At 44.9% G+C, this 57,671-nt stretch carries 47 protein-coding genes, 1 tRNA gene and 1 riboswitch (2 of these 49 cut by a window edge); of the genes, 40 read left to right on the plus strand and 8 right to left on the minus strand.

What is annotated here, in order from left to right; all coding sequences use genetic code 11:
* The 19 genes from AC58PQ_RS15235 to AC58PQ_RS15325 all read left to right on the plus strand — a co-directional run.
* Window positions 1–688: the 3' portion of an ABC transporter substrate-binding protein gene (locus AC58PQ_RS15235; protein WP_497242846.1), read on the plus strand. The gene continues 605 nt to the left of window position 1, outside the view; only the last 688 of its 1,293 coding nucleotides appear in the window; its start codon lies beyond the left edge, outside the window; it ends in the stop codon at window positions 686–688.
* Window positions 689–764: 76 nt separating this feature from the next.
* On the plus strand, window positions 765–1,628 hold the full coding sequence (locus AC58PQ_RS15240; RefSeq protein WP_497242848.1) for a carbohydrate ABC transporter permease: 864 nt from the start codon (window positions 765–767) through the stop codon (window positions 1,626–1,628).
* A 1-nt stretch (window position 1,629) separates the two neighbouring features.
* Entirely contained in the window at window positions 1,630–2,457 is an 828-nt protein-coding gene (locus AC58PQ_RS15245; protein ID WP_497242850.1) for a carbohydrate ABC transporter permease, read from the plus strand.
* 25 nt (window positions 2,458–2,482) lie between these two features.
* Window positions 2,483–4,225 carry a class I mannose-6-phosphate isomerase gene (locus tag AC58PQ_RS15250; protein ID WP_497242852.1) on the plus strand — a complete coding sequence of 581 codons (1,743 nt, stop codon included), beginning with the start codon at window positions 2,483–2,485 and terminating at the stop codon, window positions 4,223–4,225.
* 31 nt (window positions 4,226–4,256) lie between these two features.
* Complete coding sequence (locus tag AC58PQ_RS15255; RefSeq protein ID WP_497242854.1) at window positions 4,257–5,207, plus strand: ROK family protein; 951 nt, start codon at window positions 4,257–4,259, stop codon at window positions 5,205–5,207.
* 260 nt (window positions 5,208–5,467) lie between these two features.
* Window positions 5,468–7,429, plus strand: coding sequence for a C1 family peptidase (locus tag AC58PQ_RS15260; RefSeq protein WP_497242856.1), 1,962 nt, complete (start codon window positions 5,468–5,470; stop codon window positions 7,427–7,429).
* Window positions 7,430–7,830: 401 nt separating this feature from the next.
* Complete coding sequence (locus AC58PQ_RS15265) at window positions 7,831–9,009, plus strand: helix-turn-helix transcriptional regulator (RefSeq protein ID WP_497242858.1); 1,179 nt, start codon at window positions 7,831–7,833, stop codon at window positions 9,007–9,009.
* A gap of 217 nt (window positions 9,010–9,226) precedes the next feature.
* The gene (locus tag AC58PQ_RS15270) at window positions 9,227–10,285 is read left to right on the plus strand and encodes an ABC transporter substrate-binding protein (protein ID WP_497242860.1); all 1,059 of its coding nucleotides are present in this window, start codon (window positions 9,227–9,229) and stop codon (window positions 10,283–10,285) included.
* A gap of 95 nt (window positions 10,286–10,380) precedes the next feature.
* Entirely contained in the window at window positions 10,381–12,072 is a 1,692-nt protein-coding gene (locus tag AC58PQ_RS15275; RefSeq protein WP_497242862.1) for an ABC transporter permease, read from the plus strand.
* Window positions 12,073–12,973: 901 nt separating this feature from the next.
* Window positions 12,974–13,915, plus strand: coding sequence for an ABC transporter permease (locus AC58PQ_RS15280; protein WP_497242864.1), 942 nt, complete (start codon window positions 12,974–12,976; stop codon window positions 13,913–13,915).
* Window positions 13,909–14,811, plus strand: a complete 903-nt coding sequence (locus AC58PQ_RS15285; protein WP_497242866.1) for a carbohydrate ABC transporter permease — start codon at window positions 13,909–13,911, stop codon at window positions 14,809–14,811. The genes AC58PQ_RS15280 and AC58PQ_RS15285 overlap by 7 nt, the downstream gene beginning before the upstream one ends.
* A gap of 33 nt (window positions 14,812–14,844) precedes the next feature.
* Window positions 14,845–16,437 (plus strand): extracellular solute-binding protein, encoded by a 1,593-nt coding sequence (locus AC58PQ_RS15290; RefSeq protein WP_497242868.1) that lies wholly within the window; start codon window positions 14,845–14,847, stop codon window positions 16,435–16,437.
* A gap of 28 nt (window positions 16,438–16,465) precedes the next feature.
* Window positions 16,466–17,356 (plus strand): sugar phosphate isomerase/epimerase family protein, encoded by an 891-nt coding sequence (locus AC58PQ_RS15295; protein ID WP_497242870.1) that lies wholly within the window; start codon window positions 16,466–16,468, stop codon window positions 17,354–17,356.
* Window positions 17,353–18,048 (plus strand): histidine phosphatase family protein, encoded by a 696-nt coding sequence (locus tag AC58PQ_RS15300; protein ID WP_497242872.1) that lies wholly within the window; start codon window positions 17,353–17,355, stop codon window positions 18,046–18,048. Before AC58PQ_RS15295 ends, AC58PQ_RS15300 begins: the two co-directional genes overlap by 4 nt.
* A 36-nt stretch (window positions 18,049–18,084) precedes the next feature.
* Window positions 18,085–19,203, plus strand: coding sequence for a Gfo/Idh/MocA family protein (locus AC58PQ_RS15305; RefSeq protein WP_497242874.1), 1,119 nt, complete (start codon window positions 18,085–18,087; stop codon window positions 19,201–19,203).
* A 291-nt stretch (window positions 19,204–19,494) separates the two neighbouring features.
* The gene (locus AC58PQ_RS15310) at window positions 19,495–19,956 is read left to right on the plus strand and encodes a hypothetical protein (protein ID WP_497242877.1); all 462 of its coding nucleotides are present in this window, start codon (window positions 19,495–19,497) and stop codon (window positions 19,954–19,956) included.
* 21 nt (window positions 19,957–19,977) lie between these two features.
* Window positions 19,978–21,018, plus strand: a complete 1,041-nt coding sequence (locus AC58PQ_RS15315; RefSeq protein WP_497242879.1) for a LacI family DNA-binding transcriptional regulator — start codon at window positions 19,978–19,980, stop codon at window positions 21,016–21,018.
* A gap of 349 nt (window positions 21,019–21,367) precedes the next feature.
* Entirely contained in the window at window positions 21,368–22,648 is a 1,281-nt protein-coding gene (locus AC58PQ_RS15320; protein WP_497242881.1) for a Gfo/Idh/MocA family protein, read from the plus strand.
* Between the two features lie 295 nt (window positions 22,649–22,943).
* Window positions 22,944–23,294 carry a PAS domain S-box protein gene (locus AC58PQ_RS15325; protein ID WP_497242883.1) on the plus strand — a complete coding sequence of 117 codons (351 nt, stop codon included), beginning with the start codon at window positions 22,944–22,946 and terminating at the stop codon, window positions 23,292–23,294.
* Window positions 23,295–23,360: 66 nt separating this feature from the next.
* Here AC58PQ_RS15325 and AC58PQ_RS15330 read toward each other — a convergent pair whose 3' ends face one another.
* Window positions 23,361–26,357, minus strand: coding sequence for an efflux RND transporter permease subunit (locus AC58PQ_RS15330; RefSeq protein ID WP_497242885.1), 2,997 nt, complete (start codon window positions 26,355–26,357; stop codon window positions 23,361–23,363).
* Window positions 26,358–26,624: 267 nt separating this feature from the next.
* Here AC58PQ_RS15330 and AC58PQ_RS15335 point away from each other — a divergent pair, with 267 nt between their 5' ends.
* The gene (locus tag AC58PQ_RS15335) at window positions 26,625–27,392 is read left to right on the plus strand and encodes a peptidoglycan-binding protein (protein ID WP_497242887.1); all 768 of its coding nucleotides are present in this window, start codon (window positions 26,625–26,627) and stop codon (window positions 27,390–27,392) included.
* 59 nt (window positions 27,393–27,451) lie between these two features.
* On the opposite strand, the gene AC58PQ_RS15340 is transcribed toward AC58PQ_RS15335, so the two are convergent.
* Both AC58PQ_RS15340 and AC58PQ_RS15345 read right to left on the minus strand, forming a co-directional pair.
* Entirely contained in the window at window positions 27,452–28,483 is a 1,032-nt protein-coding gene (locus AC58PQ_RS15340; protein WP_497242889.1) for an anthranilate phosphoribosyltransferase, read from the minus strand.
* On the minus strand, window positions 28,480–29,130 hold the full coding sequence (locus AC58PQ_RS15345; RefSeq protein WP_497242891.1) for an ANTAR domain-containing response regulator: 651 nt from the start codon (window positions 29,128–29,130) through the stop codon (window positions 28,480–28,482). The genes AC58PQ_RS15340 and AC58PQ_RS15345 overlap by 4 nt, the downstream gene beginning before the upstream one ends.
* Window positions 29,131–29,607: 477 nt before the next feature.
* Between AC58PQ_RS15345 and AC58PQ_RS15350 the strand changes: the two genes are divergently transcribed.
* The 8 genes from AC58PQ_RS15350 (at window position 29,608) to AC58PQ_RS15385 (ending at window position 39,284) form a co-directional block, all read left to right on the plus strand.
* Window positions 29,608–30,849: a nitrate/nitrite transporter gene (locus tag AC58PQ_RS15350; protein WP_497242894.1), complete on the plus strand. Its 1,242-nt coding sequence runs from the start codon at window positions 29,608–29,610 to the stop codon at window positions 30,847–30,849.
* 259 nt (window positions 30,850–31,108) lie between these two features.
* The gene (nirB, locus tag AC58PQ_RS15355; RefSeq protein ID WP_497242896.1) at window positions 31,109–33,532 is read left to right on the plus strand and encodes a nitrite reductase large subunit NirB; all 2,424 of its coding nucleotides are present in this window, start codon (window positions 31,109–31,111) and stop codon (window positions 33,530–33,532) included.
* A gap of 33 nt (window positions 33,533–33,565) precedes the next feature.
* Window positions 33,566–33,916, plus strand: coding sequence for a nitrite reductase small subunit NirD (nirD, locus tag AC58PQ_RS15360; RefSeq protein WP_497242898.1), 351 nt, complete (start codon window positions 33,566–33,568; stop codon window positions 33,914–33,916).
* Between the two features lie 45 nt (window positions 33,917–33,961).
* Window positions 33,962–36,070 carry a molybdopterin oxidoreductase family protein gene (locus AC58PQ_RS15365; protein WP_497242900.1) on the plus strand — a complete coding sequence of 703 codons (2,109 nt, stop codon included), beginning with the start codon at window positions 33,962–33,964 and terminating at the stop codon, window positions 36,068–36,070.
* A gap of 397 nt (window positions 36,071–36,467) precedes the next feature.
* Entirely contained in the window at window positions 36,468–36,689 is a 222-nt protein-coding gene (locus tag AC58PQ_RS15370; protein WP_028556998.1) for a helix-turn-helix domain-containing protein, read from the plus strand.
* Between the two features lie 153 nt (window positions 36,690–36,842).
* On the plus strand, window positions 36,843–37,517 hold the full coding sequence (locus AC58PQ_RS15375; RefSeq protein ID WP_497242902.1) for a DUF6483 family protein: 675 nt from the start codon (window positions 36,843–36,845) through the stop codon (window positions 37,515–37,517).
* Between the two features lie 47 nt (window positions 37,518–37,564).
* On the plus strand, window positions 37,565–38,296 hold the full coding sequence (locus AC58PQ_RS15380) for a class I SAM-dependent methyltransferase (RefSeq protein ID WP_497242904.1): 732 nt from the start codon (window positions 37,565–37,567) through the stop codon (window positions 38,294–38,296).
* A 10-nt stretch (window positions 38,297–38,306) separates the two neighbouring features.
* Window positions 38,307–39,284: an MBL fold metallo-hydrolase gene (locus AC58PQ_RS15385; RefSeq protein WP_497242906.1), complete on the plus strand. Its 978-nt coding sequence runs from the start codon at window positions 38,307–38,309 to the stop codon at window positions 39,282–39,284.
* A gap of 56 nt (window positions 39,285–39,340) precedes the next feature.
* Here AC58PQ_RS15385 and AC58PQ_RS15390 read toward each other — a convergent pair whose 3' ends face one another.
* Window positions 39,341–40,303, minus strand: a complete 963-nt coding sequence (locus tag AC58PQ_RS15390; RefSeq protein WP_497242908.1) for a phosphatidylglycerophosphatase A family protein — start codon at window positions 40,301–40,303, stop codon at window positions 39,341–39,343.
* Window positions 40,304–40,560: 257 nt separating this feature from the next.
* On the opposite strand from AC58PQ_RS15390, the gene AC58PQ_RS15395 reads away from it, so the two are divergent.
* The 3 genes from AC58PQ_RS15395 (at window position 40,561) to AC58PQ_RS15405 (ending at window position 43,186) form a co-directional block, all read left to right on the plus strand.
* Window positions 40,561–41,613, plus strand: coding sequence for a GerMN domain-containing protein (locus AC58PQ_RS15395; protein WP_497242910.1), 1,053 nt, complete (start codon window positions 40,561–40,563; stop codon window positions 41,611–41,613).
* A gap of 183 nt (window positions 41,614–41,796) precedes the next feature.
* Window positions 41,797–42,555, plus strand: a complete 759-nt coding sequence (gene rph / locus AC58PQ_RS15400) for a ribonuclease PH (protein WP_497242912.1) — start codon at window positions 41,797–41,799, stop codon at window positions 42,553–42,555.
* A complete protein-coding gene (locus AC58PQ_RS15405) occupies window positions 42,539–43,186 on the plus strand; it encodes an XTP/dITP diphosphatase (protein ID WP_497242914.1) in 648 nt (215 codons plus the stop codon). The genes rph and AC58PQ_RS15405 overlap by 17 nt, the downstream gene beginning before the upstream one ends.
* 85 nt (window positions 43,187–43,271) lie before the next feature.
* On the opposite strand, the gene asnB is transcribed toward AC58PQ_RS15405, so the two are convergent.
* Window positions 43,272–45,116: an asparagine synthase (glutamine-hydrolyzing) gene (gene asnB / locus AC58PQ_RS15410; protein WP_497242916.1), complete on the minus strand. Its 1,845-nt coding sequence runs from the start codon at window positions 45,114–45,116 to the stop codon at window positions 43,272–43,274.
* A 187-nt stretch (window positions 45,117–45,303) separates the two neighbouring features.
* Here asnB and AC58PQ_RS15415 point away from each other — a divergent pair, with 187 nt between their 5' ends.
* Both AC58PQ_RS15415 and AC58PQ_RS15420 read left to right on the plus strand, forming a co-directional pair.
* A complete protein-coding gene (locus AC58PQ_RS15415; protein ID WP_082595252.1) occupies window positions 45,304–45,417 on the plus strand; it encodes a DUF4023 family protein in 114 nt (37 codons plus the stop codon).
* A 187-nt stretch (window positions 45,418–45,604) separates the two neighbouring features.
* Entirely contained in the window at window positions 45,605–45,736 is a 132-nt protein-coding gene (locus tag AC58PQ_RS15420) for a hypothetical protein (RefSeq protein WP_497242918.1), read from the plus strand.
* 59 nt (window positions 45,737–45,795) lie between these two features.
* Here the strand turns inward: AC58PQ_RS15420 and metE are convergent, their stop codons facing one another.
* A complete protein-coding gene (gene metE, locus AC58PQ_RS15425) occupies window positions 45,796–48,096 on the minus strand; it encodes a 5-methyltetrahydropteroyltriglutamate--homocysteine S-methyltransferase (protein ID WP_497242920.1) in 2,301 nt (766 codons plus the stop codon).
* Between the two features lie 150 nt (window positions 48,097–48,246).
* Window positions 48,247–48,447, minus strand: a riboswitch (cobalamin riboswitch).
* Window positions 48,448–48,610: 163 nt separating this feature from the next.
* Window positions 48,611–48,684 (minus strand) — tRNA-Arg (locus AC58PQ_RS15430).
* Window positions 48,685–48,848: 164 nt separating this feature from the next.
* On the opposite strand from AC58PQ_RS15430, the gene AC58PQ_RS15435 reads away from it, so the two are divergent.
* From AC58PQ_RS15435 to AC58PQ_RS15460, 6 genes are all read left to right on the plus strand, one after another.
* Entirely contained in the window at window positions 48,849–49,760 is a 912-nt protein-coding gene (locus AC58PQ_RS15435) for a hypothetical protein (RefSeq protein ID WP_497242922.1), read from the plus strand.
* Window positions 49,761–49,870: 110 nt separating this feature from the next.
* A complete protein-coding gene (gene tig / locus AC58PQ_RS15440) occupies window positions 49,871–51,172 on the plus strand; it encodes a trigger factor (protein WP_497242924.1) in 1,302 nt (433 codons plus the stop codon).
* Between the two features lie 195 nt (window positions 51,173–51,367).
* Complete coding sequence (gene clpP / locus AC58PQ_RS15445) at window positions 51,368–51,958, plus strand: ATP-dependent Clp endopeptidase proteolytic subunit ClpP (protein ID WP_028556985.1); 591 nt, start codon at window positions 51,368–51,370, stop codon at window positions 51,956–51,958.
* A 12-nt stretch (window positions 51,959–51,970) separates the two neighbouring features.
* Entirely contained in the window at window positions 51,971–53,239 is a 1,269-nt protein-coding gene (gene clpX / locus AC58PQ_RS15450) for an ATP-dependent protease ATP-binding subunit ClpX (protein WP_497242927.1), read from the plus strand.
* A 97-nt stretch (window positions 53,240–53,336) separates the two neighbouring features.
* Window positions 53,337–54,437 (plus strand): flavodoxin-dependent (E)-4-hydroxy-3-methylbut-2-enyl-diphosphate synthase, encoded by a 1,101-nt coding sequence (ispG, locus tag AC58PQ_RS15455; RefSeq protein ID WP_497242929.1) that lies wholly within the window; start codon window positions 53,337–53,339, stop codon window positions 54,435–54,437.
* Window positions 54,438–54,651: 214 nt separating this feature from the next.
* On the plus strand, window positions 54,652–55,455 hold the full coding sequence (locus AC58PQ_RS15460; protein WP_497242931.1) for a divergent polysaccharide deacetylase family protein: 804 nt from the start codon (window positions 54,652–54,654) through the stop codon (window positions 55,453–55,455).
* Between the two features lies 1 nt (window position 55,456).
* Here the strand turns inward: AC58PQ_RS15460 and AC58PQ_RS15465 are convergent, their stop codons facing one another.
* Window positions 55,457–56,137 carry an N-acetylmuramoyl-L-alanine amidase family protein gene (locus AC58PQ_RS15465; protein WP_497242933.1) on the minus strand — a complete coding sequence of 227 codons (681 nt, stop codon included), beginning with the start codon at window positions 56,135–56,137 and terminating at the stop codon, window positions 55,457–55,459.
* Window positions 56,138–56,329: 192 nt separating this feature from the next.
* On the opposite strand from AC58PQ_RS15465, the gene lonB reads away from it, so the two are divergent.
* Window positions 56,330–57,671: the 5' portion of an ATP-dependent protease LonB gene (lonB, locus tag AC58PQ_RS15470; RefSeq protein WP_497242935.1), read on the plus strand. Its footprint extends 377 nt past the window's final position; only the first 1,342 of its 1,719 coding nucleotides appear in the window; it begins with the start codon at window positions 56,330–56,332; the stop codon falls past the right edge of the window.

The following is a 57,671-nucleotide window of genomic DNA, read 5'->3' on the forward strand; positions in this document are numbered from 1 at the left end:
TACGTGGAATGGTTTTATCTGGTTTGAAGATTTGATGATTCGCTATAATCCAGATTTCTACAATAAATTAGTAGTCGGAAAAGCGAAATACACGGATCCGGAAGCCGTTGAAGTCATGAAAATTTGGAAATCGATGTACGATAAAGGCTACTTTGCTCCACCAATGGAATGGCAAAAAGAAATTCCCTCTGCTTTTGCTAAAGGACAATTTGGGATGTATCTGAAAGGAACTTGGTATGAAAGCTTCCTCAATGGCGCAGGCATGAAATCCGAAGAAGACTACGGCATGTTTGTTTTACCTTCCATTAAACCAGAAGCGGGTCATGTAGTTATTTCAGAAGTTACCCCTTTCCTAGTTTCACAAAATTCTAAAAACCGCGATAATGCAATCAAGGCAGTAACTGCGCTTACTAAAAAAGAAGCAAATTCAAAGCTATTATCTTTATATGGCGGCGTACCGATTCGCAAAGATATTGAATCCTCAGATCCTTCTATCAAAAAACTAGCTACTGATATTTCATCCAATAATTATAAAATGATTACTCGTTTCTGGGAAGCAACGCCTGCTGATCTTTCCGAGTACGCTTCCAGTGAATTTGAACGATTCATGCTTAAACCAGAATCATATATGGACGTATTGAAAAACATCCAGAACAAGGCAGACAAGTATTGGTCTGAACACAAGTAGACACTGCTGTGGCTAAGGGAGTTTCTCGCTTAGCCCTTCTAGCATAGAGTTTCATACAGCATCGGAGGTGGAGAGTTTGTCATACTTTAAAAAGAACGGTACAGCTTTATTATATGTGTTACCGGCAGCTATTTTCATCAGCGTATTTTTCATTACATCGATCTTTTATACGCTCGTGCTTAGTTTTACAGATTGGGATGGACTTCATAGCCTCAAATGGGTAGGCTTTGATAATTATAAGCAAATTTTTCAGGATGTCACTTATTTGACTTCATTAAAAAATACAATTATTTGGGTGGTTCTATCTTTAATCATCCCAGTGGGTTTAGGTTTATTGCTTAGCTTAGTGCTTCAAAACATGAAGGGTCAACGTATTTTAAAAAATATTTTTTATTTGCCATATGCGATGTCGTTAACGGTTGTTGGCGTGATCTGGGTATTTATTTTCTCCAGGACGGGAATCAATTTTTTATTAACGGAGTTCGGTTTGGCGTCTTGGACCAAAGATTGGCTCATTACTCCGCCATATAATACATTTGCGATGATTATCGCTTCCGTCTGGCAGGGAACAGGTACCAATATGTTGTTATTTTTAATTGGTTTGGGGTCTCTTCCAAAAGATCCGTTTGAAGCTGCGGCAATAGACGGCGCAGGTCGGCTGCGGATGTTTTGGAGCATCACTTTTCCGCTCTTGAGTCCAATTACGATCGTTGTTCTTGGTATGGCTTTAGTCAACAGCTTTAAAATATTTGATGTAATCTGGGTGATGACGATGGGCGGGCCGTACCGATCCTCTGAGACGCTGGCAGTGACGATGTTTCGAGAGTCGTTCGTGTTGTTTCATTTTGGACAAGGGGCTGCAATCTCGATCGTGTTAACGATTGCATCAGTTGGCGTATCCTGGTTCTACCTTAGAAAAACCATCGTGAGGGAGGCATAACATGGGTAGACTGTTAAAAGGAACAATGTCTGTCTTCATCGTTTGTTTAGCAATGGTATGGTTAAGTCCTGTACTCTTGATTTTAATGAATGCGTCAAAAACACTACTCGATTTCTCCCAAGGAAATATTTGGTCGTTCCCAACAACGTTTCATTTTTTTGAAAACGTAAAAGAAGCGTTGGATGCGGGACAATTGGGTAAAGGGATGATCAGCAGTTTGTCATATAGTGTAATTGGAACGGTTTTAAGTATATTTATTGCTGCATTAGCTGCGTATGGCATTGTGATTTTAAGGATTAAAGGCGGGTTCTATTGGTTTTTACTTATCTACAGCGGAACCATTTTTCCTTTTCAAATGTATTTGGTGCCTTTATTTAAGGCATACCAAAAAATCGGGTTATATAATACATTTTGGGGCATGGCCTTATTTTATACAGCCATTTGTATTCCTTTCTGCGTATTTTTGTTACGGAATTATATGTCTACCATTTCTTATGAGATTGTGGAAGCAGCTCAGCTCGATGGGTTTAGCTCTTTCGGTGTTTTTGCCAAAATCATATCACCTTTGCTGTTACCGCCGATCTCGGTACTGATTCTATTTCAATTTACCTGGATTTGGAATGATTTAATTTTCGGTATGACATTAACCCGTTCTGAAAGCATTCGTCCTGTCATGGCAGGGCTGGCTGCTATGCAAGGTATTTTCTTCCGCTCAGGTGTAACGACACTTATGGCGGGTATTGTGATAACTTCACTACCAACATTATTGCTTTTCTTCGTTTTGCAACGAAATTTCATCAAAGGAATGCAGTTAAGCGTGAAAGTGTAATATCACTCTAGAAGGAGTTATTGTAATGACAACTTTGTACAATAGAGAACCATCGATTGAAATCAAAGGCAGGGAAACAGAGGCTTGGAACGGTTACGAGCAAATTGAACAAGAACTTCTTCGAGCGAAACAGGAAAAGCAAAAGTTTGTCTTGACGATCGAATGCTATCCTACGGTACGTATGGAAGAAATCATTGAAGGTCTTAAGTTGGGTTTGAATCCAGTGAAGGTTATATACGCCGAACGGGCCGTCAAGAGCAAAGAACAAATTGAAGTGATGATTGAACGGTTTTTGACGGATGATAGAGTTTTTGGCTATATGTCCCCCTTCGAAATCAGTGATTTCTACGATAAAACAAAATTAGCGCTGCTGCAGCGTGAGATTGAATCTGTTACGGATGGACTTGTCATCGTGATCGGAACCGGAGCATCGTTAGTTTCAAGAGGGGACTCCTTCATTTATGCCGACATAGCGCGTTGGGAGATTCAATTGAGATACCGCAGTCATGAATTTGGCAATTGGCGTGCGGATAACCATTTGGAAGATATTCTTAAGAAATACAAACGCGGTTATTTCATTGAGTGGCGAGCGGCAGATCGACTTAAGCGATCGATCCTGCCGAATGCGGATTATTATTTAGACACTAACACCAAGGCTGCCCCTAAAATGCTGAGCAAGGGCGCTCTATTTGACGGATTAAAGCAAGCGGTCCATCGTCCTTTCCGCTTGGTGCCGTATTTTGACCCCGGTGTATGGGGAGGGCAGTGGCTGGAAGAAAAAATTGGTTTGGAACAACGTGAGCATCCATATGCATGGGGGTTTGATGGAGTTCCAGAGGAAAATAGCATATATCTGCAATATGGCAGTACGCGCGTCGAAGTCCCTTCGATTAATCTAGTCTTTTTTGAGTCAAAAGCTTTGCTCGGGGAGAAGGTGTACGCCCGTTTCGGCGCAGAGTTCCCGATTCGCTTCGATTTTCTCGATACGATCGGAGGTCAGCCTCTAAGTCTGCAAGTCCATCCTCTAACAGATTACGTTCGCGAAACATTCGGCATGTCCTATACGCAGGATGAAAGCTACTACATGCTGGATGTGGCTCCAGAAGCTACCGTTTATCTGGGATTGAAAGAAGGTATAGATCCCAATGCGATGATAGCTGACCTAGAACGCGCACAGGAAGGCGGCTTCACTTTTCCGGCTGAGCAGTATGTCAATGTTTTTCCTGCGAAGAAGCATGATCATTTTATGATCCCAGCAGGCACCGTCCACTGCTCCGGAACGGGTGGCATGGTCCTCGAGATTAGCGCGACACCGTATATCTTTACTTTTAAACTCTGGGATTGGGAGAGGCTTGGATTGGACGGCAAACCGCGTCCGGTTCATTTGCAGCACGGCCGCAAAAATATCCAGTGGGATCGTACCACTGCTTGGGTTGAAAGCAATCTTGTGAATCCCATCGTCAAGTTGAATGAGGGTGACGGCTGGGTCGAGGAAAAAACAGGGCTGCACGAGCTTGAATTTATTGAAACGCGCAGGCATTGGTTTTTGGATGAGGTTCCCCACCAAACCGGTGGCGGGGTGAATATGCTGAACCTTGTCGAAGGTGAGGAAGTGATTGTAGAAAGTCCCTCAGACGCCTTCGAGCCGTTTATTGTCCGTTATGCGGAGACCTTCATCATTCCAGCTGCAGTCGGTGCTTACACGATTCGGCCGAGCGATCGCTGTCTTGGGAAACGTCATGGTACAATCAAAGCCTACGTGAGATAAACAACGACGTAGGAAGGCGGAAGGAGTCATTATGAACATAGCGATTGACTTTGGGGGAACGAATATCAAGATCGGTTTGGTCAAAGAGGGTAAGGTCCTCTCGCGAACAAGCATACCTGCTTATTCCGAAGGAGGATTGTTACAACGGCTTCTGGACGTTAGACATACCATCTTTGAATTGCTTTCCCAAAATCGTATTTCCATATCCGAATGTGTCGGAATAGGTATCGCAATGCCGGGAGTGGTTGATGCCGCCAACCGAACCATTTTATCAATCAATGATAAATATTCGGATGCGATAGGTTTTTCTTTTCAAGAGTGGATTGATCAGGCATTCTCATTACCGTGTGTTCTTGAAAATGACGCCAGAGCGGCGCTGATCGGTGAAGCCGCCTCTGGCGTGGCCAGAGGCGAAACGGATGCTGTCTTGATGACGTTCGGAACCGGTATTGGGACTGCAGCTATAATGAACGGTCAAGTTATGCGTGGCCGTCATTATCAAGCTGGTATTTTGGGAGGACATTTGGCAACAGATATCCATGGGGAAGTTTGCAATTGCGGGAACCTAGGTTGTCTGGAAGCACAAGCTAGCCATTGGGCGCTGGAACGCATAGTAAGAAAGCATGCCTGCTACGGGCAAAGTCTGCTTGCCAGTGCTTCGAATATCAATTATCTGACGATTTTGGAAGCCTCTAAGTGCGGTGACACTGTAGGGGTGGATATTTTAAGAAGTTTGATAGGCCATTGGAGTGCTGGTATCGTGAATCTCATTCATGCCTATGATCCTGATATCGTCGTATTAAGTGGAGGATTGATGAAATCTAAGGCCGACATTGTACCGATGATTCAAGAACAAGTGCTTAAATTTGCTTGGACACCTTGGGGCAAACCGCGGTTTGCCGTTGCAGAGGATCCGGATACTTCGGTGTTGTTAGGCGTTTCACGATTGTTGGAATTGGAGCAGACAAATGCATGTTCTTAAGACACAAATAGGTAATCTGAATCATTGATAATAAAGGTCAAAAGAATGGTTCTTCCATTCTTATGGCCTTTTCTCTTATTTTATTCCCCCCCAACCTATTTCAAATGAACTACAAAAATATCTATAAATTCTCTATTAAAATGGATCAATCTAATAGGATAAACTAATTAAGCAAAATACGATAAGTTGCTTGGCTGCAAAGAAGGGAGATTTGAATTTAATCGTCTTGTTTTATTAATTAATGAATGGGAGAGATCATTATGAGGAAGAATCACTATTTTACTAAGCGGGTAGGATTTTCGTTTGCGTTAGCAGCACTTCTTGTTTTACCATCATTCCCCGGGACTGGAAGCGCTGCAGCAGAAAAAGCCGTTAAACATGAAGAAAAGCGCACAGAGTTACACGCAACTGGGTTAGTACAAAACACGCCAGAAGAACAAGAATGGCTCAAGAAAAATTCAAAACCTGCAAAAAACGTTAAAGTAACGAAATTGGGAATTAAAAGAGTCAATCAGGCAAAAAAGGCAAAAGGACTGCCTTTAATTGATGAAAGTCTGGCAGGAGCAGATGCGGGGGTATTAGTTGGCGGAGGAGCAGCAGTTGCCCAGGTAGATAACAGTACGCTGAAATATTTCCCGCCCATTGTCAATCAAGGAGGTCTCTCGTCCTGTGTGAGCTTTGCCAGCACCTATTACATGGGCACTTACATGACGGCGTTAGCAAGAGATTGGGATGCTAAAAATGGAGGGAATACGTTCAGATTATCACCAACATGGACTTATAACTTAGTGAATGGCGGCAGCGACAGTGGCTCTACCATCGGTGGTACTCTTCAGCTGTTAATGAATAATGGTGCTGCAACATGGTCGGACGTCCCATACAACACAGCTGACTATAAGGCTTGGAGCTCGAATGCCCAAACCTGGAGAAATGCATTAAATAACAAATTCTTAAACACGGGAACCATAACAGGCACCGATACACAGGGCGGTTTAACTAACATCAAGCAATTTCTTACAAACGGATACATATTGGAAATAGGCACTTACATTTCCAGTTGGCAGTTTACAACTGCAAAAAACGATCCTGCAACTCCGCTTGACGATACGCTAGTTGGGCAAAAAGCAGCCTCCTATATGAACGGCACTAGTGGCGGGCATGCAATGACAGTCGTAGGTTATGACGATAATATCTGGATCGATATCAATAACAATGGTGCTGTAGATCTTGGGGAAAAAGGTGCGTTAAAAATCGCAAATTCCTGGGGTTCAGGTTGGGGGAACGGCGGTTATGTATGGCTGGCCTATGACGCCTTAAATTCCGTATCGGCAGTTGCTAACGCTGTGCTCCCAGGCAAGAAACCGGTTTTTGCAGCCTCGGGAAACCAGGCTCATTGGATAACGGCGAACACTACGTACACACCAAGACTTACGGCTGAATTCACAGTGAACACGGCGAAGAGAAATGAGTTCAGCGCTGTCCTTGGTTACTCCGAGTTATCTAATAATACGCAGATTAATACCGTTACACCTAGCGTACTGGCGAAAAATGGAGGTGCGTACGCTTTCGATGGAACCACCACCGCCAGTGATGCTACCTTTGTACTGGACTATTCAGATTTAATCAAGCAAAGTGGTCTCAATATAAACCATGATTATAACTGGTACTTGACCGCAAAGGATAATGCCAATGACGATGCAGCTCTTACGATCAAATCGTTTGTTTTGAAAGATAATCTGACGAACACTGTGATCGCTTCAACGTATGGTTACCCTGGAACGGCTAATGGCTCAGATTTTGCAGTTGCTATCCCCTATAATTTGGCCGCAACCGATTCCTTGCCTACTATTATAGATGACAATAATAAGGCTATTATTTACAATGCTGCGTGGTCTAAGTACCCCAATTCTATAGATTACGGCGGCAGTGAATCTTATACCCAGACAGCTGGGAATTATGCTCAGTATACATTCAATGGAAGCTCCATCCGATATATAGGAATGAAACAGTATAACATGGGATTCGTGGATGTATATCTGGATGGCGTCCTGGCTAAGGCCGATATTGACTGTTATTCTTGGACGACGATCAAACAAGCTGTAATATTCGAAGCTTCCGGACTGACAAACGGAACACATACCATCAAGGTAGTGGCAAAGGGTACGAAGAATCCGTCATCATATGGTGCCGTGGCAGCGATTGACGCTTTTCAAAGCTATTAATTGTATAATTTGTCCCAGCTTCACTTTTGGGGGAGCTGGGCTATATGTCAAGATTGCGTAAGGATCTAAAAAGATTCTTGCGCTCTTTGTTGTAACTCAATAAGGAAAGAACAGTTATTTACAATTTGTTTACATCATGATCAATAATTTCAACAAGGAATCTATAAATATTCTATGTCAAATAAGCGCGAAAAATAGGACACTATGTGTAAACCTTCACACAGCATTTCCAAGTATAGGTTACAGTACCTAGTACACCTGTAGACAAGTCACTCTTGAATGCATCGATTGCAAGTAATCTAGTGAAGTGTATACAACCTTATTGCGTTATTTAATTGCGTGGTAAGGTTGTTTAGATTTATTTATTGAAGCGGTCTTAATGTGCCGAGGAGGAGGATTTTTTGCTGAATGGGGTAATTCAAGATCATCAATATATGATCCGAAATGAGTTTTTATGTAATGCGTTGAACTGGAAAGTGAGACATACGACTGAGGACTTTATTTTGAAGGCAAATTCCATAGGTATTCGACTTACGACTGAAGAATATCACGTTATTTCGATAAGGATTGATCAGATAGGTGAAGTGAAAGCTAGGTACGACAAACACGACTGGAGCTTGTTAAAATATACGGCATATAACATGGCAGCGGAGATTACGAAATCATTGGCGTGTTTTTATGACGCTTATGAATGTCTTATCATTTTTGTGCAAACCTCTGATTTAGAAACAGCGATTGGGATTTGTCTTGAGCTGCAGGCGAAATTTCGGGAAAATTTGAAGCTTTCGATCTCTGCCGGTATTTCGCAATCACATGCTTTACCTTTCATTACAGTTGGCTATTTCGAATCGAAGCAGGCACTGAAATATCGCATGATTTCAGATAAAGGTATGGTTATGACTTATCAAGCCGCATGCTGCAATAAAAATATATGTTCAGACCAATATTTGAATCAGCTGTCTGCTCTATTCGAATTAAAAGATACCCAGACGATCATTGATCGGCTCAATGAATGGAATGAAGAGATCAAGAAAGCTGGATTTCATGTAACGGCTTTGGATGCAATTGATAAAGAAATACAGGTTGTTCTCATCACGCTATTAAGATACTTATCCATGAAAAAATTTCGATATAATCATGTTATCCAGTTAGGTAAACAGATTGATCAGATCGAGAAGGGGGATTCCTTTTACGAGAAAATGCAGCCGGTTTACCAACTGTTGAACGACAGGATTCTTCAAGGTAAGAAAGAGAAAATTGAAAGTCGCACAGTTGAACAAGCCATACAGTTCATGAGAGGAAATTTCGATAGAAATTTAACCTTGCCTATGATCTCGGAGCACATATTTATGAATCCATCGTATTTCAGTGTGATGTTTAAAAAGAAAACGGGCAAAAGTGTTATTGGGGCTCTTACCGAAATTCGGTTAGAAGCAGCTAAAAAACTGCTTAAACAACCCGCATTGAAAAGTTATCAAATAGCGGAAATGATAGGAATTAACGATGCGACTTATTTTTCCAACATATTCAAGAAATATGTGGGCTTTTCTCCGAGTGAATATCGAAAGATGCATCCGTAGTACGAAGTATTCGGATGAAATGGATCGGGTGGTATTTACAAAAAAAAAACAAAAATCAATTTGAAGGGCGTGAGATTCGTAGACGATTTGAATTTCGATCATATTGAGATTTTGTTCATTTTCTCAGATAGTTATGTAGTTTTTTCGGATAGTAATACTGGCGACTTTTATTTTAAGATGTGTATGTAACACAAACATAGAATATGGAGGATTCAAAATGAAAAGGATTTTTGCAATAGCATTAACAGCGAGCATGCTACTAGTGAGTGCAGCTTGCTCAAGTTCGCCGACTGCCGAAATTGGCCCGACTTCAAGCTCCCCAAGCAAAGAAGGAGGTACAAGCGAGTCATCCAAGTCCCTGGTCGTTTATACATCGGCGACGTCGGATGTCATGAATGTGGTAATTCCCGAATTTGAAAATAAAACAGGGATTAAAGTTGAAGTTATTACGGCAGGAACAGGAGAACTTCTAAAAAGGATCGAAGCCGAAAAGGAAAAACCGCTTGGCGACGTTGAATGGGGAGGCACGGTATCGGTTATTTCTCCCAAACAACAGTTGTTTGAATCGTATAAATCAGTAAATGAGACCGCTATAATAGACTCGGCCAAAAATGCTGAGGGATCGATTACTCGAAACAATGTTATTCCTATGGTGCTTTTGGTGAACAAGAAGTTGATTGGTGATATTAAAATTAATGGCTATGAGGATCTCCTCAATCCGAAACTTAAAGGTAAGATTGCATTTCCTGATCCATCCAAATCGTCAACAGGATTAACTCATATCGCAAATATATTACAGACTATTGGTGCGGGAGATGAGAATAAAGGCTGGGATTACATCAAGAAACTGACAAAGAATCTCGATGGCAAGCTGATCGCAAGCTCAGCCGCAGTGCCTAAGGGGGTTGCCGACGGCGAGTATGTGGTTGGAATAACTCATGAAGAGTTGGCGTCCGCTGCAGTCAGACAAGGATCTCCTGTGGAAATTGTTTATATGAATGAGGGCGTTATTGTATCTCCAGCTACTGTGCAAATCATTAAAGGTGCCAAAAATATGGAAAATGCCAAAAAATTTGTCGATTTTTTGACATCCAAGGATTTACAAACACTTACAGCCACCAAGCTTAATATGCGCGCGTCAAGGGCTGACGTTCAAGCGCCAGCGGGTTTAAAGTCGGTTACAGATTTCAAGATTATTAAGGAAGATCTGAAGTATGAGCTGGCCAACAATCAGGCATGGCTCGACAAATTTAAAGATGTTTACACAAGCAATTAAGAGTATGCAGAGAGAATGACTAGATGATAGAGAAAATTGCAGTACAAGTCTGTAACACATGTGTTGCAGGCTTATATTGCAAAGGAGGCAATTAAGTGAGTGTAGCCATACATGCTAATAAAGTTGTGAAAAATAAGACTAAATACAAGCTGAAATTTGATTTTTGGACAGTGATAACCTTATGTATAGCCATATTATTCGCCATATTCTTGCTATACCCTATGTTATCCTTGTTCGCGAGTGGTTTCAAAAGTCCGACCGAAGGCACATTTACGTTTCAAAACTTTACTAAATTTTTCCAGAAGAAATATTATTATCAAGGGCTGCTTAACAGTTTTGTGGTTAGTTGTTGCGTAACATTACTTGCGGTTTTGATCGGAGCCCCATTGGCCTATCTAACGACTGCATACAAGGTCAAAGGGAAAAAACTGATTGAGATGCTAATCATCATTTCGATGCTGTCGCCGCCATTTATCGGGGCGTATTCCTGGGTGCTTTTATGTGGACGCAGTGGTATCATTACGAAATTCTTTCTATTTTTTGGGATCCAGATGCCAAGCATTTATGGCTTTGGAGGCATTCTGATTGTGTTGACTTTAAAATTATTTCCTTTTATCTATCTCTATGTATCCGGAGCGTTGAAGAAACTTGATGTATCGCTGAGTGAAGCTGCCGAAAGCTTGGGGTGCAATTCGTTTAAAAAGGTATTTACCATCATCCTGCCATTGATAACTCCAACCTTGCTGGCTGGATCCTTGATGGTGTTTATGAATGCCATTGCGGATTTCGGCACTCCGATGCTTATTGGGGAAGGCTTTAATGTCATGCCGGTCATGATTTATTCCGAATTTATCAGTGAAGTTGGCGGTCAGGCGAATTTTTCGGCGGCTATGGCTACGATCATGGTGCTAATAACGGCCCTGCTATTTATGGGTCAGAAATATTTGATCAATAAAAAATCGTTTACAATGAGTTCTTTAAAACCGGTACAGCCAGTTTCATTTGATGGCCTTAAAGGGCTGTTGGGTCATGTCGGTATTTATTTCGTCGTGTTCCTGGCTATGATCCCTCAAGTGACCGTTGTAGTGACATCGTTCATGGAGACGAAAGGCTCCAGATTTCTGGCAGGCTTTTCGTTGGAGAGCTACCGAACTGTATTTAGAGGAATGTGGCATTCTGTTATCAATACCTATATGTACGGTCTGATGGCAATATCCCTTATCGTGATTCTGGGCATGTTCATAGCTTATATGTCAACCAGAAAGAAAAATCTGCTCACCTCTACGATCGACACGATTACAATGTTCCCTTATATTTTGCCGGGTTCTGTATTGGGCATTACCCTACTTCTGGCTTTTAATAAAAAGCCTATGCTGATGAGTGGAACGATTGCGATCCTGGTCATTGCTTATGTTGTAAGAAAGCTTCCTTACACACTTCGATCTAGTGCGGCCATCCTGTATCAGATCAGTCCAAGCTTGGAGGAGGCATCCATCAGTTTGGGATGTTCCCCGATGAAAACCTTCTTTAAAGTTACGGCCGTCATGATGCTGCCAGGTGTGCTTGCGGGGGCGATCATGAGTTGGATCACTGTCATTAATGAATTATGTGCATCCGTTATTCTGTATACCGGCAGCACAAAGACAATGTCTGTTGCTATATATGCGGAAGTAGTCAAGCAAAGTTTTGGAACGGCGGCAGCCCTATCAAGCATTCTTATAGCCACTACGATCATCTCATTATTGATTTTCTTCAAATTGACAGGCAGCAAATCCGTCAGTATGTAACACCGTAGTAGGTCCGAAGCGGATGGGGGACAGAAGAGTTATTGAAAGTTTTTATCTTAACATGTCATCTTAACCGTCTGTAACAGCAAAAAAACATAAATAATGGATGTTAGATGCCAAAGCGATTTTGAAATAGAAGACTGTATTAAAATGTGAGATAAGAACGTCAATGAATGAGGGAGAGAGTTAAATTCTCTCTCTTTTTTGCGTTAATAGGGCAAAAAGATAGTAGATATTTAACTATTTACAGAACTAATTTCAATTGTTGTAAATCGTGGAATTCACTATGATAAAGGTAAAAAGTGACGTTGGATAATAAAGTTATGATACTAAAACCTGAAAAAAAGGTGGTAAGGGTGGCTGAGGTTTTACTTAAACAGAATATGCTGATGGCAAAAGACCCGGGCATTTTGTTGCTTTTTTCCATATTTCAGTAGTCGAAAAGATGCATTTGCTGAATACGATCTGGTCTGTTATTTTGCCTGGCGCTATCGGCTCGTTTATCTTGATTATTATGAATTTGGATCCAAAAAATAATTGACAAAGGGTATTTTTTCCAATTATTATAGCGATATTGGAGGAAAATTGGTGCAAATAATGAATGGGGTTTGACTGTGTCATTCATTTCAAAGTTTAAGTATGACTGGAGATGTAGCCGTTTTATTTTCCTTATGTGCCGATGCTATCTCGTATTTAAGGGAGGTGATGTTTCGGAACAATGTGATTTGCTTTCGCAGCAGGCGAGTACATAAATGCACCAAGCATTTGACATACCTAATTTAACACAGCAATGAATACAAAGTTAATTGCCACGTGATGGCAGAAATTCGAACAGTCGATTATTGCAGATGACAGGCAAGTTCCAATCATTAAAAAACAGGGGGAAGGTGCTCAGGTATTGATGAAAGCCTTATCTGCAAGCGTTATTTCGAAATCAAACCAACGAAGAGTCTGTAAATCGGTTCTAAAAAACTGGCGTTTATATGTGATGCTCGCCCCGGTAATCGTGTATTTTATTATTTTCGAATATTGGCCGATGTACGGAGTTCAACTTGCGTTCAAAGATTTCTACGCGACAAAAGGAATACTCGGAAGCCCATGGGTCGGATTCAAGCACTTCAACCATTTTTTTGACAGTTATTATTTCTGGCGGCTGATTAAAAACACGATAGGCATCAGCTTGTATGAATTTGTTGGATTTCCGGTTCCCATCATTCTGGCGCTTATGATCAATGAAGTGGGGCATAGGTTTTATAAGAGGTTCATACAAACGGTCACGTACATGCCTCATTTTTTATCGACCGTCGTTCTGGTCGGGATGATTGTGATATTCTTGTCTCCACAAACAGGGGTCATCAATATGATCATCAAGCTATTTGGAGGGGAACCGATAAGCTTTTTATCGGAACCGGGATGGTTTAAAACGATCTTTGTTATGTCAGGTATTTGGCAGAATACGGGATGGGCTTCGATCATTTATTTGGCTGCTTTAAGCGGAATCGATCAACAGCTGCACGAAGCGGCCAGAGTCGATGGTGCTAGCAGACTGCAAAGAATATGGCATATCAATATTCCTGGCATTATGCCGACCATTGTAATTCTGCTTATCTTAAAAGCGGGATCTATATTTGGAGTAGGCTTCGAGAAGGTTTTTTTGATGCAAAATGATTTGAATATGGAGAGTTCCGATGTCATCTCCACTTTCGTTTATCGTAAAGGACTTCTGGAAGCTGAATACAGTTTTGCGACGGCTGTAGGTTTGTTTAACTCCGTCATCAGTCTCATTATGCTGGTAGTAGTGAACTTCATTTCCAAAAGAGCAGGAGGAAGTAGCTTATGGTAAGCGAGGCGAATGCACGACCGAGAAAGATTAGAGACGAGCGCGTGTTTGATTGGATGAACTACACGTTGTTGGCGATCATTCTTCTTGTGATTATTTACCCTCTCATATTCGTTGCGAGCGCATCCATAAGCGATCCGAATGCGGTAATAAGCGGACACATGTGGTTGTGGCCGAAGGGGATCACTTTCATCGGCTATGAGAGAATATTTCAGAACGAACAGATCTTGAAGGGTTTCATTAATACCGTTTTCTATACCACGCTGGGTACGGCGATCAATCTCGCGATGACGATTCTTGCAGCATATCCTTTATCGCGCAAAGATTTGCCAGGAAAAAATGCCGTCATGGTCCTACTTGTTATTACCATGTTCTTCAGTGGCGGGTTAATTCCAACTTTCTTGCTGGTAAAACAACTGGGTATGTTGAATACAGTATGGGCTTTGGTCATTCCAGGCGCTGTTTCGGTATGGAATATCGTTATCATGCGTACCTTTTTTCAACACACCATTCCAGCAGAAATCCAGGAGGCGTCGATGATCGACGGAATCACCGATTTTCAAATGCTTATTAAAATTGTATTACCGCTGTCCATGCCAATCGTTGCCGTGATGACGTTATTCTACAGTGTAGGAAATTGGAATTCGTTTTTTAACGCACTCATCTATTTGAACGATTCTACTCGGTTTCCGCTTCAATTAGTTTTACGGGAGATTTTGATCCAGGGCCAAATGGATGAAATGGGGGGGAGCGCGGAAGCAATAACACAGAAGATTTTATACGCGCAAACGATCAAATATGGTGTGATTATCGTTGCCAACCTACCGGTTTTAATGCTTTATCCATTATTGCAGAAACACTTCACCAAAGGAATCATGATTGGCGCGCTTAAAGGGTAAGACGATGAAACAACTTTTAGGGGAGGGTTTACTATGAAAATGAAAATGAAAAAAATGGTCGCTGTTTCGCTAGGAACTATTATGATTTCGTCTCTTTTGGCTGGTTGTGGCGACAAAACACCTGACGCGGCACAGCGAACGCCGATAACCAATTCAGATCTGAATTTGTCAGGAATGCCTATTGTCAAAGAACCGACCACAATTAAAATATTTTCGCCTAAAAACTTCTCATCGCAAAACTTGAACGACATCATGCTTTGGAATGAATATAAGAAAATGACGAATATCAATGTGGTATGGAATGATGTAAACGGTGATCAATTAGCGGAGAAAAAGAACATTGTGCTGGCCAGCGGTGATTATCCAGATGCATTTTTCGGCAGTTATTTTACTAACTCGGATCTGGTTAAATACGGGGGTCAGGGTGTTTTTGTCAAACTTAACGATTTAATCGACCAATATGCACCTAATCTAAAAGCTATTCTCGAAAAAAATCCTGAGATCAGGAAAGCAATAACAATGCCTGACGGGAATATTTACTCGCTTCCGATCGTTACCGATCCGTCATTTAAGGCACTACGTTCCGGAACTTTTATGTGGTTCCAACAGCAGTGGCTTGACAAGTTAGGTATGCCATTACCTAAAACGACAGATGAATTATATAACTTACTTAAGCAAATCAAAGAAAAAGATCCTAACAGCATTCCGATCGGGGGCGGTCCAATAGCGACATTAACAAGCCTCATTAGGGGCTCATGGGGGCTTGGCAATAGGGGGACATCTAGCTTTGACATAGATCCGAAGTCGGGCTCATTGCGATTTATTCCAGCTACTACAGAGTATAAGGAGATGCTTCAATATATAAACAAGCTTTACACGGAAGGGCTTCTGGATAAAGATATATTCTCACAAACTGGCGACCAGAGACTAGCCAATGCAACGCAAGGAAAGTATGCAGTTACCGTAAGCAATAATCCAGAAGCCATATTCAAGCAAAAAGGATATGTCGGCGGATCTACTCTGAAAGGGCCTCATGGGGATCAGCTTTATGCGAATGTGAGATCGTTAGTATTAGCGCCGGGACAATTTGTCATTACCAATAGCAATAAAAATCCTGAGGCCACGATGAGATGGGCTGATTATTTATACGGTGATGAAGGCTCAAAAATGTTCTTTATGGGCTTTGAAAATGTTACTTACAATAAAACGGCCGAAGGTAAATATCAGTACGTGGATGAGATCAAAAACAACCCGAAAGGCTTGACGCAGGATCAAGCTGTCGCGCAATATCTGACATGGCCTGGCGGGTATTATGCCGGTGTTGTAAGGCAACAATTTTTCCAAGGAGCGGAAGGGATGCCTGCTTCACTTGAGGCCATTAAAAAAGTAGAGGCTGATTTCCCTAAAGAGGTTTGGACATCTTTCACATACACGGCTGAGGAAACGGAAAAAATGTCAGTCATGCAAACGGATATCAATACATATGTAACAGAAATGCTCGCTAAATTCGTTACAGGGAAATCTTCGTTTACGGAATGGGACCAATATACGGCAACTTTGCAAAAAATGAAGCTTGATGAATACAAGAAAATTGTTAACGGCGCGTATGAACGGTATAAAAAATAAGAGCTTTTCGATAAAGGAGATTTATCCGATGAAAGTATCTATCTCATTAAATGTCTTTGGTTCTTCCGTATCCACCAGGGTGGAAGCTATTCAAAGATGTGCTGCGGCAGGCTTTCAAGTGTTGGACATGAATTATTGGGATTTGCAAAAGGAGATGCTGCAATTCAGTTGGAGCGAGGAGGAAGCATGGGCGAAGGAAGTACGCGCCTGCGCGGATGAATGCGGGATCCGATTCACCCAGATGCATGGACCTGTTCACGGACGAACATTTATGAACCTCGAGGCGGGATTAACGCTCGATTCGTTTGTCGGCCTTGCGGAGAGATCCTTGCGAACGGCGGCTATTCTGGGTATTCCCTGGGTCGTATTTCACCCGTCCGATATAGCTATTGAGGGTAAAGAAACATACCAGGAAATATTGGACTTCAATGTGAGCTTTTATCGTCGTTTATTTCCAGTGCTTGAGGAAACGGGCGTAGGCATCGCTCTTGAAAACACGTGCTATGTTCCAGGTTTCAACCGCTTCTTCACGATTGCGGAAGAGCTCGCCGAGCTCGTCGATGCTCTTGATCATCGGTTGATTGGCGCCTGTTGGGATACGGGTCATGCTCACGTACATAAGGTCGATCAGGCATCTGCACTCAGGATACTCGGCAGCCGTTTGAAAGCGACTCACATCCATGACAACAACGGCGTAAACGACCAGCATCTTCTTCCCTATCAGGGTACAATCGATTGGAACGAGCTGGCGGGGGCGCTCAAAGAAATCCAATATAGCGGGGATTTAACCTACGAAGCGCATAATGGTGTAAACAAACTTCCCGACGGAATACGGGATGCCGGCCTACAATTTGCGCTGGAGTTGGGCAATTATATCATCTCGCTGGAAAATGAAATAGGTAAGGAGATAAGAGTATGAGAATTTTGATTATTCGTCACGCCGAGCCTGATTATCCCAATGATACCATCACTGCTGCTGGACATTTGGAAGCGCAGGCGCTCGCTCAAAGGTTGAAGAAGGAAGGGATTGACCGAATCTACTCCTCTCCGGTCAACCGGGCGCTCCATACCATGCAGTATACAGCCGAACTGCTCGGAATCGAACCTGCCATTGAACCATGGACCCGTGAATTGAGCTTGAATCCCGTCAACGCAGCGGGAAGTAACGTCGCGCCCTGGAATATTCCAGGCGAAACAGTTCGGGCCATCCAGCCTTATCCCGGTCATGAAGTATGGCCGGAGCGTGACCCTTATCGCGAATACGCACAGGTTTTCGATACGCTCAAAGCGGATTCCGACGAATTTCTTCGGCGACATGGCTATTCAAGAGAACAGGGCAGATATCGAATAGTGTCGCCTAACCGTGAAACGATCGCCGTATTTTGCCATCATGGGTTTGGCATAACCTGGCTGGCCCATTTGCTCGAGATCCCTTTTCCGCTCATCTGGAGTGGATTTTGGCTTCCGCCAAGCTCAGTTACCACAATGTTGTTCGAGGAAAGAAGTCCGGAATGGGCGGTTCCCCGTTGTACCGGTCTGGGGAGTATAGCCCATCTTCATGAGGCAGGGTTGACATTATCGACAGCTGGACTTTTAGCTAATGATGTTTGATACTGCCACAAGACGATCTTTAGGGAGGCCGCCGTCATGAAAATTGGAGTAATCGGCTACGGAAACCGGATTAACGGTGTTATTAACCATATACAAAAGCTTTGTTCGGACTGCCATGTGGCGGCTGTCGTGGATGTAAATCCCGAAAAAATACATAAGATCATGCAGGAGAACGCAGGCGTGCAGACGTTCGAAACACCCGAAGAGATGCTGAGTGGGATGCAGCTAGACGGTATAATGATCGGTACGCGCTGCTCTCTTCATACGCCGATGGCGCTCAAGGTGTTGTCCAGCGGTCTGCCGCTTTTTCTGGAAAAGCCGGTGGCTACGACGCTCGAGGATGCAAAGTCCTTGAAGGAAGGCTATGAAGCCTCGGGCAACCGTAAGGTGGTCGTTTCGTTCCCGCTGCGTGTCACTTCGCTCGTCCAGCTGGTGAAGGAGATCGTCGATTCCGGAAAAATCGGTACAGTAGAGCATGTTCAAGCTGTCAACAACGTGCCTTATGGAAATGTTTACTTCCAGGGCTGGTATCGCGACGAGAACGAAACAGGCGGCTTGTTCCTGCAGAAGGCGACGCACGATTTTGATTACATCCAGCATGTCCTCAACACGAAACCGGAAACCGTCACCGCAATGATATCGAAACAAATCTTCAAAGGGACGAAGCCTGCTGGACTGAAATGCGTGGATTGCGATGAAAACCGGACGTGTCCCGAAAGCAAGTTCGGTAAGGATGAAAGGGCGTACTGTTCTTTCGCGGAAGATACGGGCAATGAAGACTCCGGCAGCGCGCTGATTCGTTATGAATCCGGGATGCATGTATCCTATTCGCAAAACTTTTTTGCGCGGAAAAAGGCTGCTGCCCGCGGAGCGCGGTTCCTCGGCTATAAAGGGACGATCGACTTCGATTTCTACTCGGGGCAGGTCAAAGTGTTCATGCACCATTCGACGCGAGTCGAAACGTACGAATTCAGCGGTGATGAAAGTCATTTTGGCGGCGACAGCGTGCTCGCGAGTAACTTCATCGAACTGTTGCAGGGGGGGACGAAATCGGTTTCGACGCTTGACGACGGTCTTCAGAGCGCGCTTTTATGCCTGAAAGCGAAGCAATCGGCGTTAACGGGTACGTTCCAGCAAGTATCTTGGAGTGGTTGATAAGCACGCTAGAATGAGAAATTTAAGTGAAGCCATTGACAACAGTTCTTCTGGGAGCAGGAACGCTGGTGCCCGAAGTTATGCACCCTAAGCGCTGAACGACCCGCATGAATTGACTTTTGTAGCGGTTGCTGAGCCAGATGCGGAGAGAAGAGAGAAATTTGCCAAGGAGCATAATATTTCGACGGGCGTAAGGATATGGCATCTATCCATTGGACAATAAATTTCAGAGGTCAGTGATGTATTCCTGGCCTTTTTTTGTTTCCCAAAAGCACTTTGAAGCGAGCGGACATGGAAGAGGCGGCTAAACAACTCGTCGAAAACATTCGCTATTCGTTAAACGGCGTGAAAAGACATTCGGGTCCAAGTACGCTTTTTAAATATTTCTACGAGGGCGGCTTAGAATGTGGGGCAGCAATTGCATACAACAAAAAAGATTTGTTGGCGCATTTGGCAGTTCAATGGTCAACACTGCCTCATGACACAAAAGAACATTTTAGAAGGTATCAACTTTCTTTATTTGTTTGCTATACACATAACATCAATCACATCAACACAGAAGAAGGACTTTGGCATATCGAAAGTGAGTTGGCATTTTTCGATCGATTTTCCCCGGCTTGCCTTGGGCATTTACAAGTGCAAAAAAACTTTGCCCATTTTGTAAACACCCATACAAGACCAACGAATAAGACAAAGCTTTTAAAATGCAATAATATTGACACCAAATACAGCCAAAGTTTATCATGTGTATGAATGATTGAGGGGGGTGTCGAATTGCCGACTTTGAAGGATATCGCCGATCGGGTTGGGGTATCGATTTCCACTGTCTCGCGCGCGATCAGCAATGATGCGACTCGCGCAGTAAGCAAAGAGACGAAGCGCAAGGTGTTAGAAGCAGCGAATGAGATTGGCTACGAAATAGAGGAAGAGGAGAGACCGCAGGCGAAGAACCTACAACATCCGTCCGAGAAATCGATAGGATGCATTATGCCGCAGTCTTTTTTTGATTTTCATCCGTATTTTACGGCCGTTTTGTCCGGCTTCCGCAAGAAGATGCACGAACTCGGGCGCCCTCCCGTGTTCTTCATGTCGATGGAGGAGATCGGAAGCCCCGAATACCTGCGCTCTTTGATCCGGGAAACAGGGGTGAAGGGCATACTAGCAATCGCTTGGTACAATAAGGAGCAGTTCGACATCTTGCAGGAAGAAGGCGTGCGTGTGCTCGGCGTCAGCCTGAATTACGACAGCTTGTCCGTACCCGTTGTCGACTGCGACCGTATATCGGCCGCCCGTGCTGCCGTCAGGCATCTAGTTGCGCAGGGACATACGAAAATCGGATACATTGGGGGGCCAACATTCTCTAGAGAATTGGAAGGGGATGAGCGATTCTTAGGCTACAAGTTTGGCATGCTCGAAGCGGGATTTGGGTTGAATGGAAGCTGGATAATTAATGCCAATTGGAACGTTGATATGAGCTATAGTTTAATGTCGGACATGCTCGTACGTTTGAAGGAGGATGAGAGGCCGACGGCAATGTTTTGCGCAAGCGACGTACTGGCGATTCCCGCACTTCGTGCCGCCTCAGAGAAAGGCTTTCGCATTCCTCAGGACATCGCGTTCGTCGGCATGGATAATATCGAACTCGCGCAGTATACGTCGCCTCCCCTCACGAGCGTACAGGTGCCGAAAACGCAAATCGGCGAAGTAGCTGCCAAAACGCTGGTTGATTACATTGAAGGTCACTACTCGTTGCCGCCCAAAGTGCTGCTTCCGTTTGAGCTCGTGCTGCGGGAATCGTCGTCCTTCATAAAATGAGGGAGCGGCAGTTTTAACCATTTACTTCCATCTACATTACCCTTGGTGACAGCGACGCTGGTACTACACTTTATAGCATGGAAAAACTTACCTCTAAACGCAGTCCAACTCAGTTGGGTGGACCGCTTTAGAGGTTTTTTTATGAGAAGACAGGGTATTTTCCAGTAGTATCTTGGAAATTTGGATCCAAAAAATCATTGACACGTGGTGTTTTTTCCAAATATGATAGCCATATCGAATAAAATTTGGCGCGAAAATGAATGTTTTTTAACTGATACGCCAAATGAAACCAAGCGGTGTTTGACTATTACCCAATTTTCAAGTAAGGATGACAAGGAGATGACCAATCATGAATCAACTGACAGCCATTCTGATCGGAGCAGGTGCTCGCGGGGCAGAAAGTTATGCACCGTATTCGCTCTATAATCCGCACGAACTCAAATTTGTCGCCGTTGCGGATGTTGACCCTGAACGGCGGGCAAAGTTCGCTGAAGCCCATGCCCTTCCGGCGGAACGAGTGTACGAATCGTGGGAGCCGCTACTGGCGGAGCCGAAACTTGCGGATATCGCGGTCATATGTACGCAGGATCGCATGCATTTCCACCCTACAATCTCTGCGCTGAACAAAAATTATCATGTGCTTTTGGAGAAGCCGATGTCTCCCGATCCGAGAGAATGTCTTGAGATGGAGAGAGTCGCCAAAGAGAACGACAGATTGCTTACAATATGCCATGTGCTACGTTACACTCCGTTCTGGAGCACGATCAAGGAGATGATTCAAGGGGGGCGCATCGGCGATGTTGTTTCGATTCAGTTGAACGAGAATGTCGGCTACTGGCATATCGCCCATAGCTTCGTCCGAGGGAACTGGAATAACTCCGATCATTCGAGTCCGATGATTCTCGCCAAGTCTTGCCATGACATGGACGTCCTATCATGGCTGATGGATCAGCCGTGCACGAAGGTAAGCTCGTTTGGTTCGCTGATACATTTCCACAAGGGAAACACGCCGGAAGGGGCTGCAGAGCGGTGCCTCGATTGCCGGGTTCAATCAGACTGTCCTTATTCTGCGCCGCGCTTTTATTTGAGTGACCAGTTTAAGGGCTGGGCGAGACATTTTACGCAGGATCTATCACGAGAAAAGATCGTGCAGGGATTGCGAGAGACGAACTACGGTCGTTGTGTCTACATGAGCGACAACAATGTGGTTGATCATCAAGTCGTCAACATGGAGTTTACGAACGGAGCAACGGCTATCTTCAGCATGTGCGGCTTTACCTTCGAGCAGGAGCGGCGCATTCAAATTATGGGGACACGAGGGGAACTGCGCGGAGAAGGGAATACAATCACTTTGTTCGATTTCCTTACTCATAAGAAAATGGAAATCACCATTCCCGTCCAATCTAGCGGCCACGGCGGAGGCGATGCCGGCATCGTCAGCAGCTTCCTAAACGAAGTGAGGAACTACAAAGGCAAGGAGTGCTTAACATCCGCCTCCGCTTCGGTCCGCAGCCACTTGATGGCGTTTGCTGCAGAAGAGTCGCGTCTGAACGGGGGGAAGGTGATCGATCTGAACGAGTATGCCGATACACTTTGTTCCATAGATCCCAGAAACCATTCAGTTGACTGATTCGGAATTCTTGCTGAGCATGTCACCGTTCTCGCGTTTGAGACTGTAGAGCCAAGTAGAGGTCATTATAGCATGGAAAACCAAGCATAATGCGAAAGCGTTTTCTAATATTGACGAGATGTTGCTAACAAATCCGCTGCGAACGGCCAGGTTGTTTCAATTGGCGCAAACACGGAATAGCGCTCGAAATTGAAGTTTTAACGAGTCAACCATATTAGCATGCTGAAAGAAGCACTTCTGCTTGATCACATCGTCATCAGGAGGAATTTAAGTAGTAGTACGGGAGGATGCACAAATGAAGGACGATAGCTTCATATCCATTGAGAAAATTGTTCCACGGCATACTGCTCAGCTTATGCATGCACTTATGAGTCTATCTTCAGACGGCATGGTGATTGTGGATCTAGAAGGAAAAATCGTAGAGGTTAATGGAATATTTGGGAAGCTGCATGGATTTAGTAGAGAAGATCTTCTTGGGAAGATATTGCCGTTAGAGCCTTTTGTAATTGAAGGAGATAAAGTCAGTCATTTTCATAACGATGTTATTTTTTCACCTATTTACAATGAGCAAGGAAAAGTGATTGCCTTAATGGGGGTTGAAAAAAGTGAGAGATTAGTAAATAATGAGGTTGCAGCAACCAGATGAAAGTAATATTAGAATAAAAAGGCGACCCAAGCAGATAAATCTACTTAGGTCGCCTTTTTTTACTATCTAACCAGCATTTTCAAGCTGTTTTCTTTGACGTTTTGCTTTGCGTGCATGCATGAGTTCATACACAGTAGGTACCATCACCAAGGTGAAGATCGTAGCAGAAGTGAGTCCACCGATAACAACAACGGCCAAGCCTCTGGAAACGATACTGCCTTCCTCCGCTTTTGCAAGTACAAGCGGCACCATTGCGCAGATTGTCGCAACAGCTGTCATGATGATTGGACGCATCCGCGTAGCCGCGGCTTCAAGCAAGGACTCACGAATGGTCATGTGTTCTTCGTTTTGCTTCACACGGTCAATCAATACGATCGCATTCGTAACAACGATTCCGATCAGCATCAAGAATCCGAAGATCGAAGTAACGTCGAAGGACGTTTTCGTAATCATCATACCGACAACCGCGCCAACAGCCGCGAAAGGAAGAGATACCATACTCGCAATCGGTGCACGGAACGATTTGAACGTGATAACCATGATCAATAATACGATTCCGATGGAAATACCCATCGTCATGAACAAGTCAGCGAAGTCACTGGATTGCTGAGCGGAAGCACCACCTACGACTAAGGCAACACCCTCAGGGAGTTTCAAGTCTTTTGTGGTTTTCGTAATTTCAGTATTGATTTTGGATAATTTAGCTGGGTCTACAAGAGCAGTCACACGTAAGAATTGTTGGCCGCTTTTGTGTAGAATCGTATTGGATTCATTCGTTTTTTCGATCTTAGCAATCGATGTTAACGAGGCTGGTCCAGTAGCTGTCATGATTTGAATATTGGACAAGTCTGCAACGGTGCTTGGGTTAATCAAAGCATCTAAGACAACTGGAATTTCTTTGTTCTCCAATTTCATGGAACCGATCGGTGTCGGGTTCATCAGGGAACGGATCGTACCTGCAATTTCCTGTGGTTTCGCTAACGCAGGATCTACCGTAATCGAATATCCTGGTTTCGTTACATTTTGGTTGCTTGTTACTTTTTCTACGCCTTCGATGCCTTTAACTGCGGCAATGACATCTGCAGCTGCTTGATCCAAGTTCTTTGCGGAATCGCCAGTTAGATCAACTGTAATAGCGGAACCCGTACCACCATCAAAACCGCCGCCGCCAGCAGCTAAATCTGCTCCAGGGAATTTCGATTTTTGGCTATTCACTTGATCAATGAAATGCTGAGTATCCACATCTTTTTTCATAAACACCGTATAATTTGCAATCGTTGGAGGAGCTACGCTTCCCCATTTAGCATTATCTTCGGTGTTCCCTTGTTGAAGAATAAGGTGGTCAAGCTCACTTTGCTCAAGCATGAATTTTTCTAATTCGATTGCTTTTTCACGAACGGTTGCGATTGGTGTTTCAGGTGTGTAGGAAAGGCTAACAGATATCTGGCTTGCTGTTGAACCGCCAACTGCACCTTTCGGCATTACAAAGTAAAGGGCGATAGAACCACCGAAAAGGATAATCGATAACAGGATGGAGATGAACTTGTGATTCAAGCTCCAAGTTAGAATGCCTCTAAGTTTTGTCGATTCTTTATGCTCTTTCAACTTCGTATTGCGAAGCAACCAAGCACTCATAACCGGTACAACGGTAAGGGCAACGAGCAAGGAGGAAAGCAAGGAATACGTAACTGTTAATGCGAACGGAAGCAGGAACGCTTGAAGTGAACCACCCAAAAGTCCAAGCGGTAAGAATACTGCAACGGTTGTTAAAGTGGAAGCCGTAATCGCTCTAGCTACCTCACGTGTCGCATCGATGATTAATTCCTTGGAGAACTCCGCTTTCTGAGTTCTTCGGAAAATATTCTCGATGACAACGATACTGTCATCGACAAGTCGACCGACGGCGACGGCGACCCCGCCAAGTGTCAAGATGTTTAGCGTTACCCCTGATTGGGAAAGCAGGAACAATGTTAAACCAAGAGACAACGGAATCGAAACAATCGTAATGAACGTGGAACGAATGTTTCTAAGGAAGATCAGAATGACGATCGTTGCAAATAACGCGCCTAACAAGACTTCTCTCATCATGCTGTTAACAGAAGTTACAACGGATTCTGACGTGGAGTAAATGACTTCTGCTGTTGCATTCGGATATTTGGTTGCGATCTCATCGGAGATTCTCTCAACTTCTTTACCAATATCTACAGCATTGGAACTTGTATCTTTCGTCACAACTAATGTAAGCGAATCCTTACCATTAATACGTGTTAATGTATCTTTATTTGCAGCAACTTCAACCGTTGCCACATCTTTCAATTTAACGCCTGGTGCCACAGTCAAATTGTTCAAGGTATTCAAATCGTCGAGGTTCCCAACGACTTTAATTGCACTTGTTTTGCCGTCGATTGATTTCTCACCGACATTGACAGCTACATTCTGACCTTGTAGAACACCCATAAGTGCTTGTGCTGGCAATTGCGCCTTAGCTAATTTATCTTTATCTGGGTGAATAATGACTTGAGATACTGAGGTTCCGTCAAGCACTACACTCGCAATACCTTTGATTTTTTGATAATCAGGTAAGATTTTTTCTTGTGCTAGCTCAACATTTTGTTTCGTAATGCCATCTTTGAAATTCAAAGCTACCCATGAAAGTGGGATCATCGAAGTGTTCAAACGAATAACGAAAGGCTTCGACATGCCAGCTGGCAGAACAATGGAGCTGATCGCTTCTTGTATACTCGCTTGGGCATCCTTCATTTTGATATCCGAGTCAAATGTCATATCGATTTTCATAAATCCATCCGAAGATGTTGAGAATACCTCTTTCTTGCCAGGCACACTGGATAATGCCTTTTCAATAGGTGTCGTTGCACTATCTAACATGGATTTGGCGTCGTAGCCTTGACCGACAACTGTTACGCTAATCTGTGGGAAATCTGCGCTAGGTAAAAACTCCATCGGTAGTTTGAAATAACTGCCGATACCTGTTCCAAGAACTAAAATAATCATAAAAACAACTGCTGCTTTGTTTCCAAAAGCCCATTTAGTAAACCACGTCACACGTCTCGCTCCCTTTCAACTATCCTCTTTATTCATCCAGTTCCAAGTATAGCAATATTTATCCAAGATTGTATATGGCTTGAGTCGGGTTTCATCTCAGTCTAGAGTCTGAGTTCACGATATTGTTAGAGTTCCAAAAATGGTATTAATTATGATCAAAACGGAATACATAGCATTTCTTAATTTGGATAAATTTTTGTAAAGAGGTAACGCTAAACCTATCGTCTAACGTGACGAAGATGCTGATGACGGGAAGTGAACATACGCATGCTACAAGGGAAAAAAAGGTTGATCTGGATTGCTCTCATCTGTGTGGTCTTGTTCAGTGCTTCTACGACGACAGTCTTTGCTTATGGCAAAGGGGCCAAAGGACCAGATGTCTATGCGGTTCAGGGGATGTTAAAGTCGCTAGGTTATTATTCGGGACCGATTACAGGTTATTATGGTAATCAAACACAAGCTGGGGTTAAATCGTTTCAAAGTAGATATGGGTTACCCGTAACAGGAAATGTAGACGATCAAACGCTGCAATCCATTCTCTGGGCATATGGCAATCTCAAAATACCGAAGAAACCGGCGCCAACCCCGATACCTGCTCCAGTGCCTACACCAGCCCCAACCCCTATACCGCAGGTGCCATCGACGTCAGGCTTAACCGTAGAAGAGCAGCAGATGCTTGATCTGGTGAATAAAGAGCGTGTAGCTGTGGGGTTATCGCCGTTGACGGCAGACTTGGCGCTTACCAAAACAGCTCGTCTCAAGAGCCAAGATATGGTGGATAACAAATATTTCTCGCACGATTCACCGACCTATGGTTCGCCGTTCGATATGATGGAGAAGTTCGGTATCACGTATAATGCGGCAGGAGAGAATATTGCCTGTAATCAAGGTGTTCAAGCTGCGCATGAAGCGCTGATGAACTCACCAGGTCATAAAGCTAACATATTGAGCAAAGACTACACCCATATCGGCATCGGTATCGTGGATGGAGGACCTTGCGGTAAAATGTTTACGCAACAATTCATAGGTAAATGAGAAAAAAAAGGACTTCATGGATGCCAGCAATGGCGCATCCGTGAAGTCTTTTTGTCTAATTAAGTGGTGGAAACCGGCTTGATCGCTTCGGTCCATTCCGTATACTTTTGAAGTGCAACGCCTTGATCAATCGCATGTCGAGCCATATAAATACCTTCTTCAATCGAGTCAGCTTTTTGGGCTACCCACAAACGAACAGCGCTGTTGAGCAAAACCATATTCAAGTACGGAAGTGGAGCATCGCCGCGCAGAACCGAAAGTGTGGTTTCTGCTTGCAGTTCAGCCGTCCATTCCACGACAGGAACTTCAACCATCAGTTCATAAATTTCAGGATCAACAATGAATAACTCACTTGTCTCACCTTGTATTAGATAGGTACGAGTCCGTTTTTCTACACTTAGATCCTCTGATCCTTCCATTCCTTGTACCACAATTCCGCGAGAAACGCCTAATTCAATTAGTAAATTCGTGATTTTTTCAAAAACAGTACCGTGGAACACGCCGACAGCCATATATGGGGCTTCTGTGAAGCGTAGCAATTTCTCCGCTGTATTGAACACCGTACGCAGTCCGAGTTCTTTGCGAATCTGGCGGAGCTCTCCTAGCGGTGGACACCAACTTTCGGTAGGCGTAAAAAGAAAGCCAGTTCGCGCTGCTGCAGACGTTAAAGCTTCACGTGATGCTTCTAGTGCCTGCACACCCAACGCGGCAAGTACATCGGAGATCGTTATGCCCCATTTCGGCGGCATGCTCGGGCTGCCGTGCAGTGTAGTTGGCAGTCCGCAGGCTGCGAGCACGAAAGCGGTCGGTAACGTAGCGATAAACGTGCGCGTACGACCATCATAAGGTCCTGCACAGTCCATGCTGCCAGCCATGGGATACGATGTTGTGCGCTCGCGCAAAGCTTGGATGAAGGCTTTGATTTCATCGGGCGATTCCATTTTAATACGTTCTGCTACGAGAAATGCACCGATCTGTGCTTGTGTAGCTGATCCTGATAATATAAGCTCTGCTGCTTGGGCAGCCTCTTCATAAGATAAATCTCTTGCTCCCCGCTTACCGCGGCCTACTTCTTTTAATAGAGATATCATCGTTTGCGGCCCCCTTTGTTTTGATCTTGTAGTATCTGATATACCTTGACGATGGAGGTTGCGACATCGACCATACGCTTACGTTCATTCATAGCTTGTTTGCGGAGGAAATCATAAGCTTCTGCCTCAGAGATACCTTTGATTTCGCATAAAATACGCTTGGCCTGATCGACCCACTTGCGTTCTTCGAGTTTGGAAAGCAGCTGTTCGCGTTCTTGCTGCCACTCGGTACGTTGGAAATAATGGTTGACGCCAAGTATTAAAGCACAATGAATTTCCAGTGGGCTCATCATGGGACCGATTAACCCATCTATGCCCCCATCCATTTTGCATTCATTAGAAGGAAAAGTAAGTGCATCACACCACCAGAACATCGGAAGACTTCGCTCTGCGAGCAAGCGTGTACGCCAATCCGTTACCCGTTCAGGGCTTACAGATAATAATACAGCATCGACCTTTGGGATGATAAATGAAATTTCTTTCATATTAGATGAAGTAATAATTCGGAATCCCAAATCCTTCATAATTTCATCAGGCAAAGATTCCTTTCCATGAATGACTTCCGTTCGAACAGCATGTGGAGGCTCAGAGGAGGTTGCTGAGCGAGTTGGTATAAACTCGTCGATCAGTATGAATGATTGTAACATGGGAATACCTCCATCTTGAATAACTTCATCTCATGACAACTACATGTTAGGTTTTAGTGCTGTTTTGTAATATTATACGGCAATACTATAGCATATGCACCTAAAATTTGTCGATATACTTCCCTGAATCCCATCTATAATTTTTTGTGTTATGTTTATTGACATAGGATTACTTGCATCGTATAATCAAGTTAAGAAATCGGCACAATGATGTGCCACTTAACGAAGGCAACGGTGCCTATCCCCTTACAAATACGTAAATGGATAGGCTTTTTATGTGCAATGTAATGAAAGTAATGAAAAAATTTCATCTATCATGCTGATCACGAGGAAGTGGCAGCAGTGGCAATGAGGCCGATAAGCATCCCGCGATTGATTGGGGTATGTTTATCGGCCTATTCTGTCAACGTGCAGTCAAAAAACAAATCGGGTAGGAATAAAAGAAGGCGAAAAGCCTCACAAAAGGAGAGGGATTGCATGGTAGATCGGAAAAGTTTTTTGCAAGTAGGACACAAAGGGTCTTTATTCAGTTCATTCTTGTATTTTGACATGAGTTTCATGGTATGGGTACTCTTGGGGCCGCTAGCCGTCATTCTTGCCAAAGATTTTGGATTGGATGCCGCACAAAAAGCAAATTTGGTTGCATTACCAATTTTGGGTGGATCGGTTCTAAGACTTGTGCTTGGGGTGCTGACGGATAAGATTGGTCCCAAACTGACAGGACAAATTGGTCTTTCGCTAACCTTAATTCCATTATTCTGGGGGTGGCAATTCGCGGACACGATGGGAGATATGTATTTCGTAGCTCTCATGCTTGGTATCGCTGGAGCAAGTTTTGCAGCAGCACTTCCACTAGCAAGCAGCTGGTACCCGCCACAGTATCAAGGGTTAGCGATGGGTATTGCAGGAGCGGGAAATAGTGGAACGATCTTCGCTACATTATTTGCAAACAGATTAGCTCAGCATTATGGCGATTGGCACGTTGTATTCGGAATTGCCATGATTCCAATTGTGTTAGCACTGGTCATCTTCAGTATTTTGGCTAAGGATAGCCCTAATAAACCGAAGCCCAAAACAGTTGCTGAGTACGGCAAAGTGTTAAAACAAAAGGACTCCTGGTTGTTCTGTATCTTGTATAGTGTAACATTTGGCGGTTTCGTAGGGATGGCATCGTATTTGACGATTTTCTTCAATACGCAATATGGTCTTGCTCCAGTTAAGGCAGCTGATTTCACTACATTGTGCGTTATTGGCGGTAGCTTCTTCCGCCCGGTAGGCGGTTGGCTTGCTGATAAAATAGGTGGAATTCGGATGTTAATGGTTCTTTACGGAGTTGTTGGCATCATGATGGCGGGTATTTCAACACTGCCAGCACTTTCACTAACAACAGTGATGCTCTTTATTGCCATGATGGCTTTCGGAATGGGGAATGGTTCGGTTTTCCAACTCGTGCCACAACGATTTAAGACGGAAATTGGTGTAATTACTGGGATTGTTGGAGCAGCAGGTGGTTTGGGTGGTTATTTCTTACCGAAAATCCTCGGAAATCTGAAGCTCTCCACAGGCTCCTTCACGCCAGGGTTTCTCATTCTTAGTGGGATCGCAATTGCTTGTATCGTGATGATCGCGGTTGTTCAAGGACAATGGAAACGTACTTGGATTGGTGAAGGCGGTAAAGTAAAAGCAGCATCACCTGGAATCGAGACCCTTCAAGCTTAGCTTTGCGCATGATGCCGCTAGCTATTAGGCTGGCGGCAATCTGTAAAGTTTTTGCTCATGCAGCTTGCCACGGCAAGCTGCATGGGCAAAGACGTTACGACTAGCGTCTTTGCAGTAGATGTGAACCTTGGTTCAATCGAACTGCTCAAGCTCCATATCTCAATTTGTCATTTGGGGGCCTGGCTCCTAAATGACCCCTTTTTCACAACTACTCAAATTCGAAATGAACCCTTAGTAAATGGATGGAAGGATGATCACAATGACAGTCAAAAAAGAGAAGCTAGTCTTGGTCGGAAACGGAATGGCGGGCGTAAACGCCGTTGAACATTTACTAAAATTAACACCTGATAAATATGAGGTTACGATTTTCGGTAGTGAACCGCATCCCAACTACAATCGAATCTTGTTGTCCTATGTGCTCTCCGGCGATTCTAAAGTCGAGGATATCGTGATTCATCCCTATGAATGGTACGCGAACAATAACATTACCTTATACACGAATCAAACGATAACAGCCATTGATACCGTTGTGCAAACGGTAACGAGTGATAAAGGACTGACAGTTTCGTATGACAAGTTGATATTGGCTACGGGCTCTAATCCATTCATGATTCCTATGCCTGGTGCGGACAAAGAAGGCGTAATGGCCTACAGAACGATCCGTGATTGTGAAATCATGATTGAGTCGGCTACAAAGTACAAAAAAGCGATCGTCATCGGCGGCGGCTTGCTAGGATTAGAAGCTGCACGAGGTTTCCTTAACCTCGGTATGAAAGTCGATGTCGTTCATATCGTCGATACGATTATGGAACGCCAACTTGATCGGACGGCTTCCAAAATGCTGCAAGCAGCTCTTGAAGAACAAGGCATCAACTTCCTGCTAGCGAAGCAATCAGCGGAAATTGTGGGAGACAAACGAGTAACCGGCCTGAAATTTAAGGACGGTACGATTGCGGAAGCAGATCTCATCGTCATGGCGGTAGGGATTCGTCCTAATGTAGCCCTTGCGAAAGAATCCGGCATCGAATGCAATCCGGGGATTATCGTCAATGATTATTTGCAAACGAACGTACCGAATGTGTATGCGGTCGGCGAATGTGCGATGCATAGAGGGATTGCCTATGGTTTGGTTGCACCGCTATATGAGCAAGGTGCCGTATTGGCGAAGCATTTGGCTGGCGTAGAAACAGGCCCGTATGAAGGCTCTATTTTGTACACGAAGCTCAAAGTATCTGGTGTTGATGTATTCTCAGGCGGTCAATTCGTTGACGCTGAAGGAACCAAAGCGATTCGTATTCACGATGAATTCACCGGTGTCTATAAGAAAGTTGTGATTAAAGAAAACAAAATTATCGGTGCCGTACTCTTTGGCGATACAGCTGACGGTACGCGACTCATGCAAATGATTCGGGAAGAAACGGATATTAGCGGCATGGGTAAAACAGCTATATTGACGGATTCCTCTGGCGGTGGTGGAGTTGCATCCGGCGTTGCAGATATGAAAGATGACGCGATTATTTGCGGCTGTAATGGAGTTACGAAGGGAACGATTTGTTCAGCCATTAAGGATCAGGGCTTAACGACCGTAGATGAAGTGAAGAATTGTACGACAGCATCACGTTCTTGTGGTGGTTGCAAGCCGTTAGTGAGTGATTTGCTCGCTTTCACTTTAGGTGATTCTTACGATAAGAATGGTGCGAAAGAAACGATCTGTGGCTGCACAACACATACGCGCGATGAAGTTGTTACTGCGATTCGGGAAAAAGGATTATCCCATGTACGCGAAGTCATGAATGTCCTTGAATGGAAAAATGAAGAGGGGTGCTCCAAATGCCGTCCAGCATTGAATTATTACTTGGGCATGATTAGCCCAGAGACATATAAAGATGACAGCACATCCCGATTCGTGAATGAGCGTATGCATGCCAATATTCAAAAAGACGGTACGTACTCCGTTGTTCCACGGATCTATGGCGGTGTAACCAATCCGACGGAGCTCAAGCGTATTGCAGAGGTTGCTGAACAATTTAACGTACCAACGGTGAAATTTACCGGAGGACAACGTCTTGACTTGCTAGGTGTGAAAAAGGAAGACCTTACCGCGATGTGGGAAGCGCTGGATATGCCATCGGGGTACGCCTACGGGAAAGCTTTGCGGACGGTTAAAACATGTGTCGGCGAAACCTTCTGCCGCTTCGGTACTGGGGATGCGATGGGTGTTGGAATCGAGTTGGAGAAACGCTTCGAACGTTTGAATACGCCAGCTAAAGTGAAGCTTGCCGTATCGGGTTGTCCGAGAAATTGTGCGGAATCAGGGATCAAAGATTTAGGTGTCGTGTCCGTCGATGGTGGCTGGGAGCTATATGCTGGAGGCAATGGCGGCGTGAAGGTACGTGTTGGTGATCTGATGAGCACGGTTAAAACCGAAGCTGAGATCATTGAATATACCGAAGCCTATCTGCAATATTACCGTGAAACTGGCAAATACGGCGAGCGTACGAGCGAGTGGGTACACCGTCTTGGCATCGAGCATATCCGTGATGTTGTACAAAATGATGAAGAGCGTAAGCAATTGTGTGAACGTATGGATTTGGCGCTATCTGTGACACAAGATCCATGGAAACAAGCTATTGATAGCAAGAGAATCCAACGCGATCTCTATGAAGTTGTTGAATTGAAATAGAAATAGAGAGATAAACCGGGAGGAGCAGAGAAAATGATTACACAAAATGAGCAGCTGATTTGGGTGCAAGCCGTTTCCTACGAGGATTTAGCCTTTAATACAGGGAAGACAATTCGATATCAAGGGGAAGAGGTTGCCCTGTTCAAATTGAAAAGCGGTAAGCTGCAAGCGATTCAGAATCGTTGTCCGCATAAGGAGGGTGTGCTTGCCGAAGGCATCGTCTGTGATGACCATGTGTTCTGTCCCATGCATGATCGTAAGATTCATTTGCCTTCCGGACTCGTTCAAGCTCCAGATACAGGCTGCGTGAAAACGTACCTGACCAAAGTGGATGACGGAACGGTCTACATCGGGTTTCCTAAGGCTAAGGAATTGGCGAGTTAAATATCTTCTACTATATAAAGAGATTGATCAGCGGGGGTGGGGTGCGTGAAATCAGCACTAGTCACATTAACGGATGAACAGCCCTCCTCCCATTGTTGCTTTTGCAGTATGCAGTGTGGATTGGAGATCTTACCAAGTGAAAAAACAGAAGGTCTCACGATTAAACCGAGCCCGAATTTCCCAGTTGCGACAGGACGTTTATGTCAAAAAGGCTTGAACGCATTGGAACATGTCATTCATTCGGAACGTATTTTAGAGCCGCTTCATAGGGAGAGGGCTAGAGTAGGTCAGTGGAAGCCGGTGTCTTGGGCAAGCGCTTATTCGGATATTGCTCAAAGGATTCATGCATTGCAGGCTGAACATGGGCGTGATGCCATCGGTGTCTACGGCGGCGGATCTTTAACAAATGAAGTAAGTTACTTACTAGGTAAGTTTACACGTGTGGCATTGAGGTCCAAATATATTGATTATAACGGTCGGTATTGTATGTCATCGGCTGCGGCGGCGAGCAATCAAGCGTTTGGAATCGATCGTGGGATGACGATGCCATTATCGGAAATCCCGAATGCAACATATATCATCCTAGCAGGTACGAATATCGCAGAGTGCCAACCTACGATGATGCCGTATCTACTGGAAGCCAAGAAAAAAGGTGCCGTGATAGTAACCATCGATCCGCGTAATACAATGACCTCCAAAACAGCGGATATTCATGTACGGCTTCAACCAGGCTTCGACTCTGTCTTCATTAATGGGCTCCTTCATGTGATGATTGAAGAGAACCTCGTTGATCAGAAGTTCATTCATTCACGTACATCTGGTTTCGAACAAGTGAAAGAAGCTGTCAAGTCGTTTACCCCAGCTCGCGTTGAGTATTTAACAGGCGTACTTGAAGCCGTAATTCGTACAATTGCTCGTGGCTTCGCAAAAGCGGAGACGGGAATCGTACTTACCGCAAGAGGCTTGGAGCAGCAAGTGAATGGGGTGGAGAACACACTCAATTACATTAACCTGACACTGCTCACGGGTAAAATAGGGCGTCCAGGCTGCGGATATGGGGCTGTGACTGGTCAAGCGAACGGTCAAGGAGGCCGCGAGCATGGGCAAAAGGCCGACCAACTTCCAGGCTATCGATTGATCGAAGATCCTGCTGCACGCGAGCATGTGGCAAAGGTATGGGGGATCGATCCAAGTGAGCTGCCGGGAAAAGGCGTTTCTGCTTATGAGCTGCTGCAAAAAATCGATGAAGGTGAGATTAAGGCACTAATCGTGCTAGGCTCCAATCCATTGGTTTCTAGTCCGAATAACAAAATGGTAGAGCGTGCCTTACAAAAGCTAGATTTACTCGTAGTCGTTGATATGTTCGAGACCGAAACGGCACGGTATGCGCATTATTTATTACCTTGTTCGTCGTTTGCTGAAGCGGAAGGAACCATGACCAACCTCGAAGGGCGTGTGTTCCATCGGAAGAAAGCCATGGAGCTGCCGGGGAATTGTAAGCTCGATTTCCACATCATCAGTGAACTTGCAGGAGCACTCGGACGGGGCACCTACTTTCAATATGCGGGTATTGAAGAGGTGTTTCGTGAACTAGCTGCAGCAACCGAAGGTGGCAAAGCTGATTATAGCGGTATCACCTATGCGCGCCTGCAAGCAGAGAAAGGGATCTTCTGGCCTTGTCCGAAGGCTGAGCATCCAGGAACACCGCAATTATTCCAAGATCGTTTCCATCATGCGGATGGTAAAGCCAAATTATTCGGCATTCAGCCTAAAATGCCAGCAGAGCCCATTGATGCCGATTATCCTTTCGTTCTGACAACAGGCCGTCTGGCCAACCATTATTTAAGCGGTGCGCAGACGCGTCGAACCGAGGCCTTAAATAAGAAGGCCCCCGTTCCGGTTGCCGAGATTCATCCTTCTTTGGCCAAGCGAATCGGCCTAACGATGGAACAGAAGATCCGGATCACAAGCCGGCGTGGATCGATGGAGTGTTTGGTCAAAGTGACCGAAGGGATTCAACCTCGTACTGTCTTCGTCCCTTTTCATTGGGGCGACGAGCATTCGATCAACGTGTTGACGAATGATTCCTTGGATCCAACGAGTCGTATGCCGGAGTTTAAAATTTGCGCAGTGAAGGTTGAGCGAGTGGATTAGATCGCTAGAAATGAAACAACCCAGTTGGTAGTTCCAACTGGGTTGTTTGCTGTTAGGTTTACCCACAACGCTGATCGACCTGCCGCTAGAAGTAACTTTTGGATATAGATGGATTTTGTGTAGTTAATTTAGCTCATTTTAGTGTGTCCGAGAGAAATGGGTTTAAATAACTACATTTTTTCCATCTAATCGGGTGTTTCGATGAAATTCTCAAGAAATAGCTGCAGAAAATCCAGTTAATGTATTCCTTAAGTAGGATTGTAAACGGTTAAAAGTATTCCGCCTATTTTTCTCTAGATACCGCACCATTGACACCAGCCCTTCATAAACTAATTTTGACTGTATCCCTTAACCTTGTAATTCCCAATACCCGAGCAAGGAGGGGTGACACACATCCATGGGCAGCGACCACAAAAACAAATTTTTACTTACGAACCGCGAACGCGAAGTATTCGAACTCTTAGTGCAGGACAAAACGACAAAGGATATCGCACAGCAGCTTTTCATAAGTGAAAAGACTGTGAGGAATCATATATCGAACGTCATGCAAAAGCTGAACGTAAAGGGTCGTTCACAAGCGGTTGTAGAACTGATTAAGCTTGGGGAATTAAAGATCTGATTCCGTCAGCAAAGGGATCCATGTAAGCCACCCACCCTCCTTCGGAGGGAAACGGGGGCTTTTATGTTTGAATAGTGATCTATTTTTGAGTTTCCTCGCTAGGCGTGGTAAGCTGAATTGAGGTGTATTTGAAACCGAAAGGGGCTGCTACAGATGTTCAGGCGTGATTATTTGATGCGACAGATTGAACAATTGACGGTGGTGCTGCATCGGATTCTTTTTAATAAAGAACATATCCCGATTGAGGATGCGCAGAGACAGTTAGATGAAGTGAGTCGTCATTTATTGGGTTTGAATATTCGTTCCCTCCAATCTTTGTCCAGTAAGGATATTCTAGAATTGCTATCCTATCAGGGGAGCATTGATACGGCGAAGGCACTCGTGATCAGTGATATGTTTGTGGGGCGAGGTAATCTGCTACATCAGCATGAGGAGAAAGACGAGGCTTATTGGGCATACCTGAAGTCCTTGGATCTACTTTTACATTTGTCACTGTCGGAAGAAGTTGAACCGGATGCTGAGGTCAATCAGGAGATTGCCTCTCGCATGGCCCAGAGCTGGGATCATCTTAAAGGTTGGGGGATTCCTGAGGAGACCCAGAGGATGCTTTTTTCACATTATGAGAAACAAGGCAATTATGCGAAGATTGAAGATGTTTTGTTTTATTATATGGAAGACTATCCCCAGAAGTCAGAGCTGCCGAGGCAGGGTCTTATTTTTTACGAAAAGCTGTTGCAGGTAGAGGACAAGCAATTGAAGGCGGGGAATTTTAGCAAGGAAGAAGCGATTGAGGGTTTGCGGATTATGAAACAGAGGCTGCTCTTATAACATTTTATTCGTAGAATTTTAATCACAAAGCTGAAGGTGTTGAAAAGATGGCGTGGTACCAAGAAAGTTTTGGAAATGACTATTTACTTGTTTATAAACATAGAGACATGCAAGGCGCTTATCACGAAGTGAAAAAAATGGTGAATTGGTTAGAGCTGGAGCAAGGGGCTCGTCTTTTGGATCTGTGCTGTGGGATGGGGCGGCATTCGATGGCGCTTTCGGAGTTCGGTTTTGCGGTGACTGGTGTGGATTTGTCAAAGGTGCTGCTGCAGGAAGCGGTCAAGCTTGATGGAGATGGGCAAGTGAAATGGGTTCACGGAGATATGCGGGATGTGCCGTTAAGCGAGCCGTTCGATGCGATTGTGAATTTATTTACGTCGTTTGGTTATTTTGATGAGGATGAGCAGAATGAGAAAGTGCTTCATGAAATGCATCGGCTGTTAAAAAAGGAAGGTCGATTCATCATCGATTTTCTGAATCCAGTCTTTGTGAAGGCGAACTTGGTGGCGCAATCGGAACGTAAGGAAAATGATTTGACCATTCGCGAGACGAGAACGATTGAAGATGGCTGTGTGCGCAAACGGATCTTGATCTCGCAAGAGGGTGAACCTGATCGTCATTATTTGGAGCAGGTTAAGCTATACGAGCGTCCCGTATTTGAGGCTATGTTGCAAAAAGCTGGTTTACACATTGATCATGTTTACGGGGGCTATGAAGGTCAGATTTACACGCCTGAAGCTTCAAGTCGGATGATTTTTGTTGGACACAAGGAAGGATGACAACGCGGATATGAACGTCGTGACCGTACATACAGATGAAATAACGCAAGTGAAGGTTCCGCTGCCATTTCCTTTAAGATGGGTAAATGCCTACCTAATCCGCGGCAGTCGCGGATACACCGTGATCGATCCGGGGTTGCATACCCCGGAAGCTGAGGCGCTCTGGCTGCAGGTGCTGCAGGAGCAAGGGATTGCGTTTGAGCACGTGGAACAAATCGTGCTCACCCACCACCATCCCGACCACTACGGGATGGCCGGTTGGTTCCAGGAGCGCACGGGCGCGCCGGTTCTCCTATCGGAGACCGGCTACGCACAGGTGCAGCTCTTGTGGGGCCAGGAGCAGCCGATGTCTCCGCTGCTCCTAGAGCTTTTCGCCCGGCACGGCTTCCCTGAAGCCGGGCTGGAAGAGATGACGAAGCACATGGTGAGCTTCGTCGAGATGGTTTCCCCGCAGCCGCAGGTAACCCTGCTGCGGGAAGGGCCTGTGCGCCTCGGCGACCGCGTCTATGAAGCCATCGAGACCCCTGGCCATGCCGCGGGCCATCTCGTCTTCTACGACGCTGAGGCGCAAGTGATGTTTTGCGGCGACCACGTCCTGCCGCAAATATCGCCGAACGTTTCCTTCCTCCCGCAGGTGGAAGCAAACCCGCTCGGCGCGTACCTGAGTAGCCTGCAGGAGATCAGCAGGCTGCCGGTTGTGATGGCTTACCCGGGGCACCGGGAGCCGTGGCAGGGCTTTGGCGCGCGCGCAGAGGAGCTCGTGCGCCATCACCATGAGCGGCTCGCGCTCATGGAAGGGCAGCTAAGCGCGCCGCAGAGCGCTTATGAAGTGTGCCGGGCGACGTTCGGCGACCGGCTGAGCGTCCATCAGCTGCGATTCGCGCTGTCGGAGACGATCGCGCACTTGATCCTGCTGGAGGCCGAAGGCCGCATCCGGCAGGTGGATCCGCTTGCAGATCGCGTTTACTACGTCGCGACATCTATATAAAGAAAAAACCTCTAACAATTGTTAGAGGTTTTTTCTATGCTTCATCACAATAAGTCTCATTTCAAAGGCTTACTATACGTCGGCGTATGATTATGCGCCAATCGCCCACATGCCGCCGCCACAATTCCACATACCATATCATCGATAAAGGTATTGCATTTGCCATCCGCGTGATCACTATCGAGTCTCTCGATAATGCCAATTTTTTCTTTATCAAGGTATCCGAAATTCGTGAGTGCAATAGTCCCGTACATGAGGGGGACGGCGGTTGCAATGCTTTCATCTACACCGAAGAGACCTTCGTCCATCCCCACAATGTGATTATATTGGGGATTGAATTCTTTGGCTTCGACGGCCGTATCGATTTTGATCGCGAGCTGTAGCGCATGAAAAGTTTGCTGCTTGCGAAGCACGGCTAGGATATTTTCTTCGCAGAGACTTCGAGGCATATCTGGATTGTAGGGACGCTGTAACTGATCAAGAATTTCGACCATATCATCCAAAAGCACTCCCCGTGCCTCGAGCATTTGCAGATTACGTTTGGAGTAGTCGCTTTTCACACTGTCCGAAATAATCACACTGGCAGTTGATGCGACAATCGCACAAATTCCTTTGGAGATGAAGGATTTAGGTCTTTTTGTGGGAAAAAAGAAGCGGAATTTACAGTCGATGAAGCCGAAAAGCGATATCGCTCCGCTTCCATATAAACCGCAGATCGACATCGCAATCGTGCGATGTACGTTATAGGCGGGGTCTTTCATGCTAGCTAGCAGCTCAGCATCATGCTTCACCTTTTTCTGGAGCTCCATCAGGGTGGACATGACGTTAAATGTTTCAGTTTTACTTAAGACACCTAATAAGGTGGTTGTGATCAAGTCGGTGGGGATCTTCTTAATGCCTTTTATTTCAACGAGCAATCTTGCAACTGCTTCCTCGATGACAGCTTGTGGATAATGACTGAAAACCTCTTCTCGAAACTCATTGAAAATGAGGGTCTTTTCCTTCAAAAATGTTCTCATAACAAGCACCTCCTTGTTCAAATATCCGTAAGTTCATGTTTCACTTGAACATTATTTTGGGTTCGTACAGGTATTCAGTATAGCATATGAGTTCGAATTGACGAAGATGGGTTATTTATACACATGACAAGCAGATTTTTTATGAAAAGGTGGACAAAAAGTAGTTATAAATCGGACAAAGCCCCGTATACATAATAATACGAAAAAGCATCGTACAGGCCATGCGAATAGCAAAACTCGAAGGAGGAAATAAGCAAATGAAACATCAACATTGGATTCGTTCAGCCGCATTAGCGGGGGTGATTGTTCTACTGACCACGGGATGTTCGATTTTGGGCAGCGGAAAGAAGAGTGACATCGATGCACCTCCGACATCGGGTGCAGAGGTAGACGCGAAAACGACTTCAGCTGCGGTTACAGTCGACATGACCGAAGATATCACATCCCAAATGACCGTTTATGTGAAAGATGCCAAAGGCTTTGTCACCCCATTAAGTCTAGCATTACCTAAGACACTCTCCGTTGCTAAGACAACACTAGAGTACATGGTGGACGGCGGTCCAGAAACGAGTCAGCTGCCTTCCGGGTTCCAAGCTCTTCTACCTAAGGGGACTAAAGTCATTAGCTTAAATGTGAAAGCGGACAAAAGCGCCACGGTAGATTTCTCCAAGGAGTTCCTCAATTATGATGTGAAGGATGAGCGCAAGCTCCTAGAGGCCATTACGTGGAACTTAACGAACTTCCCTACGATTGATAAGGTTCAGCTGCGAGTGGACGGTAAGGATTTGAAAGAAATGCCGAAAGCCAGGACGCCGCTGGATGCGCCATTAGCTCGTTCCATGGGGATCAATTTGGAGAAAGCGGAGGATACTGAATTTGGTCAAGCCACACCGATTACCCTCTATTTCTTAAATCAAAATGATCAAAACTACAAATATTACGTGCCTGTAACTCGCCTTATTAAACGAACAGATGATGTGGCTAAGGCTGTTGTGGATCAGCTAATTAAAGGGCCTGATCAGAAAAAGGGGCTTGCTGCCGTCCTAAATGCAACTACGATCGTGAATAGCGTCAAGCCTGGCGAGGGTCTTATCACGGTGGACTTCTCCAAAAATCTGCTGGGTGCTGATCAGAAAGCTTCTGTGGATGCCTTGCAATCTGTCATCCTGTCGTTAACGGAGAATACGACTTTCAAACAGGTGCAAATTAAAGTGGATGGCGCAGTGAAAATTACATCCACGGATGAGAAACAAAACTATAGTAAACCTGTCCTTCGACCTACCCATATCAACCCTGCTTCTAAGCTCTAAAAGATGAGATGAACCCACGAACTGCTAGGTTACCCAACTGTTCACAAACAGGGGAGTAACCTAGTGGTTTTTCGATTTTATTCCGTATTCACTTGCGGCAGGATGCTTTTCCTTGGTGAGTTTGATACAATGGGGCGTAAGGATCATCGCATTAGATGGAGCAACAGGAGGAGAAAGACTTTTATGAGAATTGGTGGAAGAACCGATCAAGAACTGCGACCTATGCAAATAACCCCTCACTATATAAAACACGCAGAAGGCTCGGTCCTCATTGAGGTAGGGGATACGAAAGTCATTTGTACAGCTACGATAGAAGAACGTGTTCCCCCTTTTATGAAAGGGCAAGGGAAAGGCTGGGTTACAGCAGAGTATTCCATGCTGCCGCGAGCAACGCAAGTTCGGAATCAACGTGAAGCGGCAAAAGGGAAGCTCGGTGGACGGACGATGGAAATCCAACGACTTATTGGGCGGGCACTTCGTTCCGTTGTTAACTTGGAAGCGCTAGGCGAAAGATCCATAACATTGGACTGCGATGTGATTCAAGCTGATGGTGGCACAAGAACAGCGTCCATTACTGGCGCATTTGTTGCTATGGCTTTCGCCATAAACAAGATTGCAAATGATAAACATCTAACCAAGTTCCCGATCAACGACTTTCTTGCAGCTGTCAGCGTGGGTGTCATTGGCGATACACCGAAGCTGGATCTTAATTATGAAGAGGATTCCAAAGCGAAGGTAGATATGAACGTCGTTATGACGGGTCAAGGTCAATTCGTTGAGGTCCAAGGAACAGGTGAGGATGCCCCTTTTTCACGTAAGGAGCTGGATGAATTACTGGCGTTAGCAGAAGCAGGTATTAACACCATGATTGACGTACAATCGGGTGTGCTAGGACCGATCGCTGATCGTATTCGAGGTGCCCAGCATGCGGCTACAAAGTAATTTTGTTGTTATCGCAACACGTAATGAAGGCAAGGTGAAGGAATTCGCAAAGCTTTTCGGAGCTAAAGGCTATAAAGTTCGCAGCTTGGCTGATTACACGGATTTACCGGAAATCGTTGAGAGTGGGAAAACCTTTGCTGAGAATGCGCGGATCAAGGCACAGATTATCTCGGCGCATCTTCATGTACCTGTACTTGCTGATGATTCTGGATTATGCGTTACGGCATTAGGCGGTGATCCTGGTGTATTTTCGGCCCGCTACGCGGGAGAAGATGCATCGGATGCTGACAATAATGCGAGGCTTCTCCAAGCTTTACATGAACTGAAGGATAAAAGTGGGGTGTCTGCTGGGGAAGGTCATCCCCCGTTACTCAGTGAGGCTTCCTTCGTTTGTGCGCTCACCTTGATTGATCCCGTGGCGAATGAAGTGATCGAAGCAGAGGATGTCTGCCAAGGCTACATTATTCATGAGGAACGAGGCGAGGGTGGCTTTGGTTATGATCCATTGTTCTATATTCCATCCCTGGGCCGAACGATGGCTGAGCTGACGATGGAAGAAAAGAATGAAATGAGCCACCGCGCCAAAGCCCTTCGCATGTTCCTGGATCAACTTCCTGACCAAACCAACTAATATACGCCAAAAAGACCTGCAACCACGTGAATTCGCGGACGCAGGTCTTTTCATTTTTATTTCTTCAGTCTTGCTTCGGTCTTATCTATCGAATCGATATCTTATATGTCCGCAGCCACATATCCACTTGAGCCAAATAAGCGAATAGCTGAGGACCCGTCATTAACTGCCCGAACCAAGGCAGATCGAAATCGTTCGACTCCGAGCTGGCGAGTGCGCGAATCTTTTTGACATCGATGAAAGGTAAGATAGGGGACGAAGGATCATCCAGAATTTCAAGTACCCATTTTCGTACAGCTGTTAAATAATTCGGGTTATGCGTTTTGGGATACGGACTTTTCTTCCGTGTGAGCACATCTTCAGGTAATACGCCTCTTAATGCTTTACGCAAAATGCCTTTTTCCCGATCACCCGAAGTCTTAATCTCCCAAGGAATGTTCCACACATATTCAACAAGACGATGATCACAAAACGGAACGCGGACCTCGAGGCCAACGGCCATACTCATGCGATCCTTACGATCCAGAAGCGTCGGCATGAAACGCGTAATGTTCAAATAGGACATTTCCCGCATCCGATTCTGGGCCTTCGTTTCACCAGCTAAGCGAGGTACCTCGCTTAAAGCTTGCTGATATCGGTTGCTCACGTACTCAACAGGTTTAATCCAATCGTTGAAGTCCGGCGCAAGCAGGTCGACCCGATTTGCAAGCTTGAGTGACCAAGGGAAGGTGTTCGCTTCGAGTGCTTCTTCATTGTGGAACCAAGGGTATCCACCGAATATTTCGTCGGCTGCTTCACCAGAGATGGCAACCGTGGCTTCCTTTTTAATTTCGCGGCAAAATAAATAAAGGGACCCATCGACATCGGCCATCCCTGGGGTATCACGAGCTATCACGGCGGCCTTCAAGGATTCTACGAGCTCAGGTGTGTCAAATTCAATATAATGATGCTCGGTGCCCAGATGGTCGGTCATGCGCTTGATCCAAGGTGCATCCGAGTTGGGTTGGAAAATATTCGCCTTGAAATGCTTATCATTATCCTTGTAGTCAACGGAGAAGGTGTGAAGCGGCCCTTGCCCGCTTTCTTTGTAATGAGCGGCAGCGAGCGCGGTAAGCGCGCTAGAATCAAGACCGCCGGACAATAACGTACAAATGGGAACATCAGAGACCAGCTGGCGCGCGGCGGTGTCGTTAAGCAAATGCTGCACCTGTGCGGCAGTAGCGGGAATATCGTCAGGATGCTGATGACTTTCCAGCTTCCAATACGTTCGAATAGATAATCCGTTACGGTCGAAAATAGCAAACTGACCTGGCTTTAGCTCCGACATGTTGCGGTAAATCCCATGTCCAGGCGTCCGAGCCGGTCCAACTGCGAATATTTCTGCAAAGCCTTCAGCGCCAACCTCTGCTTTGAAATCAGGGTGAGCTAGAATCGCTTTCGGTTCAGAGCCAAACAATAGCACACTATCCTGATGAGAATAAAAAAGCGGCTTTACGCCGAGTCTATCTCGTACCAAGGTCAGTGATTGTTCTTGATCATTCCACGCCGCGAAGGCGAAAATACCGTTCAAGCGGTCAATGCAGGCTTTTCCCCACTCGATGAAAGCAACCAGCAGCACTTCGGTATCACAAGTCGTGCGAAAGTGATGACCGCGTAGCTCGAGCTCTTTTTTTAACTCTGGGGCATTATAGAGTTCGCCATTATATACGATGGTATACGTATAGTCGCCTTGTTTGCGGACCATCGGCTGAGCGCCGTTCTCAGGATCCATTACGCTAAGACGTCGATGTCCAAGGGCACAATGCTGTGAAATCCAGGTACCTGAGGCATCGGGTCCACGCAGTTGGAGCGTTTCCGTCATATTTTCTAGAATGGACGGGTACCCGGTCAAGTCTTTCCGCCAATCTATCCAACCCGTTATTCCGCACATAGACGTTCCTTCCTTTCTTTTGAAGAGAGCATAATGATAAAGGGTATGCAAATGGAAGGTATTAAATGTCTGTCCAGCAAGCGGGAGAGCAGCAGGTCGTGGATTTTGTGTGGAAGGTGTTTAAATTTTGAGTTTCTGTGACATTATAAAAGGGTAATGCCATTCTTTCTTCAGGAGGCGAGTGCTCATGGATAGTCATTTCATTAGCAAGCTGCATGAGAAGCAGAGGAAAGCCGAGAAGAATAAAAGGACACAAGGTGACGGTCATACAGGCAAGAATTTGCCTCATAAGATGCACTAACGTCGTTTGGCATGAGCAAAAGCCTGTAGGGAGAGATCCCTACAGGCTCTTTGTTTTAATGGCTTGTCGCACCCGCTGAGTAATAGACTCGCACCCCGAGTCATGGTGAAGATATCCAGCATATTCAGCACGGAAACCCTCCATACTAATGTAGCTTTCATTCTATGAGTAGAAGGAGTTGCTTACCATGGGTAAAAAGAAAAATATGGACCAGAAAACGCAAAGTACGATCGATAACTCGAAACAATCATCGCGTATTCAATCGAATCTGGATTCAACGGAGCCAGGTCACCATCAACCGAACAGGCCATCTGTGTAAAAAGAAGTTCGTTGCAGCACCCTTGCAGAAGCAGCAGGGGTGCTTTTCTTATACATTTCTTAGGAAGGGATAAGTTCACTTCGGCTTGCTCTAAACAGTTTAGCTGCCTCAACCATCACGCGTAGAGCAGCGATAGTCTCTTCTTTTCCTCGTGTTTTCAAGCCGCAGTCCGGATTAATCCAGAATAGTTCAGGCTCTAGCACCTGAAGAGCACGCTCAATCATTTCTACCATTTCAGTTACGGAAGGGACTCGCGGACTGTGAATGTCATAGACACCAAGCCCGATCCCTTGGTCATACGTATGCTCCTCGAAGCTATGGATCAGCTCACCGTGACTTCTCGAGGTTTCAATAGAGATAACATCAGCGTCTAGCGCGCGGATGGCGTCAATAATATCATGGAACTCGCAGTAACACATATGCGTATGAATTTGCGTCTCATCACCGACTGTTGCTGTGGACAAGCGGAAGGCGAGTACAGCCCAGTCGAGATAAGCTTGCCAGTCTCTTTTTTTCAAAGGTAAACCTTCTCGCAACGCAGGCTCATCTACTTGAATCATCTCAATACCCGCTTTTTCGAGTGCTTCAACTTCCTCGCGTAGAGCAAGTGCGATTTGGTAAGCAACCTGTTCGCGGGAAATATCACTTCTCACGAATGACCAGTTAAGAATCGTGATCGGACCTGTCAACATGCCCTTAACCGGTTTCTCAGTAAGCGATTGGGCAAACTTCGTCTCTTTGACCGTCATCTCTTGCACGAATTCTACATCGCCAAAAATAACTGGCGGTTTCACGCAGCGAGAACCATAGGATTGAACCCATCCATTCGAGGTAAAAGCAAACCCATCCAGCTTTTCACCGAAAAACTCAACCATATCCGTACGCTCGAATTCTCCGTGTACAAGCACATCTAGTCCAAGCTCTTCCTGTAACTTAATCCATTCCGTAATCTGTTCTTGAATGAACGACTCATATTGCTCAGGTGTCCATTCGCCGCTGCGCCAATTTTTACGAGCGTTACGGACCTCAGCTGTTTGTGGAAATGATCCAATCGTCGTAGTTGGCAGGAATGGAAGCTGCCATTTTGCTGCTTGAAGGCCTCTGCGCGTTGTGAAGCTGCTATTTCTTTCATGGCGCTGTTGCCCGATATTCGCGATCGCTTGTTGGACAATAGCTTTATTCCGATAGGAGGAAGCATTAAGCTTCGCGATCGCCTTTTGGTTGATGTCTAATTCCAATCGAATGGAATCTTGGCCGTGTTGAAGAGCTCTTGTCAAAATCGAAAGTTCAGTCAGCTTTTCTTCCGCAAATGCTAGAGCATCCCGCAATACAGGCTCAAGCTTATTTTCTTTACGGGTGGAAACAGGAACATGCAGCAGGCTGGATGAAGGCTGCAGCAGCATGCGCTCATAAGGAACGATTGCTTCAAGTTGAGCAAGGAAATCAAGCTGCTTACTCAAATCCGTCTGCCAAATATTGCGTCCATCCACAATGCCAACGCCAAGCACTTTATCCGCTGGGAAGCCATGTGTCTGGAGATGACTCCAGTTCAACTCATATCCATGGATAAAATCAAGTCCAATCCCATGAACGGGAAGGGAAATAAGATCCTGGTATTGATCAACGGCATCGAAATACGTTTGAACGATGATTTTAAGAGTCGGCGCAGCTGCCGTCAGCGTCGCGAAGATGTGCTTTACACGTCCTAAATCTGTTGAGCTTAAAGACTGCACAAGAATCGGCTCATCGATCTGTACCCATTCCACACCTTCCTCTGCCAGCTCCGTCAAAATACGTGAATAGAGCGGTAGAAATAATTCGATTAGGCTATCGATTTCATTTGTTTTATACCCCTTAGCTAGCTTAAGGAAAGTAAATAGGCCTAGAACCACAGGCTTCCCATGAATGCCCAGCTTTTGCTTAGCCTCTCGATAAGCCTCAAGTGGCTTGTTGATCGTAAGCGCTGGCTGTGCATCCTGTAATTCAGGAACGATGTAATGATAATTGGTGTTGAACCATTTGGTCATTTCACAAGCTGTCGCCCCTTGACTGCCGCGAGCCATCGCATAGTAAGTGGCAAGTGGGACTTCGCCGCCTTCATAGGGGAAACGCTTTGGAACGAGTCCGAACATGGTGGATGTGTCCAGCACGTGATCATAGAGGCTGAAGTCACCTACAGGGATAAGGTCAATACCTTTTTGCTGCTGCAGGCGCAGGTTATGTAGACGGATGTCTTCGATTTGCTTTGTAAACTCACTCTCGTCTAGCTTGCCTGCCCAAAAGGCCTCTAACGCTTTCTTCCACTCGCGGTTCTCGCCAATTCTTGGATATCCTAAATTACTGCTTAATAGTGCGCACATGGGGTAATCCTCCTCAATTTTTGCTTGTGTACGAATCCCGGAAAATCAAAAAAGGGCATCTCTAACCTTAATAAAAAAGGTTAAAGATACCCTGTGTATGTGTATACAGTGTTTACGATCTCTAACACCTCCCTATCTCCCGTAGGTAAAACAGTGCTGTCAGAATTAGGCAGGTCTCCTGGCTCCAGAATCCTCGTCAAACGCTCGCCTTCCCGATCTTTCGATCAGTGGCACCGGTGGCGTCGACTCCTCTGTTACAGTGGCGGGACCGCGTCGGTATTACACCGAACTTCCCTTTTAAGCTCTAGTCAAATGTGGCATGACCAAAGCACCTATTCCCACAATATGCAATTGATGAATACTATACATGAAATCCAAGCGTATGCAAAGACTTTGTTTTCGACTGCTTTTGTTTGAAATTATTCCTTATTGAAAATAAAAAAGTGAGCCGTTATTCCTTATGAATAAACAAAAAAAAGACCGCGATTTCTCGCGGTCTTTTCTCTAACTGCAACGTCCCAGGAGGGATTCGAACCCCCGACCGCACGCTTAGAAGGCGTGTGCTCTATCCAGCTGAGCTACTGAGACCCATGTCACTTCTTACCGCCTGGACTTAATCCGTTTGGCGAAGCAAGAGTTATAATATCATATCGTTTTGTAGGAAGTCAACACTTTTGTTAATATTTTTTTTGCAATCATTTGGATGATGGAGTAAACTGGCACAAACAAGACCATGAACAGAGGTGATCCCTATGTCAGACCCTACTTTGGATAATGTCATTCTTTTTCCTAAAACAGAGAAGTTCTATGAAGACGAGTTAACGAAGTTGTTACGCTCCGAGCAATATAAAGAAGCGCTAGAGATGCTTACTTTTCTGCTGCAATTTCCCAATATCGATGCGAATAAGTCTGATCAATGGGAAGCCCTGCGCCACTGGTTGCTCACCATGTTTCCAGAGACCATGTTTCCATCAACAGAAACAGAAGAAGAGGATTCAGAGGAAGAATCTGCTTTAATGCGGCAATACATTCATGACAAGGCTGCTTCGGATGATGGGGCTTTTGTGATGAAGCTTCAAAAGATGCTTCAAGAAGGATCGCTGGAGGGACAAGTGAGTGCCTTGGAGCAGCTTGCTTATATCGAGCAACCTGAGGTGAGCCAGTACGTGAAGACCTGGCTTTGCGAAAGGGCAAGACACCCTCATCTTCAATTCAAAGCCCTTCAAACGCTTAAACAGATGGGGGAGCATGGCTATATCGAGTTTCCCAAGAATGGTAAAACCGTTCTCGTCGAAATTGATGAGACGCCGCTAACAGCGGAGGATTTTCCATTACGAATTCGTGATATGATTCGCAGAGTCGGGGACATTAGTGAAATAAGCCAGCCTGACTTTGTCTACTTTGCTACCCAGACTTGGCAGGAGTTTCTTGCCTATGCGTATGGAACTTCGATATACGCTGAGTTACTAAGGACAGAAGAAAGTGCGGTAGACGTGTGGGCCTCCGCGCTGCATGCGATTTTGCAAGATAAATTGTTTGGTACGGTTGATCGCGATGAGTTGTTAGAGATCTATGGAATTGTGGATGAGATGACGTTGCAATGGAAGCGGGCGCACAACGTGCTTACCGCATTTGTTAAGCAATTTAGCCCTGATCCTAGCTAAGAACAATGCTCGCTTGAAATGAAAATGTTATATGGTATAATAGAATGGTTATAATGAGCTTAACGTGAAAAATATATGTCATGGTACATTTTTGGAGGGGAAGGCATAAAATGAAAGCAAGTTGGGAAAAAATAGAGAAGAACGTTGGCGTTCTTGAAGTTGAAGTTGGGGCAGAACGTGTAGCAGATGCTTTGGATAAAGCATTTAAGAAGGTATCAGCGAAAGTGAATGTTCCAGGATTCCGTAAAGGGAAAGTGCCTCGTTCAATCTTTGAAGCTAAATTCGGTGTTGAAAGCTTGTATCAAGATGCACTAGATATCATTTTGCCAGAAGTTTACGTAGAAGCGATTGAAGAGGTTAAAATCGAGCCTGTTGATCGTCCTGAAGTAGATGTTGAGCAATTTGGTAAAGGTCAAGTCTTGAAATTCAAAGCTAAAGTAACAGTTAAGCCTGAAGTAACGCTTGGCGATTACAAAGGAATCGAAGTAGAAGCAGTTAACGCTGTAGTTTCTGAAGATGAATTGAATGAAGAGCTTGCACGTTTGCAACAACGTCATGCTGAATTGGTTGTTCTTGAAGAAGGACAAGCTGCTAACGGCGATGTCGTTATCATCGATTTCGAAGGATTCGTTGATGAAGTAGCATTCGAAGGCGGTAAAGCGGAGAAGTATTCCCTTGAGCTTGGATCCAACTCTTTCATCCCAGGTTTTGAAGAGCAACTCGTAGGTCTTGGTAAAGGCGAAGAGAAAGACGTTAATGTTAGCTTCCCTGAAAACTACCATTCCGAAGATCTGAAAGGCAAAGCAGCTGTGTTTAAAGTGAAACTTCACGATATCAAACGCAAAAACCTGCCTGAGCTTGATGATGAGTTCGCGAAAGACGTAAGTGAGTTCGATACACTTGTCGAGTACAAAGAAGAGCTTCAAAAACGTATGCAAGAGCGCAAAGCGAAAGATTCCGAAGCTGCTCTTGAAACTGCGGTTGTTGAGAAAGTTGCTGCTAACGCAGAAGTTGAAATTCCAGGTTCGATGGTTGAAGCTGAGCTTGATATCATGGTAAAAGAATTCGAAAGACGTCTTCGCTCCCAAGGCATGACGCTTGAAATCTACTACCAGTTCTCCGGCCAAAACGAGAGCGCGTTGAAAGAACAAATGAAAGAAGATGCTGACAAGCGTGTTCGTAACAACCTTGTTCTTGAAGCTATCGCAGCTGCAGAAAAAATCACAGTTTCCGATGAAGAAGTTGACGCGGAACTTGAGAAATATGCACCGTCTTACCAAAAATCAACAGCTGAGCTTCGTGAGCTGTTTGCATCAAACGGATCGCTTGAAGGTCTTAGCAATGATCTAGTTATCAGAAAAACGGTTGATTTCTTGCTTCAAAATAGCAAGCATGTTTCCGCAGCCGTGTAAATAAGGTAAGTAAAGGCACGTACGCAAGCAACGTGCCTTTCTTTTACCCTAATTTACGTTTAAACTCCTTAGTACATACATATTACCGCTTACATAGCTGATTTCAGAAAAATGACATTGTTGCCCAATCGTGTTAAACTGTAAGTGAATCTCAAATGAGAGAACATGGCGATTGCCGCAAAAGGAGTTGGTACAATGAGTCTTATTCCTATGGTTGTAGAACAAGAGGCTCGTGGGGAGCGTTCCTACGATATCTACTCGCGTTTACTTAAGGACCGCATAATCTTCATCGGGACCGCTATTGATGACGATGTGGCTAATTTGGTCATTGCCCAGCTGCTCTTTTTATCCGCCCAGGACCCTGAAAAAGATATACACTTATATATCAACTCACCTGGTGGGTCTGTTACGGCTGGAATGGGTATCTTTGATACCATGCAGTTTATTAAACCGGATGTATCTACGATTTGTGTAGGTATGGCCGCAAGTATGGGTTCTTTGCTTTTGACAGCAGGAGCCAAAGGTAAGCGATACGCGCTGCCGAATGCAGAAGTAATGATTCACCAACCGCTCGGCGGTGTTAGAGGTCAAGCAACCGATATCAAAATCCATGCGGATTGGATTATCAAGACCAAGAATAAACTCAACCAGATTTACGTGGACCGAACGGGACAGCCGCTTGAAAAGATCGAAAGAGACACCGACCGAGATAACTTTATGAGCGCTGATGAAGCGAAGGCATATGGGTTAATCGACGAGGTTATCACTCGAAACGACTTGAAATAAAGGAGTGATCCCATGTTTAAATTTAACGATGAAAAAGGCCAACTCAAATGTTCCTTTTGTGGAAAATCCCAGGACCAAGTTCGCAAACTTGTTGCCGGACCGGGAGTTTACATTTGTGATGAATGCATAGAGCTTTGTACGGAGATTGTGGAAGAAGAATTAGGGCATGAAGAAGAGCTAGATCTGAAGGATGTTCCAAAGCCAAAAGAAATTCGTAATATTTTGGATCAATACGTCATTGGTCAAGAACAAGCGAAGAAATCGTTGGCAGTTGCGGTATATAACCACTACAAACGGATTAATTCTCAGAACAAGCTTGAAGATGTAGAGCTTCAAAAAAGTAATATCGTCCTTCTAGGGCCAACAGGTAGTGGTAAAACACTTCTTGCGCAAACTCTTGCGAAAATTTTGAATGTGCCTTTTGCAATTGCGGACGCAACTTCCTTAACAGAAGCTGGTTATGTGGGTGAAGATGTAGAGAACATCTTGCTCAAACTCATCCAAGCTGCTGATTATGATGTTGAAAAAGCAGAGCGCGGCATCATCTATATTGATGAGATTGATAAAGTTGCACGTAAATCCGAGAATCCGTCCATTACACGCGATGTTTCCGGTGAAGGTGTACAGCAAGCTCTTCTCAAAATTCTTGAAGGCACAGTAGCTTCCGTACCTCCGCAAGGTGGTCGTAAGCATCCGCATCAAGAATTCATTCAAATCGACACGACGAATATTTTGTTTATTTGTGGTGGAGCTTTTGATGGTTTAGAGCAAATTATCAAACGCAGAATCGGTAAAAAAGTCATTGGTTTTAGCACAGATGGAATGAAAGTTGACCTGAAACCAGGTGAATACCTATCTATGGTCCTTCCTGAGGATCTATTGAGATTCGGATTGATTCCGGAATTCGTAGGTCGTTTGCCGGTCATTTCAACACTAGAGCCGCTTGATGAAGCTGCCCTTGTGCGTATTCTTTCCGAGCCTAAGAACGCGCTTGTGAAGCAATACCAGAAGATGCTCGAGATGGATAACGTATCGCTTGAATTCGACGCAGAAGCACTTGATGCTATTGCCAAAGAAGCGATTAAGCGGAATACCGGTGCTCGTGGTTTGAGAGCCATCATTGAAAGCATTATGCTTGATGTGATGTTTGAAGTTCCTTCAAGAACAGATGTATCTACCTGTGTCGTTTCCAAAGAAACGATCCAAAACAAGATCACGCCTGTTCTGACAACCAAAGAGGGTGCACAGCCATCTGGTAAGAAGAAGGAAGAAAGTGCTTAACCTATAATTTAATAAACTAACAGGCAGCCTCCAATCCGATTTCCAATTCTGGGAATTGGAGCGGAGGATGTTTGGTGTCATGGGGAGAGGAACCAAAATGTTCCATAGAAGAGATACTAGAGCCGTGCGTGTAGGCGATCTAACGATCGGTGGCAGTAACGAAGTGATCATGCAGAGCATGTGCACAACGAAAACGGCTGATGTGAAAGCGACAGTAGCGGAAATTCTTCGCCTAGAAGAAGCAGGCTGCCAGCTAGTACGTGTGACCGTAAACAATAAAGAAGCCGCAGAAGCCATTAAGGAAATCAAGAAGCAAATTCATATTCCACTTGTCTCAGACATCCACTTTGATCATCGGTTGGCACTTGCTGCGATTGAGAATGGGATTGACAAAGTGCGTATTAATCCAGGTAATATTGGTCGCCGTGAGAAGGTCGAGGCGGTTGTTAAGGCATGTAAAGAGCGCGGAATTCCGATTCGTATTGGTGTTAATGCGGGTTCTCTTGAGAATCATCTTCTTGAAAAGTATGGGTATCCAACGCCGGAAGCTATGGTGGAAAGTGCCTTGTTCCATATCAATATTTTGGAAGAACTCGATTTCCATGATATTATCGTATCCTTGAAGGCTTCTGATGTCCCTATGGCCATTGCTGCGTATTCACAGGCTGCGAAGGCGTTTAACTATCCGCTTCATCTTGGGATTACAGAAGCTGGGACGCTCTTTACAGGGGCTGTGAAGAGCGCTGCTGGGATAGGAACTTTGCTGAATATGGGTATCGGGAATACGCTTCGTATTTCTTTGAGTGCTGACCCCGTAGAAGAGATCAAGGTCGCAAGAGAGCTGCTCAAGACGTTTGGTTTGATTACGAACGCCGCGACGCTGGTTTCCTGCCCGACTTGTGGTCGCTTGGATATTGATTTATTCTCAATCGCGAATGAAGTTGAGGATTACATTGCCAAAATCAAAGTACCTATTAAGGTTTCAGTTTTGGGTTGTGCCGTGAATGGACCTGGTGAAGCGAGAGAAGCGGATATTGGTATCGCGGGAGCTCGCGGAGAAGGCATGTTGTTCCGTTATGGAGAGATGATTCGTAAAGTTCCTGAGGCTGAACTACTTACGGAGTTGAAAAAGGAAATTGATATTATTGTGGCTTCCTATGAACAGACTGGGGTCATTCCTGGACGCAAAGAACATTAAGTGAATACAACAAATACAAACCGTTAAAGAACTCAACCTTGAGGACTTTAACGGTTTTTTTGTATGCCTATGTCTAAACGCATATTTGATGAGGAAGAGAAGCATAATGAGTAAAACTGGAAAGCATGGCTCAATTTACAGTAAGACTTTCTAAAGCAATAGCTATGCTTACGAAGCCAGTTTTCTGACGAAAACCTTTAAGGAGGAGAAGAGGATGAAGTTGTTTCCAACATTTGCAGGTTGTCGACAGGTGGCGCTTACCCTTATTGCCGGGACTATCTTGATAATTAATCCAGGGTATTCAGGGGCAGAGCCCGGTTTGAACCTGCAGCAGTCTACGGGACCTGTGACGAAGAAGGTAGCCATCGTCATTGATGACTTTGGTAATAACATGGAGGGTACTGCTGAAATACTGAAGCTGCCCATTCCCTTCACAGTGGCTGTCATGCCCTTCCTGCCCTCAACCAAGCAGGATGCACAGCTAGCTCATGACAGAGGACTAGAGGTTATCCTGCACCTGCCAATGGAGCCTGTAAGAGGGAAGAAGAGTTGGTTAGGTCCGGGTGCCATAACAACGGACTTGTCCAGCGAAGAAATTCATAAACGCATGGTTGCAGCGATCGACGATGTTCCTTTTGCCATAGGTATTAATAATCATATGGGCTCCAAAGCGACAGCGGATGAAAGAGTAATGAAGATCCTTATAGAGATTTGCAAAGAACGAAATCTGATATTGCTGGATAGTCGGACAACGCCGAAGAGCTTAATTGGCAAAATTGCAGAATCACGTGGCGTACCGCATGCAGACAATCAGCTATTTTTAGATGATTTGTATACGTACAGTCATATTAATAAACAAATGGTCAAGCTTAAGAAATTAATTCATGACAAAGATGAAGTGATTGCTATTGGACATGTCGGGCCTCCTGGGAAGAAGACGGCACATGTGATTAAAGAGGCAATTCCAAGTATTCAAAAGGAAGCAACCTTTGTCCCCATTTCACAAATGGTCAAATAGGCTACTTCGGATGAGTCATAGTGAAATATTGCTCGACCGCTTGTGTAATCGCCTTAGCAAGTTTGGATTGATGATGACTATCATTCAACAGTTTGCGATCCGACTTATTGGATAGAAATCCGAGTTCAACGATGACGGTAGGGCATTTTGTGTATTTGATTACATGATACTTTTTACCAAGAACTGGGAGCCCTTCCGTACCGTAGACTTGATTCAAAGCATCTTGTAGTAGACTTGCTAGCAAAATACTTTCAGATTGATTTTGATAAATAACAAGCGGACCTCGTGTACCCGATTTTTTGGACCAATTGATATGCAGACTAAGCATCATACTCGGCTTAATTGTGTTGGCAAGTCCAGAACGTTGCGCCAGATCTTTGCGGTGTCTGCCCCCGTAGGACCACTTGTTATCATCACTCAAGGCATAATCCTCGGTTCGATTTATGATAACCCGATAGCCTTTTTTTTGAAGAGACTTATATGTTTTCTTGGCGATAGCAAGATTCATATCTTTCTCTTCGTATTTGCCAACCATCGTTCCGCTATCGATTCCGCCATGTCCAACATCCAGAATCACATCTGCAGAAGGAAGCAAGGGATCGTTAGTAGACGCAGCAGCAGTATGAGAGTTTGGCGCACAAAGAATTAGTGCAAGTACGATAATCAATAGGGTTTGCTTCAAATCTCGCCACATCCTTTTTGCAAGATATCTACCCTTATCCTTCTTCCGCAAGAAGGCTATCATACGTGATGCAAAAGTTTGCATGGATTGGATTAACCTTCTTTTACACGGGAATAATGGAAATTAACAAAAGCAGATAGGTTAGAAATATATGTAAATAATCTAAGATGGCGTGTTTAAGGAGGTCAAAACATGAGTTTAAGTATCATTTTAATGGTAATTCAAGTGTTTTTTGCAGTTGTAATCGGGTTGTATTTCTGGAATTTGCTGCGAAATCAACAGACGAACAAGTCTGCAGTGGATAGAGAGTCAAGAAAAGAATTAGAAAAACTACGCAAATTGAGATCCATTTCATTAACCAAACCTTTATCGGAGAAAACAAGACCTTCTAATATGCAGGATATCGTTGGCCAAATTGAAGGTTTGAAGGCGTTGAAGGCGGCACTTTGTGGTCCGAATCCTCAACATGTGCTTATTTATGGCCCCCCCGGCGTTGGGAAAACGGCAGCAGCGCGCGTCATTTTAGAAGAAGCTAAAAAAAATCAAGAGTCTCCTTTCAGGCCTGATTCCAAGTTTACAGAGATTGATGCTACGACAGCTCGATTTGATGAGCGAGGTATAGCTGATCCATTGATTGGCTCCGTCCATGACCCTATTTATCAAGGAGCCGGAGCGATGGGAGTTGCCGGCATTCCTCAGCCTAAACCGGGAGCTGTAACTAAGGCGCATGGCGGAATCTTATTCATTGATGAAATTGGTGAATTGCACGCAACGCAAATGAACAAATTATTAAAGGTGCTCGAAGACCGTAAGGTGTTCTTGGAGAGCGCGTATTACAGCTCTGAGGATGCGAATATTCCAGGATATATCCATGATATATTTCAGAACGGACTGCCGGCTGATTTCCGTTTAGTTGGAGCGACAACTCGCACACCAAGCGAGATTCCTCCGGCGATTCGTTCGCGCTGCTTAGAAATTTTCTTCCGACCCCTTCTGCCTAGTGAAGTAGGAGAAATTGCACGGAAAGCTCTTGATAAAATTGGTTTCAAAAAATGTGAAGATGCCATAAATGTTGTGACCAAATATGCAACGAATGGTCGCGAGGCTGTGAATGTGATTCAATTGGCCGCGGGCATCGCTTTAACAGATAAGCGGGATGAGATCACGGCAGCAGATATTGAATGGGTTGTGAATTCATCCCAAATCCCACCTAGACCAGAGCGCAAAGTTCCTGCTCAACCGCAAATTGGCTTCGTAAATGGCTTGGCTGTCTACGGCCCTAATTTGGGCACACTATTGGAGATTGAAGTTACTGCTATTCCCATTGCTGTTGCTGGTACAGGGAAATTCAATATTACGGGTGTTGTTGATGAGGAAGAAATGGGTGGGGGTTCTCGGACGATTCGTCGTAAAAGCATGGCCCGAGGTTCTGTGGAAAATGTGTTGACTGTTCTTCGTAAGTTAGGTTTTAATACGTCAGATTATGATCTGCATATTAATTTTCCTGGCGGTGTGCCGATCGACGGACCATCCG

Source organism: Paenibacillus sp. J22P143 (assembly GCF_059692035.1).

Bases quoted from the DNA above. Each gene is read 5' to 3' on its own strand.
- AC58PQ_RS15260 (WP_497242856.1), top strand. From the start codon at position 5,468: ATGAGGAAGAATCACTATTTTACTAAGCGGGTAGGATTTTCGTTTGCG.
- nirB (WP_497242896.1), top strand. From the start codon at position 31,109: ATGACAGTCAAAAAAGAGAAGCTAGTCTTGGTCGGAAACGGAATGGCG.
- AC58PQ_RS15305 (WP_497242874.1), top strand. From the start codon at position 18,085: ATGAAAATTGGAGTAATCGGCTACGGAAACCGGATTAACGGTGTTATT.
- AC58PQ_RS15380 (WP_497242904.1), top strand. From the start codon at position 37,565: ATGGCGTGGTACCAAGAAAGTTTTGGAAATGACTATTTACTTGTTTAT.
- AC58PQ_RS15335 (WP_497242887.1), top strand. From the start codon at position 26,625: ATGCTACAAGGGAAAAAAAGGTTGATCTGGATTGCTCTCATCTGTGTG.
- metE (WP_497242920.1), bottom strand. From the start codon at position 48,096: ATGTGCGCACTATTAAGCAGTAATTTAGGATATCCAAGAATTGGCGAG.
- AC58PQ_RS15300 (WP_497242872.1), top strand. From the start codon at position 17,353: ATGAGAATTTTGATTATTCGTCACGCCGAGCCTGATTATCCCAATGAT.
- AC58PQ_RS15385 (WP_497242906.1), top strand. From the start codon at position 38,307: ATGAACGTCGTGACCGTACATACAGATGAAATAACGCAAGTGAAGGTT.
- AC58PQ_RS15310 (WP_497242877.1), top strand. From the start codon at position 19,495: ATGGAAGAGGCGGCTAAACAACTCGTCGAAAACATTCGCTATTCGTTA.
- AC58PQ_RS15395 (WP_497242910.1), top strand. From the start codon at position 40,561: ATGAAACATCAACATTGGATTCGTTCAGCCGCATTAGCGGGGGTGATT.
- AC58PQ_RS15435 (WP_497242922.1), top strand. From the start codon at position 48,849: ATGTCAGACCCTACTTTGGATAATGTCATTCTTTTTCCTAAAACAGAG.
- AC58PQ_RS15375 (WP_497242902.1), top strand. From the start codon at position 36,843: ATGTTCAGGCGTGATTATTTGATGCGACAGATTGAACAATTGACGGTG.
- AC58PQ_RS15285 (WP_497242866.1), top strand. From the start codon at position 13,909: ATGGTAAGCGAGGCGAATGCACGACCGAGAAAGATTAGAGACGAGCGC.
- AC58PQ_RS15320 (WP_497242881.1), top strand. From the start codon at position 21,368: ATGAATCAACTGACAGCCATTCTGATCGGAGCAGGTGCTCGCGGGGCA.
- rph (WP_497242912.1), top strand. From the start codon at position 41,797: ATGAGAATTGGTGGAAGAACCGATCAAGAACTGCGACCTATGCAAATA.
- clpP (WP_028556985.1), top strand. From the start codon at position 51,368: ATGAGTCTTATTCCTATGGTTGTAGAACAAGAGGCTCGTGGGGAGCGT.
- AC58PQ_RS15370 (WP_028556998.1), top strand. From the start codon at position 36,468: ATGGGCAGCGACCACAAAAACAAATTTTTACTTACGAACCGCGAACGC.
- asnB (WP_497242916.1), bottom strand. From the start codon at position 45,116: ATGTGCGGAATAACGGGTTGGATAGATTGGCGGAAAGACTTGACCGGG.
- AC58PQ_RS15350 (WP_497242894.1), top strand. From the start codon at position 29,608: ATGGTAGATCGGAAAAGTTTTTTGCAAGTAGGACACAAAGGGTCTTTA.
- AC58PQ_RS15405 (WP_497242914.1), top strand. From the start codon at position 42,539: ATGCGGCTACAAAGTAATTTTGTTGTTATCGCAACACGTAATGAAGGC.
- AC58PQ_RS15340 (WP_497242889.1), bottom strand. From the start codon at position 28,483: ATGATATCTCTATTAAAAGAAGTAGGCCGCGGTAAGCGGGGAGCAAGA.
- clpX (WP_497242927.1), top strand. From the start codon at position 51,971: ATGTTTAAATTTAACGATGAAAAAGGCCAACTCAAATGTTCCTTTTGT.
- AC58PQ_RS15295 (WP_497242870.1), top strand. From the start codon at position 16,466: ATGAAAGTATCTATCTCATTAAATGTCTTTGGTTCTTCCGTATCCACC.
- AC58PQ_RS15255 (WP_497242854.1), top strand. From the start codon at position 4,257: ATGAACATAGCGATTGACTTTGGGGGAACGAATATCAAGATCGGTTTG.
- AC58PQ_RS15415 (WP_082595252.1), top strand. From the start codon at position 45,304: ATGGATAGTCATTTCATTAGCAAGCTGCATGAGAAGCAGAGGAAAGCC.
- AC58PQ_RS15250 (WP_497242852.1), top strand. From the start codon at position 2,483: ATGACAACTTTGTACAATAGAGAACCATCGATTGAAATCAAAGGCAGG.
- AC58PQ_RS15345 (WP_497242891.1), bottom strand. From the start codon at position 29,130: ATGTTACAATCATTCATACTGATCGACGAGTTTATACCAACTCGCTCA.
- AC58PQ_RS15280 (WP_497242864.1), top strand. From the start codon at position 12,974: ATGAAAGCCTTATCTGCAAGCGTTATTTCGAAATCAAACCAACGAAGA.
- AC58PQ_RS15270 (WP_497242860.1), top strand. From the start codon at position 9,227: ATGAAAAGGATTTTTGCAATAGCATTAACAGCGAGCATGCTACTAGTG.
- AC58PQ_RS15460 (WP_497242931.1), top strand. From the start codon at position 54,652: ATGAAGTTGTTTCCAACATTTGCAGGTTGTCGACAGGTGGCGCTTACC.
- AC58PQ_RS15325 (WP_497242883.1), top strand. From the start codon at position 22,944: ATGAAGGACGATAGCTTCATATCCATTGAGAAAATTGTTCCACGGCAT.
- AC58PQ_RS15290 (WP_497242868.1), top strand. From the start codon at position 14,845: ATGAAAATGAAAATGAAAAAAATGGTCGCTGTTTCGCTAGGAACTATT.
- AC58PQ_RS15420 (WP_497242918.1), top strand. From the start codon at position 45,605: ATGGGTAAAAAGAAAAATATGGACCAGAAAACGCAAAGTACGATCGAT.
- nirD (WP_497242898.1), top strand. From the start codon at position 33,566: ATGATTACACAAAATGAGCAGCTGATTTGGGTGCAAGCCGTTTCCTAC.
- AC58PQ_RS15245 (WP_497242850.1), top strand. From the start codon at position 1,630: ATGGGTAGACTGTTAAAAGGAACAATGTCTGTCTTCATCGTTTGTTTA.
- AC58PQ_RS15390 (WP_497242908.1), bottom strand. From the start codon at position 40,303: ATGAGAACATTTTTGAAGGAAAAGACCCTCATTTTCAATGAGTTTCGA.
- tig (WP_497242924.1), top strand. From the start codon at position 49,871: ATGAAAGCAAGTTGGGAAAAAATAGAGAAGAACGTTGGCGTTCTTGAA.
- ispG (WP_497242929.1), top strand. From the start codon at position 53,337: ATGTTCCATAGAAGAGATACTAGAGCCGTGCGTGTAGGCGATCTAACG.